The 54,475-nt window shown below is 72.1% G+C and carries 54 protein-coding genes, 1 tRNA gene and 3 pseudogenes (2 of these 58 cut by a window edge); 18 read left to right on the forward strand and 40 right to left on the reverse strand.

What is annotated here, in order from left to right:
- Both ACZ79I_RS15165 and ACZ79I_RS15170 read left to right on the forward strand, forming a co-directional pair.
- Positions 1–244, forward strand: partial view of an SRA domain-containing endonuclease gene (locus ACZ79I_RS15165; protein WP_471497838.1) — the 3' end only. Its footprint begins 1,169 nt before the window's first position; the window shows 244 of its 1,413 coding nt (coding positions 1,170–1,413); the start codon falls outside the window, past its left edge; the stop codon is at positions 242–244.
- A 24-nt stretch (positions 245–268) separates the two neighbouring features.
- A pseudogene (locus tag ACZ79I_RS15170) lies at positions 269–355 on the forward strand (MOSC domain-containing protein); the annotation flags it as partial.
- 157 nt (positions 356–512) lie between these two features.
- Here the strand turns inward: ACZ79I_RS15170 and ACZ79I_RS15175 are convergent.
- On the reverse strand, positions 513–986 hold the full coding sequence (locus ACZ79I_RS15175) for a carboxymuconolactone decarboxylase family protein (RefSeq protein WP_471497840.1): 474 nt from the start codon (positions 984–986) through the stop codon (positions 513–515).
- Positions 987–1,158: 172 nt separating this feature from the next.
- Positions 1,159–2,247, reverse strand: a complete 1,089-nt coding sequence (locus ACZ79I_RS15180) for an ATP-grasp domain-containing protein (RefSeq protein ID WP_471497842.1) — start codon at positions 2,245–2,247, stop codon at positions 1,159–1,161.
- 282 nt (positions 2,248–2,529) lie between these two features.
- Between ACZ79I_RS15180 and ACZ79I_RS15185 the strand changes: the two genes are divergently transcribed.
- On the forward strand, positions 2,530–4,266 hold the full coding sequence (locus ACZ79I_RS15185; protein WP_471497844.1) for an MFS transporter: 1,737 nt from the start codon (positions 2,530–2,532) through the stop codon (positions 4,264–4,266).
- Positions 4,267–4,312: 46 nt separating this feature from the next.
- Here ACZ79I_RS15185 and ACZ79I_RS15190 read toward each other — a convergent pair whose 3' ends face one another.
- Positions 4,313–4,696, reverse strand: a complete 384-nt coding sequence (locus ACZ79I_RS15190) for a DUF2267 domain-containing protein (protein ID WP_471504973.1) — start codon at positions 4,694–4,696, stop codon at positions 4,313–4,315.
- Between the two features lie 320 nt (positions 4,697–5,016).
- Complete coding sequence (locus tag ACZ79I_RS15195; protein WP_471497846.1) at positions 5,017–5,472, reverse strand: Hsp20/alpha crystallin family protein; 456 nt, start codon at positions 5,470–5,472, stop codon at positions 5,017–5,019.
- Between the two features lie 193 nt (positions 5,473–5,665).
- On the opposite strand from ACZ79I_RS15195, the gene ACZ79I_RS15200 reads away from it, so the two are divergent.
- The 3 genes from ACZ79I_RS15200 to ACZ79I_RS15210 all read left to right on the forward strand — a co-directional run bounded on the left by ACZ79I_RS15200 (position 5,666) and on the right by ACZ79I_RS15210 (position 7,359).
- Positions 5,666–5,968, forward strand: a complete 303-nt coding sequence (locus ACZ79I_RS15200) for a hypothetical protein (RefSeq protein ID WP_471497848.1) — start codon at positions 5,666–5,668, stop codon at positions 5,966–5,968.
- A gap of 196 nt (positions 5,969–6,164) precedes the next feature.
- The gene (locus tag ACZ79I_RS15205) at positions 6,165–6,734 is read left to right on the forward strand and encodes a DinB family protein (RefSeq protein ID WP_471497850.1); all 570 of its coding nucleotides are present in this window, start codon (positions 6,165–6,167) and stop codon (positions 6,732–6,734) included.
- Between the two features lie 106 nt (positions 6,735–6,840).
- Positions 6,841–7,359, forward strand: coding sequence for a levansucrase (locus ACZ79I_RS15210; protein ID WP_471497852.1), 519 nt, complete (start codon positions 6,841–6,843; stop codon positions 7,357–7,359).
- On the opposite strand, the pseudogene ACZ79I_RS15215 reads toward ACZ79I_RS15210, so the two are convergent.
- Together ACZ79I_RS15215 and ACZ79I_RS15220 are read right to left on the reverse strand one after the other, a co-directional pair.
- A pseudogene (locus ACZ79I_RS15215) lies at positions 7,357–7,616 on the reverse strand (MFS transporter); the annotation flags it as partial. The gene ACZ79I_RS15210 and the pseudogene ACZ79I_RS15215 overlap by 3 nt on opposite strands.
- 63 nt (positions 7,617–7,679) lie before the next feature.
- Positions 7,680–9,071: a DUF445 domain-containing protein gene (locus ACZ79I_RS15220; RefSeq protein WP_471497854.1), complete on the reverse strand. Its 1,392-nt coding sequence runs from the start codon at positions 9,069–9,071 to the stop codon at positions 7,680–7,682.
- A gap of 245 nt (positions 9,072–9,316) precedes the next feature.
- Here ACZ79I_RS15220 and ACZ79I_RS15225 point away from each other — a divergent pair, with 245 nt between their 5' ends.
- Entirely contained in the window at positions 9,317–10,645 is a 1,329-nt protein-coding gene (locus tag ACZ79I_RS15225; RefSeq protein ID WP_471497856.1) for an SGNH/GDSL hydrolase family protein, read from the forward strand.
- 252 nt (positions 10,646–10,897) lie between these two features.
- Here ACZ79I_RS15225 and ACZ79I_RS15230 read toward each other — a convergent pair whose 3' ends face one another.
- The 4 genes from ACZ79I_RS15230 to ACZ79I_RS15245 are packed head-to-tail and all read right to left on the reverse strand — an operon-like array spanning position 10,898 to position 14,513.
- A complete protein-coding gene (locus ACZ79I_RS15230; protein ID WP_471497858.1) occupies positions 10,898–11,830 on the reverse strand; it encodes a DUF1707 SHOCT-like domain-containing protein in 933 nt (310 codons plus the stop codon).
- A 33-nt stretch (positions 11,831–11,863) separates the two neighbouring features.
- A complete protein-coding gene (locus ACZ79I_RS15235; protein WP_471497860.1) occupies positions 11,864–12,868 on the reverse strand; it encodes an ABC transporter ATP-binding protein in 1,005 nt (334 codons plus the stop codon).
- A 6-nt stretch (positions 12,869–12,874) separates the two neighbouring features.
- Complete coding sequence (locus tag ACZ79I_RS15240; protein WP_471497862.1) at positions 12,875–13,720, reverse strand: ABC transporter permease; 846 nt, start codon at positions 13,718–13,720, stop codon at positions 12,875–12,877.
- A complete protein-coding gene (locus tag ACZ79I_RS15245; protein WP_471497864.1) occupies positions 13,713–14,513 on the reverse strand; it encodes an ABC transporter permease in 801 nt (266 codons plus the stop codon). Before ACZ79I_RS15245 ends, ACZ79I_RS15240 begins: the two co-directional genes overlap by 8 nt.
- Before the next feature lie 202 nt (positions 14,514–14,715).
- Here ACZ79I_RS15245 and ACZ79I_RS15250 point away from each other — a divergent pair, with 202 nt between their 5' ends.
- A complete protein-coding gene (locus ACZ79I_RS15250; protein ID WP_471497866.1) occupies positions 14,716–17,127 on the forward strand; it encodes a transglycosylase domain-containing protein in 2,412 nt (803 codons plus the stop codon).
- An 87-nt stretch (positions 17,128–17,214) separates the two neighbouring features.
- Here ACZ79I_RS15250 and bcp read toward each other — a convergent pair whose 3' ends face one another.
- Positions 17,215–17,682, reverse strand: coding sequence for a thioredoxin-dependent thiol peroxidase (gene bcp / locus ACZ79I_RS15255; RefSeq protein WP_471497868.1), 468 nt, complete (start codon positions 17,680–17,682; stop codon positions 17,215–17,217).
- A gap of 163 nt (positions 17,683–17,845) precedes the next feature.
- Between bcp and ACZ79I_RS15260 the strand changes: the two genes are divergently transcribed.
- The 4 genes and pseudogenes from ACZ79I_RS15260 (at position 17,846) to ACZ79I_RS15275 (ending at position 18,875) form a co-directional block, all read left to right on the forward strand.
- A complete protein-coding gene (locus ACZ79I_RS15260) occupies positions 17,846–18,184 on the forward strand; it encodes a DUF3618 domain-containing protein (protein ID WP_471497870.1) in 339 nt (112 codons plus the stop codon).
- A gap of 43 nt (positions 18,185–18,227) precedes the next feature.
- Positions 18,228–18,569 carry a GroES family chaperonin gene (locus ACZ79I_RS15265; RefSeq protein ID WP_360982313.1) on the forward strand — a complete coding sequence of 114 codons (342 nt, stop codon included), beginning with the start codon at positions 18,228–18,230 and terminating at the stop codon, positions 18,567–18,569.
- A gap of 112 nt (positions 18,570–18,681) precedes the next feature.
- Positions 18,682–18,765 (forward strand): annotated as a pseudogene (locus tag ACZ79I_RS15270) (HNH endonuclease); the annotation flags it as partial.
- A 26-nt stretch (positions 18,766–18,791) separates the two neighbouring features.
- A tRNA-Leu gene (locus ACZ79I_RS15275) sits at positions 18,792–18,875 on the forward strand.
- Between the two features lie 55 nt (positions 18,876–18,930).
- Here ACZ79I_RS15275 and rdgB read toward each other — a convergent pair.
- The 4 genes from rdgB to ACZ79I_RS15295 all read right to left on the reverse strand — a co-directional run bounded on the left by rdgB (position 18,931) and on the right by ACZ79I_RS15295 (position 21,220).
- On the reverse strand, positions 18,931–19,533 hold the full coding sequence (gene rdgB / locus ACZ79I_RS15280) for an RdgB/HAM1 family non-canonical purine NTP pyrophosphatase (protein WP_471497872.1): 603 nt from the start codon (positions 19,531–19,533) through the stop codon (positions 18,931–18,933).
- A gap of 46 nt (positions 19,534–19,579) precedes the next feature.
- Complete coding sequence (locus ACZ79I_RS15285; protein ID WP_471497874.1) at positions 19,580–19,978, reverse strand: hypothetical protein; 399 nt, start codon at positions 19,976–19,978, stop codon at positions 19,580–19,582.
- Between the two features lie 166 nt (positions 19,979–20,144).
- On the reverse strand, positions 20,145–20,876 hold the full coding sequence (gene rph / locus ACZ79I_RS15290; protein WP_471497876.1) for a ribonuclease PH: 732 nt from the start codon (positions 20,874–20,876) through the stop codon (positions 20,145–20,147).
- Between the two features lie 110 nt (positions 20,877–20,986).
- Positions 20,987–21,220 (reverse strand): PTS sugar transporter subunit IIB, encoded by a 234-nt coding sequence (locus tag ACZ79I_RS15295; RefSeq protein WP_471497877.1) that lies wholly within the window; start codon positions 21,218–21,220, stop codon positions 20,987–20,989.
- Positions 21,221–21,624: 404 nt separating this feature from the next.
- On the opposite strand from ACZ79I_RS15295, the gene ACZ79I_RS15300 reads away from it, so the two are divergent.
- Positions 21,625–22,836 carry a PTS transporter subunit EIIC gene (locus ACZ79I_RS15300; RefSeq protein WP_471504975.1) on the forward strand — a complete coding sequence of 404 codons (1,212 nt, stop codon included), beginning with the start codon at positions 21,625–21,627 and terminating at the stop codon, positions 22,834–22,836.
- Positions 22,837–22,912: 76 nt separating this feature from the next.
- On the opposite strand, the gene ACZ79I_RS15305 is transcribed toward ACZ79I_RS15300, so the two are convergent.
- Positions 22,913–23,665 (reverse strand): MBL fold metallo-hydrolase, encoded by a 753-nt coding sequence (locus ACZ79I_RS15305; RefSeq protein ID WP_471497879.1) that lies wholly within the window; start codon positions 23,663–23,665, stop codon positions 22,913–22,915.
- 271 nt (positions 23,666–23,936) lie between these two features.
- Between ACZ79I_RS15305 and ACZ79I_RS15310 the strand changes: the two genes are divergently transcribed.
- Positions 23,937–24,374 (forward strand): type II toxin-antitoxin system PemK/MazF family toxin, encoded by a 438-nt coding sequence (locus ACZ79I_RS15310; protein WP_471497881.1) that lies wholly within the window; start codon positions 23,937–23,939, stop codon positions 24,372–24,374.
- Between the two features lie 15 nt (positions 24,375–24,389).
- On the opposite strand, the gene ACZ79I_RS15315 is transcribed toward ACZ79I_RS15310, so the two are convergent.
- The 8 genes from ACZ79I_RS15315 to clpS form a co-directional block, all read right to left on the reverse strand.
- Positions 24,390–24,869, reverse strand: coding sequence for a hypothetical protein (locus ACZ79I_RS15315; RefSeq protein WP_471497883.1), 480 nt, complete (start codon positions 24,867–24,869; stop codon positions 24,390–24,392).
- Between the two features lie 214 nt (positions 24,870–25,083).
- Positions 25,084–26,034: a PLP-dependent cysteine synthase family protein gene (locus ACZ79I_RS15320; protein WP_381088755.1), complete on the reverse strand. Its 951-nt coding sequence runs from the start codon at positions 26,032–26,034 to the stop codon at positions 25,084–25,086.
- Positions 26,035–26,039: 5 nt separating this feature from the next.
- The gene (locus tag ACZ79I_RS15325) at positions 26,040–26,318 is read right to left on the reverse strand and encodes a MoaD/ThiS family protein (protein ID WP_471497884.1); all 279 of its coding nucleotides are present in this window, start codon (positions 26,316–26,318) and stop codon (positions 26,040–26,042) included.
- 116 nt (positions 26,319–26,434) lie between these two features.
- Positions 26,435–26,530: a putative leader peptide gene (locus ACZ79I_RS15330; RefSeq protein WP_381088761.1), complete on the reverse strand. Its 96-nt coding sequence runs from the start codon at positions 26,528–26,530 to the stop codon at positions 26,435–26,437.
- A 79-nt stretch (positions 26,531–26,609) separates the two neighbouring features.
- Positions 26,610–27,032, reverse strand: a complete 423-nt coding sequence (locus ACZ79I_RS15335; protein ID WP_471497886.1) for a M67 family metallopeptidase — start codon at positions 27,030–27,032, stop codon at positions 26,610–26,612.
- 131 nt (positions 27,033–27,163) lie between these two features.
- A complete protein-coding gene (locus ACZ79I_RS15340; RefSeq protein ID WP_471497888.1) occupies positions 27,164–28,624 on the reverse strand; it encodes an amino acid permease in 1,461 nt (486 codons plus the stop codon).
- A gap of 530 nt (positions 28,625–29,154) precedes the next feature.
- Entirely contained in the window at positions 29,155–29,760 is a 606-nt protein-coding gene (locus ACZ79I_RS15345; protein WP_471497890.1) for a DUF2017 domain-containing protein, read from the reverse strand.
- A 46-nt stretch (positions 29,761–29,806) separates the two neighbouring features.
- Positions 29,807–30,124 carry an ATP-dependent Clp protease adapter ClpS gene (gene clpS / locus ACZ79I_RS15350; RefSeq protein WP_471497892.1) on the reverse strand — a complete coding sequence of 106 codons (318 nt, stop codon included), beginning with the start codon at positions 30,122–30,124 and terminating at the stop codon, positions 29,807–29,809.
- 140 nt (positions 30,125–30,264) lie between these two features.
- Between clpS and ACZ79I_RS15355 the strand changes: the two genes are divergently transcribed.
- Positions 30,265–31,593 (forward strand): nicotinate phosphoribosyltransferase, encoded by a 1,329-nt coding sequence (locus ACZ79I_RS15355; protein ID WP_471497893.1) that lies wholly within the window; start codon positions 30,265–30,267, stop codon positions 31,591–31,593.
- A gap of 183 nt (positions 31,594–31,776) precedes the next feature.
- Positions 31,777–32,361, forward strand: a complete 585-nt coding sequence (locus ACZ79I_RS15360; protein WP_471497894.1) for a nicotinamidase — start codon at positions 31,777–31,779, stop codon at positions 32,359–32,361.
- Between the two features lie 7 nt (positions 32,362–32,368).
- Here ACZ79I_RS15360 and ACZ79I_RS15365 read toward each other — a convergent pair whose 3' ends face one another.
- Entirely contained in the window at positions 32,369–32,701 is a 333-nt protein-coding gene (locus ACZ79I_RS15365; RefSeq protein ID WP_381088782.1) for a hypothetical protein, read from the reverse strand.
- A 227-nt stretch (positions 32,702–32,928) separates the two neighbouring features.
- Positions 32,929–35,253 carry an immune inhibitor A domain-containing protein gene (locus tag ACZ79I_RS15370; protein WP_471497896.1) on the reverse strand — a complete coding sequence of 775 codons (2,325 nt, stop codon included), beginning with the start codon at positions 35,251–35,253 and terminating at the stop codon, positions 32,929–32,931.
- Positions 35,254–35,737: 484 nt separating this feature from the next.
- Between ACZ79I_RS15370 and ACZ79I_RS15375 the strand changes: the two genes are divergently transcribed.
- Positions 35,738–36,028 carry a hypothetical protein gene (locus ACZ79I_RS15375; protein WP_471497898.1) on the forward strand — a complete coding sequence of 97 codons (291 nt, stop codon included), beginning with the start codon at positions 35,738–35,740 and terminating at the stop codon, positions 36,026–36,028.
- 126 nt (positions 36,029–36,154) lie between these two features.
- Here the strand turns inward: ACZ79I_RS15375 and ACZ79I_RS15380 are convergent, their stop codons facing one another.
- The 4 genes from ACZ79I_RS15380 to hppD all read right to left on the reverse strand — a co-directional run bounded on the left by ACZ79I_RS15380 (position 36,155) and on the right by hppD (position 41,327).
- Positions 36,155–36,841, reverse strand: a complete 687-nt coding sequence (locus tag ACZ79I_RS15380; RefSeq protein ID WP_471497899.1) for an RDD family protein — start codon at positions 36,839–36,841, stop codon at positions 36,155–36,157.
- Between the two features lie 54 nt (positions 36,842–36,895).
- Positions 36,896–38,446: an RDD family protein gene (locus ACZ79I_RS15385; RefSeq protein WP_471497901.1), complete on the reverse strand. Its 1,551-nt coding sequence runs from the start codon at positions 38,444–38,446 to the stop codon at positions 36,896–36,898.
- A 206-nt stretch (positions 38,447–38,652) separates the two neighbouring features.
- Positions 38,653–40,059, reverse strand: a complete 1,407-nt coding sequence (locus tag ACZ79I_RS15390; RefSeq protein ID WP_471497902.1) for an FAD-binding oxidoreductase — start codon at positions 40,057–40,059, stop codon at positions 38,653–38,655.
- 122 nt (positions 40,060–40,181) lie between these two features.
- A complete protein-coding gene (hppD, locus tag ACZ79I_RS15395) occupies positions 40,182–41,327 on the reverse strand; it encodes a 4-hydroxyphenylpyruvate dioxygenase (RefSeq protein WP_471497904.1) in 1,146 nt (381 codons plus the stop codon).
- 122 nt (positions 41,328–41,449) lie between these two features.
- On the opposite strand from hppD, the gene ACZ79I_RS15400 reads away from it, so the two are divergent.
- Positions 41,450–41,929, forward strand: a complete 480-nt coding sequence (locus ACZ79I_RS15400) for an Lrp/AsnC family transcriptional regulator (RefSeq protein WP_471504977.1) — start codon at positions 41,450–41,452, stop codon at positions 41,927–41,929.
- Positions 41,930–42,340: 411 nt separating this feature from the next.
- Here ACZ79I_RS15400 and ACZ79I_RS15405 read toward each other — a convergent pair whose 3' ends face one another.
- The 10 genes from ACZ79I_RS15405 to ACZ79I_RS15450 all read right to left on the reverse strand — a co-directional run.
- On the reverse strand, positions 42,341–43,132 hold the full coding sequence (locus tag ACZ79I_RS15405) for a S16 family serine protease (protein ID WP_471497905.1): 792 nt from the start codon (positions 43,130–43,132) through the stop codon (positions 42,341–42,343).
- A 134-nt stretch (positions 43,133–43,266) separates the two neighbouring features.
- Positions 43,267–43,908: an IclR family transcriptional regulator gene (locus ACZ79I_RS15410; protein ID WP_471497906.1), complete on the reverse strand. Its 642-nt coding sequence runs from the start codon at positions 43,906–43,908 to the stop codon at positions 43,267–43,269.
- Positions 43,909–44,354: 446 nt separating this feature from the next.
- Positions 44,355–46,208 carry a DEAD/DEAH box helicase gene (locus tag ACZ79I_RS15415; RefSeq protein WP_471497908.1) on the reverse strand — a complete coding sequence of 618 codons (1,854 nt, stop codon included), beginning with the start codon at positions 46,206–46,208 and terminating at the stop codon, positions 44,355–44,357.
- 145 nt (positions 46,209–46,353) lie between these two features.
- Positions 46,354–47,799, reverse strand: coding sequence for an MFS transporter (locus ACZ79I_RS15420; RefSeq protein WP_471497909.1), 1,446 nt, complete (start codon positions 47,797–47,799; stop codon positions 46,354–46,356).
- 152 nt (positions 47,800–47,951) lie between these two features.
- Entirely contained in the window at positions 47,952–49,112 is a 1,161-nt protein-coding gene (locus ACZ79I_RS15425) for an SUKH-4 family immunity protein (protein WP_471497911.1), read from the reverse strand.
- 156 nt (positions 49,113–49,268) lie between these two features.
- Entirely contained in the window at positions 49,269–49,418 is a 150-nt protein-coding gene (locus tag ACZ79I_RS15430; RefSeq protein ID WP_471497913.1) for a hypothetical protein, read from the reverse strand.
- A gap of 14 nt (positions 49,419–49,432) precedes the next feature.
- Entirely contained in the window at positions 49,433–51,736 is a 2,304-nt protein-coding gene (locus tag ACZ79I_RS15435) for a xanthine dehydrogenase family protein molybdopterin-binding subunit (RefSeq protein WP_471497915.1), read from the reverse strand.
- Positions 51,733–53,214: a (2Fe-2S)-binding protein gene (locus tag ACZ79I_RS15440; protein ID WP_471497916.1), complete on the reverse strand. Its 1,482-nt coding sequence runs from the start codon at positions 53,212–53,214 to the stop codon at positions 51,733–51,735. The genes ACZ79I_RS15435 and ACZ79I_RS15440 overlap by 4 nt, the downstream gene beginning before the upstream one ends.
- A complete protein-coding gene (locus ACZ79I_RS15445; protein WP_471497918.1) occupies positions 53,211–54,104 on the reverse strand; it encodes an FAD binding domain-containing protein in 894 nt (297 codons plus the stop codon). Before ACZ79I_RS15445 ends, ACZ79I_RS15440 begins: the two co-directional genes overlap by 4 nt.
- Before the next feature lie 279 nt (positions 54,105–54,383).
- A protein-coding gene (locus tag ACZ79I_RS15450; RefSeq protein WP_471497920.1) for a beta-N-acetylhexosaminidase crosses the window boundary here: on the reverse strand, positions 54,384–54,475 show its final stretch. It continues 1,597 nt past the right edge of the window; the window shows 92 of its 1,689 coding nt (coding positions 1,598–1,689); the start codon falls outside the window, past its right edge; its stop codon occupies positions 54,384–54,386.

Consider the following 54,475-nt stretch of genomic DNA (forward strand, 5'->3'; position numbering starts at 1 on the left):
CCGCTGCGAAAACCCCTCTTGCTTGGGACATCCGCTGGAGCACACAGACGCGAACGAACCGATTCTCGAGGTCGACCACGTCAACGGCTTGGCCAGAACTGGGCAGGACACCCCCGAAGTCATGATTGCGCTCTGTCCGAACTGCCACGCTCTCAAGACGCGAGGCAGGAACAGGCGGAAGTTGCAAGAGCGTCTGCTGGATGAAGCTCGCAACCGCCACCGAGCCTTCATCGAAGGAAGCTAGGTTGGAGTGGTGGTCGCACGCCGGGTGACGGTCAAGCACCGTTCGCGCATTGAGCAGGACCCCACGCAGCCAAACCTGCGCCAGGTCCACCTCATGCATGAGGAGTTCTTCAACGTCCCGTGACGGCGGTTGGCGTTGGGGGGACGGCGGAGCCCGGAGGCCGGTGTACCCCTCGCGGGCGGTACGGCGGCCTCCGGGCTCCGTGGTGGTGCTCAGCCGGTCGTCGGCGGCTCGGTGGGAGCCGCCGGCCGGCGGTGGCCGGGTGTGGTCAGCCGAACTGGCCCGGCTGGTAGTCGCCCGCGGGCTGCCGGATGATGACGTTCATGCGGTTGTAGGTGTTGATGAGGGCGATGAGCGATACCAGGGCGGCGAGCTGGTCCTCGTCGTAGTGCTTGGCGGCGTTCGCCCACGCCTCGTCGGTGACACCGCCCGCGGCGTCGGCGATGCGGGTGCCCTGCTCGGTCAGTTCCAGGGCGGCCCGCTCGGCCTCGGTGAAGACCGTCGCCTCCCGCCAGGCCGCCACCAGGTTGAGGCGCAACGAGGTCTCCCCGGCATGCGCGGCGTCCTTGGTGTGCATGTCGGTGCAGAAGCCGCAGCCGTTGATCTGGCTGGCGCGGATCTTCACCAGTTCCTGTGTCGCGGCGGGAAGCGGCGAGTCCGAGACGACCTTGCCCGCCGAGTTGATGTACTTCGCGAACTTGGCCGCGACGGAGCTGCCGTAGTAGTTGAGACGGGCGTCCATGGTGATCTCCTTGCTGTGCGCCGACGGTTACACAGCTCTGACGGATCGGCTCGGGGAGATGTGACAGCCGGACGGGCGGATGGGTGTGATGTGCGTCTCTCGTGCCGTGGGATGCCGATGAGCGTGATCAGCGGGGTGCCGCAGGGTGCCCGCGCACGCCCGCGGTACGTGACTACGCACGCCGCCGAGCGCCGATCGGCCTTTCGGGGTCCTCCCCGTCGGTGAGGATGGGGCCCGTGCCCGGCGTGGCCGTCATCAGGTCCTGGCGGGTGTCCGGCGGCCCGCCGAGATGATGGCTGATCAAGTCGGCGACCAGAAGGAAGAGTTCGCGGCCGAGCGAGCGCCCGGCAGCCGCGAACAGGTCCGGGTAGAGGCCGGGGAAGGTGTTCTCGTCCACGATGATGGGCCTGCCGTCGGACAGGATCAGGTCGAAGCCGACCAGCGGCAGGCCCAGGGCCCGCTGGGCGAGCCGGGCGATGCGGGCGTGCTCCGGCGGGACCGCGCAGCCGTCGACGTCGCCGCCCGCCCTTTCGGGGTCGTACACCTTCCAGGCGTCTGCGGACAGTCGGGCGAAGCGGTGGCCGCGCTTGCGGTAGCCGTACATCAGCGTGCCGTTGATGAGGGTCGTGCCGACCCAGTCCGTGCGGCCGTTGGGGTAGAAGCGCTCCACGAGGAAGGTGCCCTCCGCGGTGGCCGCGAGTGTGCTGTCGAGGTAGCCCGCCAGGTCCCGCAGGGTGGCGAAGTCCTCGATCAGCAGCACCCCGTGCCCGAAGGAGCCGCGCCGGGGTTTCAGCAGGGCGCGGCCCCACTGTGCGATCACGGGTGCGGCGGCGGCCGTGTCGCGGCGGTCGAGCAGGACCGTGTCGGGGACGGGAAGGCCGGCCCGCGCCAGGCACAGGTGTGCCCGGTACTTGTCGAGGCCGGTCACGAAGCGCTCCGGGTCGGGAGCGACCGGGATGTCCTGGCTGAGTGTGCGCAGGGCTTCCAGGGCATAGCTGCCGGGATCCCGGGCCATCCCCGCGTACCAGATGTAGAGGTCGAGGTCGTTGAGGCAGACCTCGTCGCAGTACACCTTGCCGTTGCGGATCCACGATCGGCGGATGTCCAGGCCGTGCAGGAACTCGACGCCGGTGACCTCCCGCAGAAGGCCCATCAGCAGCGCGTGGTCGTCGGGCGGGATCCTGCCGGGCTCCGCACGGGCACGCGGCGTCCCCGTCCCGCCCGGGGGCGCGGGGGGCAGGAAGGTTCCTACTCTCGGCATGGCGCGTTGCCCTTCGGGGAAGCGGCCGGGCGCCCGCGACGGGTGTGGCCGAAGAATCCCGCTCGTGCGTCGTGACGCTCTTTTCAGAGCAGCACATCCCGACGGGGGACGCATCTCGGCGGCAGGGGACCCGCCGTACCGGTGCTGCTCCCGGACCATGGCGCGTCCCGTGACACCGCGGTGCGAGCGGCGTGCACCCTGGACCGGGACGAAGACGGCGGTGGGCGTCGGCTGCGGGCGGGGCCCGCCCCGGCAGGGCGATCGGAGGGCGGGACGGGCAAAGTGGCACGGCGACACGGAGGGTGGCGGTTCAGTGGGCCGGCCGGGCGGGACGCGCCGCCGGCCCTCAGGACGCTGTTCGCCCTTCTCGCCGTCCAGAACCTCTTGATCAACTACACCTCGACGGCCATGAACGTGGCGCTGTCCGCGCTCGTCGGGGACCTGCACACCTCGCTGACCGGCGTGCAGTCGGCCATTTCGCTGTACGCGCTGGTGGTCGCCGCGTTCCTGATCACCGGGAGCAAGCTCGGCGCGCGCCACGGGCACCGCCGGATCTTCGTGCTCGGCGGCGAGATCTTCGTCCTGGGCACGCTGATCGCCGCCTTCGGCCCCTCCTTGCCGTTCCTGCTGGCCGGCTGGTCGCTGCTGCAGGGGATCGGTGTGGCGCTGATGCTTCCGGCGGTGCTGTCGATGCTCACGGCGGCCTTCGCCGGGGCCACTCGGACGAGGGTGCTGTCGGCGTTGAGCACCACCTCCGGGATCGGGGCCGCGGTCGGTCCCGTGGTGGGTGGCCTGATCACCACCTACCTGAGCTGGCGGGTGTCGTTCCTCCTGGAGACCGCGGTCACGCTGACCGTGGTGCTGCTCATGCGGCGAACGGCACAGACCGCGGGGACCGGCCCGCCCCCTGCGCGTACCGGCCCGGGCACCCATGGCGAACGGTCGTTCGATGTTCTCGGGGCGGTGCTGTCCGCCGCCGGTTTCGGGCTGCTCGTCGTCGCCACGCTGCTGTCGGGGCGGTACGGCCTGCTCAGGGCCCGGCAGGACTTCGCGGTGTTCGGCCGTACGGTGCTGCACCGCGGCGAGCTGTCACCCGTGCTCCTGATCGGCGGCCTGGGGCTGCTGGTGCTGCTGGTGTTCGTGTGGTGGGAGCGCCGCCTCGTCCGGACCGGACGGGATCCTCTGGTGCGCATGTCCGTGCTGCGCGACCGTACGGTACGGGCGGGCACCGAGACCCAGGTGATGCAGATCCTGGTGCCCAGCGGCATGCTCTTCCTGGTGCCGGTCTTCCTGCAGACGACCCTCGGCTTCGACGCGCTGCGCAGCGGCATCACGCTGATCACGGTGACCGTGGGGCTCACGGTGGCGGCCCCGGTGGTCGCCCGGCTGATCGCACGCGGGCGGATGACCCACCGCGCCGCGGCGATGGGGATCTTCCTCGTCATGGGCGCGGGCTGCGTGGCGATCGCCGTCCTGTTCCATCCGCACGAGCAGCGGGTGCAGGCCGTGGGCCTGGCGCTCGCGCCGGGTCTGCTCCTGATCGGATGCGGCCGGGGCCTGGCCACGACGGTGACCGACCTCGTCCAGTCGGCACCTCCACCGGACGAGGTGAGCGATGTGACGGGGGTGTCCCGCACCGCGGGTTATCTCGGCAGCTCCTTCGGCGTCGCGCTCGCGGGTGCGGTCATGACCACGGCGCTGCTGCTGGCCTTCGAGGCCGGGACGGACGCCAGCAGCGTCCTGTCCGCCGACCAGAAGCAGCTGGTCCAGCGGACGCTCCAGCATCAGGTCCAGATCGCCGCGGCGAGCGACGACGCCCTCCGCGCACGGCTCGCGTCACAGGGTGTCACGGGCGCGGCGGCCGACGAGCTCGTGCGGATCAACGCCCGGGCCCGGGGCCAGGCGCTGGCCGTCGGGGCCACCGCCATGGCCGTGCTGGCCCTCGCCGGATTCCTGGTGGCGCGGCGCATTCCCCGCGCGGGCACCCGCCGAACCGGCGCGGGCCGCCCGGACGGCTGACACCACAGCCCCACCGGAGTCGGCCCGCCGGGCGGGCCCGTGGGTGTCAGGCCACCGGTGCCAGTTCCGCCTTTCCGAACAACAGCGCGTAGCCGGTGGGGAGTCGGCGCAGGATACGGCCGGTCAGTTCGTCGCCCACGAAGTCGGGCAGCGTGCCGAGGACCGCGCTGACGTCCCAGCGTGCCGTCGCCGGTGTGGAGCCCTCGATGCGGGTGGCGGCCGCGTCCACGAACTCGGGCGCGGTCAGCGGGCGCGTCACCGGGATCTGGGACGCGATCAGGCGTGCCGCCTCCTCGGGGAGCCGGCGGGCGAGTTCCACGCGCTCATCACCGATGACGTGGCCGCCGAGGGCGGAGAGCACGATGCGGGTGATGCGCTCCGCTTCCCCGGTGGTCGTGTACTGGCCGGATTCCCGCACCGCCTCGATCAGTCGGGACCAGTGCGGGCGGGCCGGCGCCGTGTCCGTCCCGGTGGCCGTGTCCGTCCCGGTGGCCGTGTCCGCCCCGGTGGCCGTGTCCGCCCCGGTGGCCGTGTCCGCCCCGGTGGCCGTGTCCGCCCTGGCAGTCGCCGGGCTCGTCGTGGCCGCGGCGGTTCCGCCGGGCGTGCTCGCCGCCGCGTTCGTCATGGTCGTGCTCATCCTGCGGGTACTCCTCCGTTGTGCTTCCCCACCCGGTCCCCTCCCGGGTACCCCGGTCACGAGGTCCGCCCCGCGTGTGCGCACGCGCGGGGCGGACCGGGCTTCTGCCGTGGTCAGCTGCTGAGCTGCTTCCTGCCGCCCGTGATCTGGATGCGGCGCGGCTTGGCCTCCTCGGCGACGGGGATGCGGAGGGTCAGGACGCCGGCGTCGTACGAGGCGTCGATGCGCTCCGTGTCCAGGGTGTCGCCCAGGAACAGCTGTCGGGTGAAGGTTCCGGTGGGACGCTCGGCCGCGATCATCTCGGCGTCCTCGGGGGCCTGCGAGCGGCGTTCGGCACGGACGTTCAGCACATGGCGTTCGACATCCAGTTCGATCGTCTCGGGGTCGATGCCGGGGAGGTCGAAGTGGACGACGAGTTCGTCCCCGGACCGGTAGGCGTCCATCTGCATCGCGGCGGGGCGCGTGGTGGAGCCGAAGACCTGCTGCGCGAGCCGGTCGAATTCACGATAGGGGTATCCCCTGCTCGAGCGCAGCCGAGAGCTTGGGGAAGGGTCGGTACGCATGAGCATCACGGGTCACTCCCTTCGTGAGGTGCTGGGTGCGATGCCCTGACGACTTCTTATATAGCGCGAAGGCAGAAAGTTGACAAGCCTGGACTCAAGGCTGTCGGTCTTGTGCGTGTCCCCCCAGGTGGCAGGTGGTGTCGGCTAGCCTCGTTTCGCCGGAATGATCAGAAGAACCCCGAGCGGGAGGCAGGCAGCGATGGCGAAGGTTCCTACGGCGGCGGTGGCCGCGAGCGGGCTGGTCGGCGGATACGCGGTCGCCCGCTGGACCAGGAAGCGGCAGCTCGGCGGGGCCGTGCTGGCCGTCGCGGGTGCCGCTGCCGCCCAGCGGTGGCGGCGGCAGGCCGGGGGCACGGCGGCCGGGGCGCTGAGCGCCGCGTACGTCGCCGCTTTCGCCGGCTCGCATCCGCTGGCCAAGAAGGTGGGTGCCTGGCCCGCGGTGTTCGGGGTGGCCGGAGCCGTGGCGCTGGCCTCGTGGGCGGTGGCCGACCGGCGCGGCTGACCGCCTCGCGGGAAGACCGGTGCACCGCCTGCGGGTTCGATGGGGGTGCCCCCAGCTCGAACGCAGCCGAGACCTTGGGGGAGGCTGGTCGCACAGTTCCCCGCGCCCCTCCGGGGGCGACGCGGACGCGGTACCCGCCCGGCCCGCCGGGGTCCCGAGAGAACTCGGTGGCGGATCCGGGCCGTCGCGGACGAGCATGGAACGCATGGATGACCAACCCGCACGATGGAGCCAGGCGACGGTCTACCCCGACATGTGGGCCGATCCGGACGTCGACCCCCGCAACAGCGAAGGTCCCAGTCCGGACGGCGAACTCGCGACGCTTCAGGACTTCCTGACGAACTACCGCATGACCCTGCGGATGAAGTGCGAGGGCCTGAGCCCCGAGCAGCTGGCACGCCGGTCGGTTCCACCGTCGACGATGTCGCTGCTCGGCCTGGTTCGGCACCTCGCCGAGGTGGAACGGGACTGGCGCAACTGGATCAGCGACCAGGAGCTGCTGCCCAAGCTGTACGGCAAGCGCGACGCGGACTTCGACGGAGCCGTCCCCGAGCAAGCCGTGGTCGACGCCGCGTACGTCGATCTGGAGCGCGAGCAGGCCGCCACCGACGCCGCACTGGCCGGGCACCCGGACCTGGGCGAGCGTGTGGGGAAGGACGGGATCGCCGTTCGTGAGCTGATGGTGCACAGGGTCGAGGAGTATGCCCGTCACTGCGGGCACGCCGACCTGTTGCGCGAGTGCATCGACGGGAGGGTGGGCCAGTGACGGAGGCCGGGACCTGCACCCGCTCCGGGCGGCGCGTCACCTGACGGGGGATCCCACCGGCACCCGGGGGGAGCGTGCACGCCACGGCGCCTTTAGGATCGCGCCCATGTACGGACAGGGGCATGGGGAGCAGCAGCCGGCATCAATGGCCTATCTCGCCGCGCTGGAGGGCCGGCTGACGGCCGACGGGTGCACGACGCGGTGGGAGGACTGGGCCGGGACCACCGTACTCGTGGGGCGGCGGTCCGACTTCCGGATGCGCTGGATGGCCACGAACCTGCACCTGTTCACGGTGGCCGCCGCGGTGCCCCAGATCACCGTGCAGGCCATCGAGAGCTTCACCGGGAGCGTGCTGAAGTATGCCCGGGACACCAAGGGCGGACTGCCCGTGGGCCTGCAGACCGGAGTGGGCGCCTTCCCCGTCCTGGTGAGCGAGTTCGTCGAGCCGGCCGCCGTGCACTGGGCCGAGGCCCAGCAACGCAACCGGTTCGCCTGCATGGCCCGGCCGGTCGTCGTCGACAGCAGGCAGCGGTATGTGGGCATGTACCGCGGCAAGCCCGCCATCGGCCGCGTCTACGCCTCCCACTTCGTCGAGAAGGGCACCCGGTACTTCTACGGCCCCTAGGGCGCCCGCGCAGGCCCCCGCCACGTAGAGGGCCGCGGCAAGACCGGTGACCTGCGCGGATGTGATGGGCAGCCCGCTGCCGGACTCGGACAGCCGCCCCGCGATAGTGCCGACGACCGTGACCTCCAGGCGTCGAGGATCCATACCGTGCCCAGTCCGACCACGATCGTCCAGTGCCGGCGTGACCAGGGCAGACGGTCGAGACGTGCGGGTATCGCGGTGGTGACCGCGGCGCTCCCGGTCGCTTGGACGGACATGGCTCCCTCCTCGGCGGCGCCCGGCGGCACCGCGCGCGACCCGAGTGCCCGCCCCGCCGCCGGCTACGCCCCGAGCACCCGCGACACGGTGTAGATCAGCAGGCCGGCGAGGGAACCGACCACCGTGCCGTTGATCCGGATGAACTGCAGGTCGCGGCCGATGTGCGCTTCGATCTTCCGCGTGGTGTGCTCGGCGTCCCAGCCTGCGACCGTGTCCGTGATGAGGGACGTGATCTCCTTGCGGTACGTCGTCACCACGTGCACCGCCACGCCTTCCACCCAGCCGTCCACCTTGGCCTGCGTCCTCGGCTCGGTCGCCATGCGGACGCCCAGGGACAGCAGCGAGGCGCGCACGCGCAGCCGCAGTTCGCTGCGCTCGTCCTCGGCCGCCGAGACGATCATGGAGCGGACCGCCGTCCAGGCGGAGGCGATCAGGTCCTGGACCTCGCCGCGGGCGAGCACCTCGGTCTTCAGCCGCTCCACACGGGCGCGGGTGTCGGTGTCGGACTGCAGGTCGGAGGCGAAGTCGGTGAGGAACCGGTCGAGGGCGCCGCGCGCCGGGTGGGACGGCGCGTCGCGCATCTCGGTGACGAAGCGGAGCAGCTCCTTGTAGACCCGCTCGCCGATCTTCCTGTCGACGAAGCGGGGGGTCCAGCCTGGGGCGCCGCCCTGGACGGCGTCCATGACCTGCTGGTCGTGCAGGACGAGCCAGTCGTGGGCGCGGACGCAGATCAGGTCGACGACCCGCTTGTGGCCGCCGTCCGCGACGACCTTCTCCAGCATCTTGCCGAGGCCGGGCGCGATCTCCTGGGCATCGGCGCGGCGGGTGACGGCCTCGCCGACGACCGCCTGGACGTCCGAGTCGCGCAGCACGGTCAGTGCGCCGCGCAGGGCCGTCGCCAGTTCCGCCGTCACCCGGTCCGCGTGCGCCGGCTCGGCGAGCCAGGCGCCCAGGCGGCTGCCCGTGCCGACGGCACGCAGGCGCTGCCGCACGACGTCCTCGGAGAGGAAGTTCTCGCCGACGAACTCGCCCAGGGAGACGCCGAGCTGGTCCTTCTTGGTGGGGATGATCGCCGTGTGCGGGATGGGCAGGCCGAGCGGGTGCCTGAAGAGCGCGGTGACCGCGAACCAGTCGGCGAGCGCACCGACCATGCCGGCCTCGGCGGCCGCCGCCACATAACCGGCCCAGGGGCCCGCGCCCGAGTCCTGCGCCCACTTGGCGAGGGCGTACACGAGCGCCACCAGGAGCAGCAGGCCGGTCGCCGTGCTCTTCATCCGGCGTACGCCGCGGCGCTTCTCCTCGTCGGCGGGGCTGAAGGACGTCATCGCCCGGCTCGCGACGGACGTCGTCGCCCGGCCCGTGGCGGCGCCGGGGCGGGCTCGCCGCCCCACGGCCACCGCGTCGTCCGTCTTCCTGCGTTCCATCCGCTCCACCCGTTCGCGTCCCCCGTACACATTGTCCCTTCCCGACCGACTCCTGGAACGGAACGGGAGTTCCCGGCGTCTGTCCGAAGGGGGAGGTATCAGGGACATTTCAGGGTCGCGTCGGGGGTACCGCCGGGGTTCCGGCCGGGCCCCCGGTCCCGGCAGCGTTGCCGGGTCTCCCGGGGCCCCTTCGGCCGCTCCTCCCTCATGGCGCATCATGAGCATGATCAATATCGGAGCCTCGGGCTCCCGTCGCCCGAGGAGACCCGCACCGCATGACCAGGCGTCACGGTTGTGCCCTGCTGTCCGCGATCACCGCCGTGATCGTGGCCCTGTCCGCCGCCATCTACTTCGGTGCCGCCGCCGATGACGGCAGCGGCCGCACCGCGTTCGCCGGCGGCCGCCCGGCCCCGCGGCACCCGGCCGCGCCCGCCTCCGCCGGCACCTGGGTCGGCGCCTGGTCGGCCGCGCCCTCCGGGGCCGAGCCCGGCACCGGGCGGGAGGGGACGGCCGGGCGGTCGGTGCGCAACGTCGTGCACGCCGGCGTCGGCGGTACGAGTGCCCGCGTGACGCTGTCCAATCTCTACGGCCGGCGACCGCTGACCGTCGCACACGCCTCGATCGCCCTCGCCGCCGGAAGCGACGCGGCCGCGGCCGCGGGCAGCATGCGCCGGCTCACCTTCGGCGGTGCCGCCTCGGTGGTCATACCCCCCGGCGGGCAGACGGTCAGCGACGCCGTGCGCATCGCCGTCCCGCACGGCTCCGACGTGCTCGTGACCACATACTCCCCCACCCCGTCGGGGCCGGTCACCTACCACCGGCACGCGCGCCAGGTCTCGTACGTCGCCCAGGGCGACCGTACCGAGGACGCGGGCGCCGCCGCCTACACCGGGCAGGTGCGGTACTGGCGCTACCTGACCGCGCTCGACGTGCTGAGCGACGAGGCGGTGGGCACCGTGGTGGTGCTGGGCGACTCGATCACCGACGGCATCACCTCCGCCGAGGGCGCCGACCGCCGCTGGACGGACGTCCTCGCGGAGCGGCTGCGCGCGTCGGCCGGCTCCGCCGGTGTGCCCCGCTACAGCGTGGTCAACGAGGGCATCAGCGGCAACCAGGTGCTGACCAGCGGCCCGGGGCGGCCCGCCGGCAACGCGAGCGGACTCAGCCGCTTCCGCCGTGACGTCCTCGGCCGTACGAACGTCAGGGCCGTCGTCATCGACCTCGGGGTCAACGACATCCTGCGCGACCCCGGCCACGCCGACGCGGAGAGGATCACACGGGGGCTGCGCTCCCTGGTCCGCCAGGCGCACGCGCACGGCCTCAAGGTCGTCGGGGCGACGCTGATGCCGTTCAAGGGTCACCGCGGCTACCGGGCCGACCGCGAGGGGGTGCGGCAGGCCGTCAACGAGCGGATCCGCGCGGGCACGGTCTTCGACGAGGTCATCGACTTCGACAAGGCGCTGCGCGACCCGTACGACCCGCGCCGGCTGCGCTCCGACTACGACTCGGGCGACCATCTCCACCCCGGCGACGAGGGCTACCGCAGGATGGCGGAGGTCTTCGACCTGACCTCGCTGAACGGGTCGGCACCGGCCCGGCTGTAGCGGCCGTCGACGGTTCCCGTGGGCCCGCCGCCGGCGGCGGCAGCGCTCCCCGTCCCGCCGGTCACAGCCGGAGCAGTCGCCGCGCTCCTCGGCCGCGACGGCAGGAGTCGCCGTGGCGCTCAGCGCGGCAGTCGTCCCGTCAGGCCCCGGTCGCGGTGGCAATCGTCCCCGCGCCGCCGACCGCCGCAGCCTCCGTAGCCCCTCGCCGCCGGGCCAAGGCGGCAGCCGTCCCGTGCCCCGCCGGTCACGGCGTCAGTAGCCCCGGTGCCGTCGCCGGTCGCGCTCCTCGCGTCGGGCCTCCCGGCGCTCCCGCTGCGCCTCGCGGCGCTCCTGGTGCCGCTCCCTGCGCTCCTCGACCCGTTCACGCATCAGCTCGCGGTGCGCCTCCAGGGCCTCCAGGTGGGCGTCGTGCATGTCGAGCAGGGCCTCCGCCGGGGAGCCGTGCAGTTCCTTGCGGGTGGCCTTGCGGTCCAGCTTCTCCCGGCGGCGCTCCTCCTTCAGCCGCTGCCGCTCGGCGCGGGTCAGCTTGCGCTCGACGGCCACCCCGCCCCAGAACGCGAACCCGGTGACGACCACGCGCGGCGCGCCCGGCTCGCCCGGCACACCGTCCTCGCGCTGGTCGAAGCCGCCCATGATCCCCATGCCGCGCACGACGACCTCGACCCCGGGCGGCACGATGATGTTCACCCCGCCCATGATCGCGACGCAGTTGATCTCGACCTCGCGGTCCGCGAAGTTCGCCTCCCTGAGGTCGAGCTCGCCGCCGCCCCAGAAGGCGAAGCAGGTGAACCGCTTGGGCACCGTCCAGCGGCCCTTGCGCTGGAAGCCGGACATGACGGCGACGGCCCCCGTGGACGAGCCCTCGCCGCCGAGGATGCGCTCCGCCCAGGGCCCGCCCGGCTCGGGCTCCTTGCGCAGGGACACGGACGGCGCCGTGACACCCTCCGACGGCAGGTCCCGGGTGATCGGGGCGAGTTCCCCGTACGTGCGCGCCTTGTAGGCGGCCTCCAGCCGCTCCTCGAACTCCTCCATGTCGAGACGGCCCTCCGCGAGGGCGTCCCGCAGGACCTCCGCGACTCGTTCACGATCGGCGTCGGAGGCACGCAACTCCGGAACGGGGGTGCCGGGATCCCACGGCGCCGGCCGCCGGCCGTCGCTTCCCCCGGAAGACACAGCGTCGGTCATGGGCGTCAGCCTACGAGTTCGCCGCGCCGACGGCTACGAGACCGCCCGCTCCGCCTGCCCCGGCGGGGACTGCGGGGCGTCCTCGCGGGTCCGGAGCATCTTCGCGATCACGGCCTCGATGTCCGGCTCCCGCACCGACAGGTCCACCAGCGGGTACTGCGCGGCGATGTGCGCCACCAGCGGGGCCGCCGACCGCGACGCCGGGAAGGCGAGCCACTGCCGCGGCCCCTCGACCCGTACCACGCGCGCGTGCGCCACCTCGATCGGCGGGAGCTCCCGCTCCAGGTCGACGACCAGGGTGCGCTCGCTCTCGCCCACCTCGTGCAGCCCGGCGAGCGGACCGTCGTACATCAGGCGCCCGTGGTCGATGACCATCACCCGCGAGCACAACTGCTCGATGTCCTGCAGATCGTGCGTGGTCAGCAGGACGGTGGTGCCGCGCTCGGCGTTCAGGTCCCGCAGGAAGCCGCGCACCCTGGCCTTGGAGAACACGTCGAGGCCGATGGTCGGCTCGTCCAGGTACAGCACCTCGGGGTCGTGCAGCAGCGCCGCCGCGATGTCGCCCCGCATCCGCTGCCCCAGCGAGAGCTGACGGACCGGCACGTCCAGCAGCCCGCCCAGTTCGAGGAGTTCGACGCAGCGGTCGAGGTTGTCGCGGTAACGCCCGTCCGGGATGCGGTACATACGGTGCACCAGCCGGTAGGAGTCGATCAGCGGAAGGTCCCACCACAGGGTCGTGCGCTGCCCGAACACCACGCCGATGCGCTGCGCGAGCCGCGTCCGCTCGCGCGCGGGGTCGATCCCCGCGACGCGCAGCCGGCCGCCGCTCGGGGTGAGGATCCCGGTCAGCATCTTGATCGTGGTGGACTTCCCGGCTCCGTTCGGGCCGATGTAGCCGACCATCTCACCGCGCGCCACGGTGAAGGAGATCGAGTCGACGGCCCGCACCCGCCGCCGCTCGCTCTTCAGGAATCCGGTCCTCTTGCGCACGTCGAAGACCTTCTCCACCCGGTCCACCTCGATGAAGCCACTCGTCATGGGCCCTCAGCTCCCCGTGCTCCGGTACGAACGCAGTCCCGCACGCCAGGCCAGCCCCGCCAGTGCGCAGCAGCCCGCCGCGACGAGCGGCGGGGCGAAGGCGAACCAGACCGGCAGGTCGAGCGGATAGGGCCGCCCCAGCACGTACAGCGCGGGCAGCCAGTTGACGAAAGCGAGCGGCAGCACGAAGGTCACCCCGCGCACCAGTTCCTTCGCGAAGACCGTCGGCGGGTACTGCAGCAGGGTGGTGCCGCCGTAGGTGAACGCGTTCTGCACCTCGGAGGCGTCCTGCGCGACGAACTGGAAGGCCCCGCCCGCCACGAACACGGCGCAGAAGATCACGCTGCCGCTGAGCAGCATCATCGGAACCATCACCGCCTTCAGGGGGGTCCAGGCGACGTCGAGCGCGGCGACGGCATAGCCGAGGACGCAGGCCCCCTGGGTGACCCGGCCGAGCCTGCGCAGCCCGAAACGGTCCGCGGCGACCTGCGCGAGGACGGGCGCGGGGCGCACCAGGAGGGTGTCCAGGGTGCCGTCGCGCACCCGCCGCCCCAGCCGGTCCATGGAGCCGATGGCGAGGTCCGCGAGCCCGAAGGCGGTCGCGGAGAGGCCGTACAGGAAGGCGATTTCGGGCAGCCGGTAGCCGCCGAGCACGTCGACCCGCGAGAACATCAGCAGGATGGCGACGAAGTCCAGCGCGGTCGCCGCGAAGTTGCCGAGGGTCGTCATCACGAAGGAGGCGCGGTAGGCCATCGTGGAGCGGATCCACATGGCGGTGATCAGCCGGTAGGCGCGCAGGCCCTCCCGCACGCGCCCGTACGCCCGCACACCCCGGTACGCCGTCTCAGCCACCCTGGACCACCACCCGCCGGGTCGCCGCCGACTGGAGCATCCGCCCGGCCGCCAGCAGCGCGGCGGCCCAGGCGAGTTGGCGGGCGTAGACGGCCACCGGGTCCGCCGTGCCCAGCAGGACGTCCGCGGGTGCCTGGATCAGCGACGCCCAGGGCAGGGCGCGCACGATCTCGCCGAGCGCGCCCGGGAAGACGTTGAGCGGCAGCAGTATTCCCGAGCAGAACGTCGCCGTGATCCAGGAGATCTGGGCCACACCCGAGCCGTCCAGCAGCCAGAACGCGCTGAGCGCGACCAGGAAGCGGATCGCGAAGCTCACCACGGTGCCGAGCACGACCGCGACCAGGAAGGCCGCCCAGGCCCATGGGCGGGTGGGCAGCGCGAGCGGGAAGAGGAGCGCGCCGGCCGCCATCGGGACCGCGCCCCGGGCCAGCAGCTGGAACAGGCCCCTGCCCAGGTCGGCGGCCAGCCACCACAGTTGGAGGTCGGCGGGCCGGTACAGGTCGACCGCGATGTCGCCGGTGCGGATGCGCTCCATCAGCTCGTCCTCGAAGCCGCCGCCCATCACGGAGACCACCACGAGCAGCGCCTGCCCGATCCACACGTACGTCAACGCCTGTGCCTCGTCGTACCCCCCGAGGTGGGGTCGCTCGTGCCACAGGGCTATGTAGGTGTATGCCAGGATCAACCCGAAGACTGTGTTGGTGAACACCCCCGCCGCGGTCGCGGTCCGGTAGGTCGCGTACCGCCGGAAACCACCGGCGGCGACGGCGGCGTACAACCGCCCTGTCCCCACGGGAAACCCTCCTTCGAGGCGTGCCGGGCCGAAGCGCAGGAGCCTAACGCGCGGAGGAAGTGGCGTACCACACGTTTTTCCCGCACGACACGCCGCCGTGCCGGGAACGGAACGCATGGTGCGACAGTCTTCATCGGGGGACGCAGATGGCGTACGAGGGCGTACGGGAACGTACGAGGCGAAACGGGAGTCCGGCACCACGATGAGCGACGAGCCGCAGCCGCAGCAGAGCAGCCCGGCAGGGGCGTCCGGAGATCCGCAGCCCGCGGTTCCCGGGCCGCTGCCCGGTGGGAAGCCGAAGCGGCCCGGGCGCACCGGGTGGCGCCGGCTGATCCCGACCTGGCGGATGGTGCTCGGCACCTTCGTCGTCGTGGTCCTGCTCCTGATCGGCCTCTTCGCGCTCGGCTACTACATGGTCAAGATCCCGCCGGCGAACGCGGCGGCGACCAAGCAGAGCAACGTGTATCTGTACGCGGACGGCAGCGAGTTGGCCCGGGACGGCTCGGTCAACCGGGAGAACGTGGCGCTCGCCCGGATCTCCAAGGACGCCCAGCACGCGGTGCTCGCAGCCGAGGACCGCGATTTCTACTCCGAGTCCGCGATCGACCCGAAGGCGATGATCCGGGCGGGCTGGAACACGGCAACCGGCAAGGGCAGGCAGTCCGGTTCGACGATCACCCAGCAGTATGTGAAGAACTACTACCTGGGGCAGGAGCAGACCGTCACGCGGAAGGTGAAGGAGTTCTTCATCGCGATCAAGCTGGACCGCGAGAAGAGCAAGGACGACATCCTGGAGGGCTACCTCAACACCAGCTACTTCGGCCGCAACGCCTACGGCATCCAGGCCGCGGCGCAGGCGTACTACGGCGTCGACGCGAAGGACCTCACGGTCGGTCAGGGCGCCTACCTCGCGGCGCTGGTGAACGCGCCGAGCGAGTACGACGTGATCGCGCACCCCGAGAACAGGACGGCCGCCCTGGCCCGCTGGAACTACGTCCTCGACGGCATGGTCACGAAGCACTGGCTGAGCCCGGCCCAGCGGGCGAAGGTGACGTTCCCCGCGCCCCGCCAGCAGGTGTTCGCGGCCGGCATGTCCGGCCAGCGCGGCTACCTGGTCCAGGCGATCAAGGACTACCTCGCCACCAACAAGATCATCGACGAGGACACCCTGGCCACCGGCGGCTACCGCATCACCACCACCCTGCAGAAGCCCCGGCAGGACGCCTTCGTCAAGGCCGTCGACGACCAGGTGATGTCCCGCCTCGACAAGAAGAACCGCAAGGTCGACCGCTATGTCCGCGCGGGCGGCGTCGCCGTCGACCCCACGACCGGCGAGGTCGTCGCGATGTACGGCGGCATCGACTACACCAAGCAGTACGTCAACAACGCGACCCGCCGCGACTACCAGGTCGGTTCCACGTTCAAGCCGTTCGTGTTCACCTCGGCCGTGCAGAACGCCTCCCGGACCCAGGACGGCGTCACGATCACCCCGAACACGGTGTACGACGGCACGGACAAGCGCCCGGTGCAGGGCTGGAGCGGCGGGGCGTACGCGCCCGAGAACGAGGACAACGTCTCCTACGGCCCGATCACCGTCCGCAGGGCCACGGACAAGTCGGTGAACGCGGTGTACGCGCAGATGGCGGTGGACGTCGGCCCGTCCCGGGTCAAGGAGACCGCGGTCGCCCTCGGGGTGCCCGGGAACACCCCCGACCTCAAGCCGTACCCGTCGATCGCGCTCGGCACGGCCACCGCGAGCGTCCTCGACATGGCGGAGGCGTACGCGACGCTCGCCAACCACGGCAGGCACGGCACGTACACGCTCGTCGAGAAGATCTCCAAGGACGGCACGGACGACGTGCCGCTGCCGCAGCGGCGGGCGGAGCAGGTGGTGAGCCGCGAGGCGGCCGACACCACCACGGCGGTCCTGCAGAGCGTGGTGGACAACGGCACCGCGACCGCGGCGCAGGCCGCCGGGCGGCCCGCCGCCGGCAAGACGGGCACAGCGGAGGAGGACCAGGCGGCCTGGTTCGCGGGCTACACCCCGCAGCTGGCGACGGTGGTCTCGGTGATGGGGCAGGACCCGGACACCGGCAAGCACAAGTCGCTGTACGGTGCGATGGGCGAGGCCCGCGTCAACGGCGGGGGCGCGCCCGCCCGGATCTGGGCCCAGTTCACGAAGGCGGCCCTGAAGGGCAAGCCGGTCAAGGACTTCGACCTGCGCCTCCAGGACGGTGCCGACCAGGTCGTGGAGCCGCCCACGAGCCCCGCGACCGAGTCGCCGGGCGGCCCCGGCGCCCAGGACAACGGCGGCACCACGAGCACCCCGCCCACGCCCGGCCAGGACCAGGGCCAGAGCCTGGGGCAGACCACCGGCGGCACGCCCGGAACGGGCGGCACCACCGACACCGGGGGCACCACCGGGTCCGGGGGGACGACCGACACCGGCGGCACCACGACCACGGGCGGGACGACGACCACGGGCGGCACGACCGGGTCCGGCGGCACGACCGACACGGGCGGCACGACCGGGTCCGGGGGGACCACGGGGTCCGGCACCTCGACGGGCGGCACGACGACGGGGCTCCTGGCCGCGCCGGGCCGGTGGTCATAGGCACCGACCCACAGGGGCGGCACGCGGCCCCGAACGGCCCGCGTCGGACCGGTCCGGCGTGGGCCGTTTCCCGTGGGAGGCAGCGGCTCAGATCCCCAGATCCTTGATGATCTTCGCCACGTGCCCCGTCGCCCTCACGTTGTACAGCGCGCGCTCGACCTTGCCCTCCTCGTCCACGATCACCGTGGAGCGGATGACGCCGACGGTCGTCTTCCCGTACAGCTTCTTCTCGCCGAAGGCGCCGTACGCGTCCAGGACCTTCTTGTCGGGGTCGGCGAGGAGCGTGACCCTCAGCCGCTCCTTCTCGCGGAACTTCGCCAGCTTCTCCGGCTTGTCGGGGGAGATCCCGATGACGTCGTAGCCCGCGCCCGCCAGCAGCTCCAGGTTGTCCGTGAAGTCGCACGCCTGCTTGGTGCAGCCCGGGGTGAGCGCGGCCGGGTAGAAGTACACGACGACCTTGCGTCCCCTGTGGTCGGCCAGGGAGACCTCGTTGCCGTCCGCGTCCGGCAGGGTGAAGTCGGGGGCGGGGTCGCCGGGCTGGAGTCGCTCGCTCATCGGTACCTCACAGGGCAAGGGGCGGGTTACCCGACGAGCCTAATCCCCTTCCGGACCCCCATAGGGGTGCCGCGGGGGTGCGCTCCGCGCCGAGCTGACAGACTGTCGACCACAGACGCGGGAATACGCGGAACACGTCGCACACGACCACGGAGGAAGCACGGTGGCGGACACGTCGAGCACACCGGACACCAGGACTCCGGCGCAGATCGAGGCGGACATCAAGCGCCGCCGCGAAACGCTGGCCGAGACGCTCGACGAGATCGGCGTCCGGGTGCACCCGAAGACGATCGCCGGGGACGCCAAAGCCAAGATCGTCTCCCAGGTCGACCACACGTTCGGGCGCGCTTACGTCCGGGCCAACCAGGTCGTCAGCCAGGTGAAGGGGCAGCTGGTCACGCAGGAGGGCACGCCGCGCCTGGAGCGCATCGTGCCCGTGGCACTGATCGCGGTCGGGGTCGTCGGGCTGCTCGCCCTGGGCTCCCGGCGGCGCAGGGGCTGACCCGGCCGCGCACGAAGCCGTCGAAGGCAGGTAGGTTCGGGGTGTGAGCGAGAAGACCCACCACGACAAGTTGCCGATCCGGATGCTGCACGACCGCGTGCTGGTGCGGCAGGACGCCGCCGAGGGCGAGCGCAGGTCGGGCGGCGGCATCCTGATCCCCGCGACCGCGGCCGTCGGCCGGCGCCTCGCCTGGGCCGAGGTCGTCGCGGTCGGGCAGAACGTACGGACCGTGGAGCCGGGTGACCGGGTCCTGTACGACCCGGAGGACCGGGCAGAGGTCGAGGTGCGCGGGATCGCGTACGTCCTGATGCGCGAACGCGATCTGCACGCCGTGGCGGCGGACCGCTTCGAGGGGTCGGAGGATTCCACGGGCCTGTACTTGTAGGCCAGACCGGGAATTGGGGCTGGTGACCTCGTCGCCAGCCCCTTTCGCATGCCTCTTCGTCACAGCCTCGCGCTCGGAGCGTGAGACGTCCACGCCCAGCCGTACCCGTCGCCGCCGCGAGAACCCACGGCTTCCGTGCCCCAACTGCCACGCGATCACAGGCTCGTGGTGCAGGGGAGGCAGAAGGCGGCAAACGACTCCCGGTACGATTGGGCGCAGCCGGCGGCGGTGGCGCAATGGCGACGCAGCAGACTTAGGATCTGTGGCCCTTGATCGGGCTTGAGGGTTCGAATCCCTTCCGCCGCACACAGACGGCCTGCGAGTCGAAGTATCGACGCGTGGGCCGTTCTCGTGCGCTGTCTCAGCCGAGCAGTTCCCGCATCACCGGCACCAACGCCCGGAACGCCTGCCCCCGGTGGCTGATCGCGTTCTTCTCCTCGGGCGTCAGCTCCGCGCAGGTCCGCAGCTCGCCCTCCGGCTGGAGGATCGGGTCGTAGCCGAAGCCGTTGGTCCCGGTCGGGGCGTGGCGCAGCGTGCCGCGCAGCCGCCCCTCGACCACCCGTTCCGTGCCGTCGGGCAGCGCCAGTGCGGCCGCGCAGGCGAAGTGGGCGCCCCGGTGGGCGTCGTCGATGTCCGCGAGCTGGGCCAGGAGCAGCTCCAGGTTCGCCTTGTCGTCGCCGTGCCTGCCCGCCCAGCGTGCCGAGAAGATGCCCGGCGCGCCGTTCAGGACGTCGACGCACAGGCCCGAGTCGTCGGCCACTGCGGGCAGGCCCGTCGCCTCGGCCAGGGCGCGGGCCTTCAGGAGGGCGTTCTCGGCGAAGGTGACGCCCGTCTCCTTGACGTCGGGGATGTCGGGGTAGGCGTCCGCGCCGACCAGGTCGTGCGGGAGGCCCGCGTCGGCGAGGATCGCCTTCAGTTCGGCGAGCTTTCCGGCGTTGCGCGTGGCGAGGATCAGGCGGGTCATGCCCACCAGTATCCGTGCCGCGCCACCGTCCGCCGCGCCCTCCCCCTTACGAGGTGCACACCTTCGTCAGCTCCCCCGCCGCGTCCGTCACCGGGCCGACGTCGGGGGTCTTGTCGCCGTTCTTGACGGCGTCGCGGACGTTCCCGACGGCCTTGCGGAGGTCGTCGACCGCCTTGTTGACGTCGACGTTGTCCGTCTTGTCGCCGATCTTGTCCAGGTTCCGTTCGATGGAGTCGAGGGACGCGTCGGTCTGTGTCGGATCGTTGGCCGCGTTCTCGACGGCCTGCTGGAGGTCGGTGACGCTGTCGGCTATCGCATCGGCGGTCTGTACGCAGTCGATCGCCTTGTTGACGGCGTCGCAGCCGGAACTCGCGCCCACGGCGGCGAGTACGGCGACGGCGGCGAACACGGCGGTGACGGTGCGTCGGCGGTGGCGCGCGGCCATGGAACGGTTCCTCCCGTTGACGGTGCTGCACGGTTCCGCGGACGCGCCGGCCGGTCCGGCTCGCCCGAGGTGTCGATGGTCGTACGAGGCCGCGGGCGGGCGCACGGTGGTGTCCGCGCGCCCGCCGCGTCAGCCACGCGACTATCCCTGAAAACGCCGGAAGGCGCTACGCGGTTGCCTCCAGCGCCGCGTTCTGGACCGCCGCCAGCCGGCCGCAGCCCGCGACCGCCAGGTCGAGCAGGGCGGTCAGCTCCTCACGGTCGAAGGGCGCCGCCTCCGCCGTGCCCTGCACCTCCACGAAACGGCCGTCGCCGGTGCAGACGACGTTCATGTCGGTCTCGGCGCGGACGTCCTCCTCGTAGCAGAGGTCCAGGAGCGGCACGCCGCCCACGATGCCGACGGAGACGGCCGAGACCGTGCCGGTCAGCGGCTGCCGGCCCGCCTTCACGAGCTTCTTGCGCTGCGCCCAGGCCACCGCGTCGGCGAGGGCGACGTACGCGCCCGTGATCGCGGCGGTGCGGGTGCCGCCGTCCGCCTGGAGCACGTCGCAGTCCAGGACGATCGTGTTCTCGCCGAGGGCCTTGTAGTCGACGACGGCGCGCAGGGAGCGGCCGATGAGCCGGCTGATCTCGTGCGTACGCCCGCCGATCTTGCCCTTGACCGCCTCGCGGTCGCCCCGGGTGTTGGTGGAGCGGGGCAGCATGGCGTACTCGGCGGTGACCCACCCCTCCCCGCCGCCCTTGCGCCAGCGCGGCACGCCCTCGGTGACGGAGGCGGTGCAGAAGACCTTGGTGTCGCCGAAGGAGACGAGGACGGAGCCCTCGGCGTGCTTGCTCCAGCCCCGCTCGATCGTGATGGGGCGGAGCTGTTCGGGGGTGCGGCCGTCGATTCGAGACATGGCCCGAGCCTAGCCGTATACACGGGAGGGGCCCCTTCCACGGGGGGAGGGACCCCCTCTCGCACCTGCGCGCACGGCCCGGCGCGGTGGGGGTGCGGGGCCGGTGCGGCTCACATCATGTCTTCGATCTCCGCCGCGATCGGGTCGGCGTCCGTGCCGATGACGACCTGGATCGCGCTGCCCATCTTGACGACGCCGTGGGCGCCGGCGGCCTTCAGCGCGGCCTCGTCGACCAGCGAGGGGTCGGCGACCTCGGTGCGGAGCCGGGTGATGCAGCCCTCGATCTCCTCGATGTTGTCGATGCCGCCGAGCCCGGCGGCGATCTTCTCTGCCTTGCTGGCCATGTCCTGTCTCCCTGGTCCGAACCGCTGTGTCGCCAACTGGTCTACACCACCGCGGGGAGGGTCGCCAAACCCCTGCGGCCATCCCGGTCGCACCCCGCCCCCGGAGGGGCCCGGAACCCGGCCCGGGGGTGTTCGCCATGGAGTGCGGCATTATTTCCCCTATGCCCGCGGCCACAGAAACGACGGGTTCCTTATCCCGCCTTCACCGTGCTACAACAGGTCTACACCACATGTGGTGTAGACCACGTGCGGCCGCCCCGGTCCCGGGTGCGCCGCCGTGTCGCACATAGGAGACGCCGCCGTCCCTCTTCCCCTGTCCCCGGGCGGCGCCTTGCCCACTGGAGGAAGTTGTGTCCACGCTCAGCGCCGCCCCCGCGGCCGAGAAGAAGAAGGGCGCCGGCGCGATGGCTGTTCTGCAGCGCATCGGCCGCAGCCTGATGCTGCCGGTGGCGGTCCTGCCCGCCGCCGCCCTCCTGGTCCGCCTCGGCAACACCGACATGCTGGGGCGCCCGTCCTTCCCCTCCTTCCTCACCAAGATCGCGGGCTTCATGGCGGCCGGCGGCAACGCGATCCTCGACAACATGGCGCTGCTGTTCGCCGTCGGCATCGCGATCGGCTTCGCCAAGAAGTCGGACGGTTCGACGGCGCTCGCGGCGGTCGTCGGCTACCTGGTCTTCAAGAACGTGCTGGCCACGTTCACCGACAAGAACCTGCCGAAGGTGGCGCAGGCCGTCGACGGCAAGGTCGTCATGGTGAACGCGCCCGTGGACGCCAAGGTCCTCGGCGGTGTGGTGATGGGCATCGTCGTCGCCCTGCTCTACCAGCGCTTCCACCGCACCAAGCTGCCGGACTGGGCCGGCTTCTTCGGCGGCCGCCGGCTCGTGCCGATCCTGTCGGCCTTCGCGGGGCTGGTCATCGGCATCGTCTTCGGCTACATCTGGCCCGTCCTCGGCACGGGGCTGCACAACTTCGGTGAGTGGCTGGTGGGTTCGGGCGCCCTCGGGGCCGGTATCTTCGGCGTCGCCAACCGTGCGCTCATCCCGATCGGCATGCACCACCTGCTGAACTCGTTCCCGTGGTTCCAGGCAGGCGACTACCACGGCAAGAGCGGCGACATCGGCCGCTTCCTCGCCGGCGACCCGAGCGCCGGCCAGTTCATGACGGGCTTCTTCCCGATCATGATGTTCGGTCTCCCGGCGGCCTGCCTGGCCATCGTGCACTGCGCCCGGCCCGAGCGCCGCAAGGTGGTCGGCGGCATGATGTTCTCCATCGCCCTGACGAGCTTCGTCACCGGCGTGACCGAGCCGATCGAGTTCACCTTCATGTTCATCGCGCCGGTCCTGTACGCGATCCACGCGGTCCTCACCGGCGTCTCCATGGCGCTGACCTGGGCACTCGGCATGAAGGACGGCTTCGGTTTCTCGGCCGGCGTGGTCGACTTCGGACTGAACCTCGGCATCGCGACCAACCCGTGGGGCCTGGTCCTGGTGGGTCTGTGCTTCGCGGGGATCTACTACGCGGTCTTCCGCTTCGCGATCATCAGGTTCAACCTGCCCACGCCGGGCCGGGAGTCCGACGAGGAACTCGCGGAGCTGCAGAAGGCGGAGGCCAAGTAGCACCGCCGGCGGCGGCACGCCCGAGCAACGGCGCCGCCCGGACCGCTCGGCGGTCCGGGCGGCGCCGTGTGCGCGCTCAGATCTCGTACGAGGCCCGCGGCACCGCCAGCTCCACCGGGCCGGCGTAGGCGACGCGGGCGTCCGCCAGATTGACCTGGGGGTCCGTCCACGGGGGGATATGGGTGAGGACCAGGCGGCGGGCCCCGGCGCGGGCGGCCGTCTCCCCGGCCTCGCGGCCGTTGAGGTGCAGGTCCGGAATGTTCTCCTTGCCGTAGGTGAACGCGGCCTCGCACAGGAACAGGTCCGTGTCACGGGCGAGTTCGACCAGGCCCTCGCACACACCCGTGTCGCCGGAGTACGTGAGTGCCCTGCCACCGTGCTCGACCCGGATGCCGTACGCCTCCACCGGGTGGGCCACACGTTCCGTGTGCACGATGAAGGGGCCGATCTCGAACGTGCCCGGCTTGACCGTGTGGAAGTCGAAGACCTCGCTCATCGAGGAGGCCGAGGGCGTGTCGGCGTAGGCGGTGGTCAGGCGCTGCTCGGTGCCCTCCGGGCCGTAGACCGGGATCGGGTCGGCCCGGCCGCCGTCGTGGCGGTAGTAGCGCGCGACGAAGTACCCGAGCATGTCGATGCAGTGGTCGGCGTGCAGATGGCTGAGGAAGATCGCGTCGAGGTCGTAGAGACCGCAGTGGCGCTGCAGCTCGCCCAGGGCGCCATTGCCCATGTCGAGAAGCAGCCGGAAGCCGTCGGCCTCGACGAGGTAGCTCGAACAGGCCGATTCCGCGGACGGGAACGACCCCGAGCAGCCGACGACGGTGAGCTTCATAAAGCTGGAACCTCCGCGCTGGCAGGAATAGCAGAAGGCATGGACGGAAACGCTGACGGGGGTCGTGCGGTCCGTCGAGCGTAAGGCGCAAAAGGGCCGGTCGCTCCTCCGCCAGGGGCCGTTGTGGGGGAACTCACCTGACCTGTCACCGGTTCGGCTGGACCGGAGGCGTGCGGGGCGCGCGCCGGGGCGCGTGCCCCGCGGCGCACCGGTCAGGGGTGACGGCCGGCAGGGCGGGCGTCGGGGCGTGGCCGCCGGTACCGTCGTCGGTATGGACACGTCCTGGTGGCTGGCGCTGGCCGCGGTGGTGCTGCTCGCGCTGGTCGCGACACTGGTGGACGGCTGGGGGCGCGGTCATCGCCGCCGGGTGTCCGGGCGGCCGCCGGGGCGCCCCCGGGTGCATCCGCGGCCGGCCGAGATCTGGTGGGCGAGCATGCCGTACGGGAACCGGCCGGGCGGCAGGGACCGGCCGTGCCTGGTGCTCACGGTGCGCGGGGACAGCGCGACGGTGGCGGAGATCACCACCAGGTACCACGACGAGCGGCCGGGCGTGATCGCGCTGCCTCCGGGAGCGGTGGGCGATGCCGAGGGCCGGCCCGGCTTCCTGGAGACGGACGAGCTGCGCGATGTACCGCTGTGGGACTTCCGGCGGCGGGTGGGCGTGGTGGACCCCGTGCTGTGGGATCAGGTGCGGTATCTGGCGGGCTGAGGGGGCCGGGGCGTCTCATGGCCGGATCACCTCGACCGTGACGGTCCACTGCTGGATGCCCTGGCACGACGTCTGCCCGGGCCGCTCGGCGCACAGGGGGCGGGTCGCGGTCAGCCGTGCCGTGCCGGGCGCCACCGCCTCGAACGCGGCGACGGCGTCGCCGGGCTGGATGACGAAGCCGGCGTTGATGGCCTTCAGCGCGCCGCCCCGGGCGGTGACGGGGGTCCAGGGCCGCTCCTTGGTGCCGTCCAGCGTGAGGCGGAGCTGCCCGCCCACCGTCAGGCACACGGTGCGGCCGGTGTCCGCCGCGGTGAGCGAGGCTCCGGCCGTGCAGTCCCCGGCCGTGCGGGTGGGGGACGGCGCCGCCGTGCCGCTCGCGGGGCCGGTGCCGCTCCCGGGGCCCGTGCCGCCGTTCTGCGCGCCGCAGCCCGCGAGGAGGAGCATCACCGCCGAGAGAGCGAGGCCGGTCGTACGGTGGAGCGTCGTACGGCGCATGGGTGGCCGCCTTTCTGCCGTGCCCGGACCCTGATGCCGATGTGACGTTTCCCCTGTACATCAGGATCCCCTCCGCTCCCCCGGACCGCGAGGGGGCCGGGGCGACGGAGGCCCATACCAAGGCATGGGCATGACACTCACGGGGGCGGAGGCGGGGCCCGGGGGCTGCCGCCCCCGGGCCCCGGCGCGTCAGCGCGCTACACCCAGAGCTGCCCTACGCCCAGAGCTGCCCCTGCACCGCCTCGATGGCCTCCTCCGTCGTGGCGGCCGTGTAGACGCCGGTCGACAGGTACTTCCAGCCCCCGTCGGCCACGATGAACACGATGTCGGCGCTCTCGCCCGCCTTGACGGCCTTCCTGCCGACGCCGATGGCCGCGTGCAGGGCGGCACCCGTGGAGACGCCCGCGAAGATGCCCTCCTGCTGGAGGAGTTCGCGGGTGCGGGTCACCGCGTCCACCGAGCCGACCGAGAAGCGGGTCGTCAGCACGGACGCGTCGTACAGCTCCGGTACGAAGCCCTCGTCCAGGTTCCTGAGGCCGTACACCAGGTCGTCGTAGCGCGGTTCCGCCGCGACGATCTTCACATCGGGCTTGTGCTCGCGCAGATAGCGGCCCACGCCCATCAGCGTGCCGGTGGTGCCGAGTCCGGCCACGAAGTGCGTGATGGAGGGGAGGTCGGCGAGGATCTCGGGCCCGGTGGTGGCGTAGTGGGCGCCCGCGTTGTCCGGGTTGCCGTACTGGTACAGCATCACCCAGTCCGGGTGCTCGGCCGCCAGCTCCTTGGCGACGCGCACCGCCGTGTTCGAGCCGCCCGCGGCCGGGCTGGAGATGATCTCGGCGCCCCACATGCCCAGCAGGTCCCGGCGCTCCTGCGAGGTGTTCTCCGGCATCACGCACACCATGCGGTAGCCCTTGAGCTTCGCCGCCATCGCCAGGGAGATGCCGGTGTTGCCCGAGGTGGGCTCCAGGATCGTGCAGCCGGGGGTCAGCCGGCCGTCCTTCTCCGCCTGCTCGATCATGAACAGCGCGGGGCGGTCCTTGACCGAGCCGGTCGGGTTGCGGTCCTCCAGCTTGGCCCAGATGCGCACGTCGTCGGACGGCGAGAGCCGCGGCAGGCGCACCAGGGGGGTGTTGCCGACCGCGGCGAGCGGGGAGTCGTACCTCATGGGGATCAGGCCATACCGCCGGCCACGGCCGGCAGGATCGTCACGTTGTCGCCGTCGGCGACCTTGGTGTTGATGCCGTCGAGGAAGCGGACGTCCTCGTCGTTCAGGTAGACGTTGACGAAGCGGCGCAGCTCGCCGCCGTCCACGATGCGGGCCTGGATGCCCGCATGGCGGCTTTCGAGATCGGCGAACAGCTCGGCGAGGGTGTCCCCACTGCCGTCGACGGCCTTCTGCCCGTCGGTGTACTGGCGCAGGATGGTGGGGATGCGGACCTCGATGGCCATGGTTGAGGGCTCCTGTCGGAAGAAGTCAGGTCGGTGGGCGCGCGGCGGCGCGGGAGCGTAGTCCTAGTCGTACGCGGGGGTGCCGCGGCTCACGGCCGAACGGCGGCAGGTCGGCGTCAACAGATGGCGCTGTTCAGCCTGCACAGGTCGACGTGCAGCCGCGCCACGAGCAGCATGCCCGGCGTCTTCTTGCTCACGTCGTGGAGAACCATGGGGTCATCGTATCGATTCCCACCCCGGTGCCCCGAGTGTGATCTCGCATGGTGGATGAACTCTGACCGAACTGCGGGATCAGTAGCTCTCCACCACCTTGACCTCCTCCTCCGTCACTTCGCCGTCCACGATCCTGAAGGAGCGGAACTGGAACGGACCCGCGTCGTCCGCGTCGGCGGTCGACACCAGCACGTAGTGGGCGCCGGGCTCGTTGGCGTACGAGATGTCCGTCCTGGACGGGTACGCCTCGGTGGCGGTGTGCGAGTGGTAGATGATCATCGGCTCCTCGTCGCGGTCGTCCATGTCGCGGTAGAGCTTGAGCAGGTCTCCCGAGTCGAACTCGTAGAACGTGGCGGAGCGGGCTGCGTTCAGCATCGGGATGAAGCGCTCGGGGCGGTCCGAGCCGGCCGGGCCCGCGACGACGCCGCATGCCTCGTCGGGGTGGTCCTGGCGCGCGTGGGCGACGATCCGGTCGACGAGGGCCTGGGTGATGGTCAGCATGCTGGCCAGGATAAGCAGACAATCGAGCGGGGCCGCCCCGTACCGAGGGGTGGTACGGGGCGGCCCACATGGCGGACATCCTGGGCGAGGGGCCACGCGGGCCCGGCCTCCGCGGCGCGGTGCGCGGTGGCTCAGCCGACCCGCTCGAACGCCCGCTCACCCTGCTCGGTGACCTGCGGGTTGCGCACCCTCAGCGCCACCCAGCCGCCGCCCAGCGCCGCCGCCCACACCGCCATGACGTACAGGCAGACCCGGGAGTCCGCGTCGTAGGCGATCAGGCAGGTGACGACGAACAGGAACACGATCGCGATCCAGCTGGACACCGCACCGCCCGGCGCCGGGAAGGAGGAGGCGGGCAGCCGGCCCGCGCCGACCGCGCGGCGGTAGCGGACATGGCTGAACAGGATCATCAGCCAGGTCCAGATGCCGGCCGCGGTGGCCACCGAGGTGACGTAGCCGAACGCCTTCTCCGGGACGACGTAGTTGAGGATCACGCCGATGCCCATGAAGGCGACGGAGACCGTGATGCCGAGGGCCGGGGTCTTCGACGACGACAGCCGGCCGAACCCCTTCGGGGCCTCGCCGTTGTCCGCGAGGGTGCGCAGCATGCGGCCCGTGGAGTACATGCCCGAGTTGCACGAGGACAGGGCCGCGGTCAGCACCACGAAGTTGACGATGGCCGCGCCGGCCGGGATGCCGATCTTCGCGAACGCCTCGACGAACGGGCTCACTCCGGGCGCGAACTCCGTCCACTTCACCACGCACAGGATGACGGTGAGGGCGCCGACGTAGAAGAGCGCGATGCGCCAGGGCAGGGTGTTGATCGCCTTCGGGAGGGTCTTCTCCGGGTTCTCGGACTCGCCCGCCGTGACACCGACCAGTTCCACCGCGAGGTAGGCGAACATGACGCCCTGCAGCGTCATCAGCGAGGAGCCGACGCCCTTCGGGAAGAAGCCGTCGAACTGCCAGAGGTTGGCCACCGACGCGGTGTCGCCGGCGGCGCTGAAGCCGAAGGTGAGCACGCCCAGGCCGATCACGATCATGCCGACCAGCGCGGTGACCTTGACCATCGAGAACCAGAACTCGATCTCGCCGAACAGCTTCACCGAGATCAGGTTGGCCACGAACAGGACCACCAGGAAGACCAGTGCCGTCACCCACTGCGGGATCGACGGGAACCAGTAGTGCACGTAGATCGCGGCGGCCGTCAGCTCGGCCATGCCGGTCACCACCCACATCAGCCAGTACGTCCAGCCGGTGAAGTAGCCGAAGAACGGGCCGAGGAACTCGCGGGAGTACTCCGCGAAGGAGCCCGAGACCGGGCGGTACAGGAGCAGCTCGCCGAGCGCCCGCATGATGAAGAACACGATCGCGCCCGCGAGGGCGTACATGACGATCAGGCTGGGCCCGGCCTTGGCGATGTTCGCCCCGGCGCCCAGGAAGAGGCCGACGCCGATGGCGCCGCCGATCGCGATCATCTGGACCTGGCGGCTGCCGAGCCCGCGCTCGTACCCCTCCTCGGGGGCGTCGCCGCCCACGACTCCCTTGCGGTCGTGCTGCCCGTCGTGCTTGCCGACCTGCGACGAGGTCATGTTGGTGCGCCTTTCTCCACGCCGGTCCGAGCCAGTCCCGTGGCGTCGGACCGCTTTCCGGTCCCCCCCGGATGTGATGGAGCTGTGCCTGGCCGGCGGTCCGCCGGCTCGGTGGCGCACCCGGCGGAACATGGGTGGCGTCCCGCCGGGCGGTCGTGAAGATGTATCACGGCCGCGTCGTGGACCGGCCGTGCGACATGTGACGCACGGCACGGGAAGAAGCAGGCAGAGGAGGACCTGAGCGGACAAATACGGCCACAACGGTGACGCGATCGTTATCCGGATTTGAGCGTCCTCTGAGCGAACACCGGATGATCGCCGCGTGACCGCCGGACGGACACCGCACGGCCGCCGGCGGGCGCGGGACGGGGTCGGACGGGCGCCGCACGACCGCCGGGTGGAGACCGCACGAAGCCCGGGCGGCCGCCGGGCTGGCGCGGGACGGCCGTCGGGCGGGCGCCCGACGGACACCGCACGCCGCCGGGCGGGCGCGGGACGGGGGCCGGGCGGGCGCCCGAGGTCCGCAGATGTCAGGGCATCAGGGTGGTGATGAGCGTCTCCTGGAGGCCGCCGAGCCACAGATACGCCATCACCATCGGTTTGCGCGGATCCTCGTCCGGCAGACCGTAGAGGTGGTCGGTGTCGTCCTCGTCGACGACCTCCAGACGCGAGCCGATCGCCAGCCGCAGGTCGTTCAGGGCGCCGAGCCACTGCTCGGACTCCCCGCGCGAGAGCTCGAGCACGCCCCCCTCCTCGTTCACCGAGGTCAGGGCGTCCAGGGAGCGGATCACCGCGAGGGCGTTCTCACGCTTGCGCGCACGGAGGTCGTTCTCGGTGAAGCGGCGGAACTCGGCGGAGTGCGCGCGCTGTTCCTCGGCCTCCCCGGGCGAGGCGGACTCACCGCCGGGACCGCCGTACGCGTCCGGGAACAGACGGCGCAGCACGGGGTCGGAGGGCGGCTCACTGGGACCCTCGGCGAACAGTTCGGCGAGCGGGTCGCCGGAGCCGTTCTCGGCCGGGCCGGGCCCGATGAGTTCCAGCAGCTGCACGGCCAGCGACCGGATGATCGAGATCTCGACGTCGTCGAGCGCGACGGCCGCGCCGCCGCCGGTGAGCGGTTCGAAGTGTCCTGGCATGAGGTCTTTCGCTGCTTGACGGGCCTGCCGGCCCGGGGGTCCTGGGCTACTTGCGGTCCTGCTGGAGAGTGGCCCACAGACCGTAGCCGTGCATGGCCTGGACGTCGCGCTCCATCTCCTCGCGCGTACCGGCCGACACCACCGCCCTGCCCTTGTGGTGGACGTCGAGCATGAGCTTGGTGGCCTTGTCCTTGGAGTAGCCGAAGTACGTCTGGAAGACATACGTCACATAGCTCATCAGGTTGACCGGGTCGTTGTGGACGACCGTGACCCACGGGACATCGGGTTCGGGTACGGCGAACTGTTCCTCCGCCGACTCGGTCTGTTCGATCTCTAGGGGTGCGGGAGCCGTCACACGGCCCATGCTGCCACCACAGGGGGGTGCACGCACAAACGAGCCCCGTGCCGCCCGCCCACCGCGCACCCACCCACAAATCGTCAAACTGACGAGATGAGGGTACGATCGGCGGCCGTACTCCAGTCCCCTCTGCGAGGAGAGGTTTCGTGGGCGTAGCGGACCTTGGGCTGCCGGTGGACGTTCCCTCCACGGCCCTCTTCACCGACCACTACGAGCTGACGATGCTCCAGGCCACCCTCAAGGCGGGCACCGCCGAACGGCGCTCCGTCTTCGAGGTCTTCACCCGGCGGCTGCCCGAAGGCCGCCGCTACGGGGTCGTGGCGGGCACCGGGCGTGTCCTGGACGCGGTCGAGAACTTCCGCTTCGACGCCGGTGTGCTGGGCTTCCTGCGGGAGCGCGGGGTCGTCGACGAGGAGACCCTGCAGTGGCTGGCCGCGTACCGCTTCGGCGGCGAGGTCTGGGGCTACCCGGAGGGCGAGGTGTACTTCCCGGGCTCACCGGTCATGCGGGTGGAGGGCTCCTTCGCGGAGTGCGTGCTCCTGGAGACCGTGATCCTGTCCATCCTCAACCACGACTCCGCGGTCGCGGCCGCCGCCTCCCGCATGGCCTCCGCCGCGGGTGACCGGCCGCTGATCGAGATGGGCGCCCGGCGCACCCACGAGCTGGCCGCCGTGGCCGCCGCGCGCGCCGCGTACATCGGCGGCTTCGCGACCACCTCCGATCTGGCCTCCGGCTTCCGGTACGGGATCCCGACGGTCGGGACGTCCGCCCATGCCTTCACGCTGCTGCACGACAGCGAGCGGGACGCCTTCCGCGCCCAGGTCGACTCGCTCGGCCGGGGCACCACGCTGCTGGTGGACACGTACGACGTCACCGAGGCCGTGCGCCTGGCCGTCGAGGTCGCCGGGCCCGAGCTGGGCGCCGTGCGCATCGACTCCGGGGATCTGCTGCTGATCGCGCACCGGGTGCGGCAGCAGCTCGACCAGCTGGGCGCCAACGATACGAAGATCATCGTGACGTCGGACCTGGACGAGTACGCGATCGCCTCACTGCGGGCGGCGCCCGTGGACGCCTACGGTGTCGGCACCCAGCTGGTGACGGGCTCCGGCCATCCGACCGCCTCGATGGTCTACAAGCTGGTCGCCCGCGCCGGGTCGGCGGACCCGAAGGCCCCGCTGGTGCCGGTGGCGAAGAGGTCGTCCGGCGGCAAGACGTCGATGGGCGGGCGCAAGTGGGCGGCACGGCGGCTCGACGAGCACGGGGTGGCGGAGGCCGAGGTGATCGGCAGCGGACCGGTTCCGCAGGAGCTGGTGGACCGGCAGCTGCCGGTCCAGCTGATCAAGGGCGGCCAGGTCGTCGCCCGCGAACCGCTGGACGTGGTCCGTGACCGGCACGCGGCCGCGCGCGCCGGTCTGCCGCTGTCGGCGACGCAGTTGTCGCGCGGGGAGCCGGTGATCCCGACCGAGTACGTGTGACACGTGCCGGGCGCATGAACGGGCGGCCGGCGGGAATGCAACGGCAGCGCACCCGCGCACCCGGCCGACCGCCGCTCACCCCCTCCCGTCCCGCCCGCGAAGTCTCTAGGCTCGGTAGTTCGTACAGACGGCCGGGCCCGGGTCCCTCCACTCCGACCGCCGCCGAACCGAAGGACATCGACCATGCGCCGCGCCCTGATCGTCGTAGACGTGCAGAACGACTTCTGTGAAGGCGGCAGCCTCGCGGTGGCGGGGGGCTCCGACGTGGCCGCCGCGATCACCGAGCTGATCGGACAGGCCCCCGCCGGATACCGCCATGTCGTCGCCACCCGTGACCACCACATCGCGCCCGGCGGGCACTTCGCCGACAACCCCGACTACGTCCACTCGTGGCCGGCGCACTGCGTGGCGGGCACGGAGGGGGTGGGCTTCCACCCGAACTTCGCCCCCGCGGTCGCCTCGGGCGCCATCGACGCCGTGTTCGACAAGGGGGCGTACGCGGCGGCCTACAGCGGCTTCGAGGGGGTCGACGAGAACGGGGTGCCGCTCGGGGACTGGCTGCGGGCGCGGGAGATCGACGAGGTGGACGTGGTGGGGATCGCCACGGACCACTGCGTGCGCGCCACCGCGCTGGACGCCGTACGGCAGGGCTTCCGCACCCATGTGCTGCTGGACCTCACCGCCGGCGTGGCCGAGGAGACCACCGAGCGGGCGCTGGAGGAGATGCGCGGGGCGGGCGTCGAGCTGTCCGGCAAGCCCGTGGTGTAGAGCGGGCTCAGACCTGCGCCGTCCGTTCCCTCAGCAGTGACCTGATCGGGTGCCACAGCTCCTGGGACAGCTCCTGGGCCGCCGCCTCGGGGGCCGTGCGCCAGACCAGGCCGTCGGGGTGGTGCAGGACCGCCGTGATCTCGTCGGGGGTCGGCGGAGCCGCGTTCCCGCGCAGGTAGACCGCGCGCAGTCCCAGGTTGCGCAGACGGGTCAGCGCCCTGGCGCGGTTCTGGGCCAGGACCAGCACGCGGACCGAACCGCTGCCCGAGCCCGGGCTGGGCAGGTTCAGAGCCACCACCACGCTGCCGTTCGGCAGCTTGCAGAAACCTCCTGCGGCCATGTGTGTCACACCCCCGTGAGACCCGGTGTCAATAAGAGAGCCACAGCACGCACCTAAACACGATCGGCCGCGACCCGCCAGAGGGGTGCGGCCGATCATGTCCTGACCTGCGCGGATGCTATTCACTTTGTGAGCGGTTCCACTCCCGCCATGATCGCCGGGCCCTTGGGCGGAACTCTGCCGATCTCGTTGTGCGCCCTGGTGTCAGTGGCGGCCGCCCTCGTGCCTCACGGCGACGGCAGCACCGCCACCGTCAGCACGCTGCCGTCCGCCGACTGCCGCAGGAGCTTGATCCTGGTGTGGGTGTCCGGCACCTTCACGCCCGAGTACGGGGTCGCGGTCGAGTAGTAGGTGCTCTTGTGGTCGTCGAAGACCGGGACGCCCTTCTGGCTCTTGATCTTCACGGCGACACCGTCGGAGTGCAGTGTGATCGCGTCCGTCGGCTCCAGGGTGAAGGCCGAGTCGAACGCCTGGATGCGGCTGCGCATGTACGTCCCGTCCGCCCACTTCAGCGGCGCCGGGTGTGCGTCGACCGGCAGGATCAGGCCCTGGCCCGGGTGCTCGCTGACGTTGTTGTCGGCCTGCGAGGTGTCCCACAGCCAGATCAGCAGGCCGTTCTGGTACGGGTAGTGCTCGACCCAGTTCGGCTTGCTGCTCAGGAAGCCGAAGTTGTACGGGCCGGTCTTCAGGGTCGCGTCGTACGACACGTACTGGCGGTTCTCGGCGATGTAGTACTGCGGGTATTCGCCGGTGAAGGACGCGCCCTTGACGGAGAACCCGTTCACCGTCCAGTCGCCCGTGCCGTTCTCGGCGCCGTCGCTGAACACGGTGGAGCCGTCGGCCGTGACGGCGATGTCGTCCGCGGCGAAGCCCTTCTGCGCCACACCCCCGTCGGTGGTGTAGCGGAAGCGCAGCTTGATCGCCTTGCCGGCGTAGGCGTCAAGGGGGTAGACGAGGTCGGCGTACCCGTCGACGGTGCCGGTCAGGGCGGGCTGGTCGCTGGCGTCACGCGGGACGGCGGCGCCGTTCACCGTGCCGTCGAGCGGGGTCCAGCTGGTGCCGCCGTCGGTCGAGACCTCGGTGTACAGGTAGTCGTAGTTCGTCTCGATGTCGTAGTAGCCCTTGAGGGACAGCGCGGCCGACGACTTGCCGGTCAGGTCGAGATCACGGGTCAGTGTGTTGTTGAGCCCGTTGCCGCTGCCGCTCCACCACTGGTAGGAGCCGCTCGCCGGGGTGACCAGGTCCGTGGTGACGGTCTTCTTCGGCAGCGTGACGATCAGCGCCTGCGGGTCCTTGGTGTTGTACTCCGAGTACCCGAGCCGCGCCAGCGGCCTGGTGCGCGGCGAGACCGTCTTGTAGTTGAGCCAGCCCAGCTGCAGCTTGTCCCAGGCGGTGAAGTCGCCGGGGGTGTCGCCGATGCTGTCCTTGCCGGTGCCCAGCCAGGAGCCGGAGGACATCAGGTCCCAGAAGCCGGTGGAGTTCTCGGCGCTGTTGGTGGTGTCGTAGTTGTCGGGCAGGCCCAGGTCGTGGCCGTACTCGTGGGCGAAGACGCCGAGTCCGCCGTTCTCCGGCTGGATGGTGTAGTCGCCGACCCAGACGCCGGTGTCACCGATCTGGGTGCCGCCGAGCTGGTTGCCGTCGGGGCCGGTCTTGCCGGCGTCGGTGCCGTAGGCGTACCAGCGGTGGGCCCAGATCGCGTCCTCGCCCTGCGCACCGCCGCCCGCGGACTCGTCCTCGCCGGCGTGCACGATCTGGAAGTGGTCGATGTAGCCGTCGGGCTCGTTGAAGTCGCCGTCGCCGTCGTGGTCGTAGCGGTCCCACTGGTCGTACTGGGCGGCCTTGGCCCTGATCTGCGCGTCGGTGTCCCCGGCGGCCTTGCGCTGGGCGACCCACTTGGCCAGGGCGTCGCTGACCAGGTTCCACACGCACGTGTCGCACTTGTTGGTGCCGTACCGGGCCTCGTTGTAGTCGACCGCGACCCAGTCCTGGACCTCGCCGTCGACCGAGTAGCGGCCCGAGGACGCCTTCTCGTAGAACTGCTTGAGGGACGTCTTCTTCTTGTCCGCGGAGAAGTAGAGGTCCTGGTAGTGCTGCCGGTTGTAGTCCGCCTGCCACGCGGTGCTGTTGTCCGTGGCGCGGACCGGCTCGGCTATCCGGTTATGTGCGGGGCCGGCGGTGCCGCCGTACTCCGACGTCTTGGTGCCGAACTCCGCGAGGATGGTGAAGATCTTGTCGGTGCGCTCGCGGGCGAGTTCGACGTACTTGCCGCTGCTGAGCCGCACCACCTTGGAGGCGCCGCGGTCGGTGACCGCGGCCTTGCCGGAGATGACGCGGCCCAGCGCTTCTTCCCGCTGGGCCTCCTGGGTCTTGCTCAGGGGGCCGTCGAAGTCGTGCTCCCTGCTCTTGACCGGCTGTGGGTCGTGCCGGTTGGCGCCGGCCGCCGCCGTGTCCGTCCGCTGCTGTGCCACGGCGGACACCGAAAGGGTGGCGGTGGCCGCTGCGAACGCGACGAAGGTCGCGGCCGCTCTGAACGTCCAGGGTCTACTGGTCACTTGATGTCCTCCCCGACGCGTCCGGTCCCGCGCGGAAGGGGGAGTCCTGGTCATGGAAGGTCCGCGCGCCGGTGTACGCGTGTGTCAAGTGACGACATTTGACCGGAGGTTTAAGGGAAAAGACAGATCTTGACTTGAACAGGCCAAGTGCATTAATGGAACTGGGCGTTCGTTATACGAACGGCATAATCGCCTGTCAACCGGCGCGCGCACGTGTCCAGTTGGTGGACCGCATGACTCCGTGCGCCCCCTGTGCACCTGTACCGTGGGTTAGGTCACGCTTACCGGGCGTTCCGCTCGGGCATGCAGGCGAATAGAGTCGGTAGGTGAAGCGTCGGGATGGCGACGGATTACCCTGTCGACACCGTTGTCACCCCACGATTCGCAGCTCGGCCGCATATGCCCCAACAGAACACCGTAGTTGTCCGCATCCTCCCCCATCGCGAGAGGCACCGGGGGGAGACCCCCACCCCGAGGAATCGCCATGCCTCGTCCGACTGCCGCACAGCTCGCCTACGGTTCCTGCACCGTGATCTTCTCCACCCTCGCCATGCTGCTGCTGTCACAGACGAGTTCGGGGCTGGGGATCGCCGTGATCGCCCTTGCGGCGCTCGCGCTCGGACTGCTCGTCGCCGTGACGGTCCCCCTGCCGAGGTCCGCGTCGGCCGCCGCCGGGCGGCTCACCGCACAGCAGCGGACCCCGGCCGCACGGCCGACGGCCTCGTTGCGGTCCGCCGCACCCGCCGAGTCCGTACACGAGCCGGCGAACCCCTGAACCGGGCGTGCACACGCAGCACTTCGTGGTACCCGCACAACTTCAGACCGAGCACAGAACCGGCGGGCCCGTGATCCACGGGCCCGCCGGTTCGTCCGTGCGCACCGCTGCGCTCCCCCGCCCCTCTCAGACCGTGCTGACCTCCACCGTCTTGGCCGCCTTGTCGTGCAGACCCTGCTTGTAGGGCTTGTCGAAGAAACTCCAGCCGCCGCAGATCGCCGTCCAGACGCAGGCGCAGCAGAACGCGAACGGGAGCCACAGCACCGCCGCGCGGATCAGCGCGGTCTGCACGGACGGGTTGGAGCCGTCGACGAGGTTGGCCACCCGCATGTTCAGCAGTCTCTTGCCGAACGTCTGACCAGACCTGGCGATCATGACGGTGTCGTAGGCGATGTAGAGCACGGCGGCGATCACGGACTGGCCCACGGACTTGCTGTACTCGATCCGGTTGGTGTCGACGTTGTACTGGGTGGTGCGGAACGCCCAGGACAGCAGCCAGACGACCACCCCGACGATGACCATGTCGATGATCCGCGCGAGCACCCGCTTGCCGCTGTCGGCGAGCGGGGGCATACCCGCGAGGGGGTCCGTGCCGTTGTACGGGCCTCCGCCGCCGTAGGGGCCTCCACCGCCGTACGGACCTCCTCCGGACGGACCGGTGCTCCCGTACGGCGGGGGCGTGCCGTAGGGGCCGCCCTGGGGCGGCGGGGGCGTGCCCTGAGGGCCGCCCCCGGAGGGCGGGGGCTGCTGCTTCCTGAAGCGATCGTCGTCCGGGGAGTCGGCGGAGCCTGGCGGCGGCGGTTCGGTGCTCATGGCCCGAGTCGACCGCGAACCCCACGGCTCCGCATCCGTACAGGTCCGTCCGGGTCAGCCCGCCACGAAGGTGTGCGCCGCCTTGTCGTGCCAGCACTGGCGCCAGGGGCGGTCGAACAGGCACCACAGAACGCCGACGACGCCCACGACCAGCAGGCCCGGGACACTGTAGGCCAGCCAGCGGCGCACGGCCGCGCCGAAGGCCGGCGGCTCGTGGCCCTCGATGTCCCGCACCTCCAGGCCGCACACCTTCTTGCCGAGGGTGCGTCCCCACCGGGCTGTGGGCAGCGCCTCGTACAGGACGCCGAAGCCGAGGAGCACCGCGACCACGACGGCGAGGTAGACCGAGGTCGTGCCGTCGAGGAGCCACACCGTGACGGTCTGCCCGGACAGCTCGGCCGCGTCGATCTTGGCGTTGACATGGTCGATCGCCTTGGTGGCCAGTGGTACCGCGGCCGCGCCCGTGACCACCGCCAGGACCAGGGTGTCCAGCAGCCTGGCCGCCAGCCGCCTGCCGAGACCGGCGGGGCGGGCCGCCGCCTGCGCCCGCGCGGCCGCCTGGAAGACGTCCTCGACCGGGGGCTTCCACGGTGCGACGGGCCGCTCACCGTCGGTGCCCGAACTCGCCAGCCGGTGCACCTGCTGGGCCCAGGAGGGCTGGCCGCCGCCCGGACCCGCCGTCATGGGCGTGCCGGCGCCCGCAGCGGGCTGCCGGGTGCCCGCGGCCGGGGGCTGCTGCGCGTAGGAACCGGCCGGCTGCTGCGGCGGCGGGCCCGCCACGGGGGGCTGCGCCGCCGGTGCCGAGGGCTGCGGCTGCGGCTGCGGTGGGGCGGCCGGCCGCGGGGCGGGGGCGGGGCCCTCGGGATCCAGGCCCAGCGCCTGGCGGGCCGCGGCCTGGGGGCTCGTGGGGCGCGGCGCGGCGGGCCGGCCCGAACCGGAATCGGCCGCCTCCGTGCTTCCGCCCTGCTCCCCCGTGCGCGGGGAGAGCGCACGGAACGTCGCGGTGCCCTCGGAGGGCGTGGGACCCCCGGTACCGGAGGTGCCCGGGCCCGCGGCGGCGTCGCCGTCGCCGCGCCTGGGCCGGCGGAACACCACCGTGCCGTCGGGGGCCGGGGAGGAGCCGGAGTCGTTCCCGGAGGCGGAGCCGGATCCGGCCGGCGGGACCGTCGCGGTGCCGTCCGCCCGGCCGGCGACGCCGTCGGGCCGGGCCGCGAGCGAAAGCCGCGGGTCGGCGCCCGTGGGGCCGCCCCACGACACCCGGCGGTCCTGGTCGCTGCCGAAGCCCGACTGCTGGGAGCGGTCCGCGCCCCAGGCCGAGGCGGGCTCCGGGCGGCTGCCGTGCTGGGCGTCGGCGGGGCCCGTCACCCGGGGGCCGTCGACCGGGTCCTCGTCGAAGAAGTGGGGTCCGGTCTCCTCCACCGAGGGCCGCGCCGGGCCCGCGCCCGGCGGCGGGGACAACGACTCGCCGTCGGTGGGCGCCGGCCGGCTGGTGCCCGGCACCCAGGCTGCGCCGTTCCAGTACCGGACATATCCAGGAATGGACGGATCCGGGTAATACCCTTCGCGGGGCCTGTCGTCACCGGGTGCCGGGGTTGGGGCGCTCATGTCCGTCGTCCCGTATCTTCTCGCGGGGTCATTGGGGCCTCCACATCTATCAGACGGGGGCATGCGCCACGTCCGCTCCGCCCGGACCCGCCCCTTTCCGGGCGACACCGCGCACGCCCTTCACACACCTGGACCCCGCCGCGAAAGAAATCCTCCGAAAGGACGTCCGCGGGCCGCGCCACCGCCGCGGTGGCGCGGGGCCGGGGTCAGAAGAGCTTGCCCGGGTTGAGGATGCCCAGCGGGTCGAAGACCTGCTTGACCGCCCGCTGCATCTCCATGCCGACCGGGCCGATCTCGCGCGCCAGCCACTCCTTCTTCAGGACGCCCACGCCGTGCTCACCGGTGATCGTGCCGCCGAGTTCCAGGCCGAGGCCCATGATCTCGTCGAAGGACTCGCGGGCGCGGCGGGACTCGTCGGGGTCCTGGGCGTCGAAGCAGACGGTCGGGTGCGTGTTGCCGTCGCCCGCGTGTGCGCAGACCCCGATGGTGAGCTGGTACTTCTCGGCGATCCGCTCGATCCCTTCGAGCAGGTCGCCGAGCCGGGAGCGGGGCACGCACACGTCGTCGATCATCGTCGTGCCCTTGACGGCCTCCAGCGCGGTGAGCGCCAGCCGCCGTGCCTGCAGGAGCAGTTCGGACTCCGCCGCGTCGTCCGCCGGGACCACCTGGGTGGCGCCGGCGGCCTCGCACAGCGCGCCGACGGCCGCGAGGTCGGCGGCCGGGTCGGGGGTGTCGAAGGCGGCGAGCAGCAGGGCCTCCGTGCTCTCCGGGAGGCCCATGTGCGCCAGGTCGTTGACGGCCTTGACGGTCGTACGGTCCATCAGTTCGAGCAGGGACGGGACGTGTCCTCCCGCCATGATCCGGCACACGGCGTCGCAGGCGGCGGCCGCGGAGGAGAACTCGGCGGCCAGCACCAGCTGCTGGGGCGGCTGCGGCTTCAGGGCGAGGGTGGCGCCCACGACGATGCCGAGCGAGCCCTCGGAGCCGACGAAGAGCCGGGTGAGGTCGTACCCGGCGACGCCCTTGGCCGTGCGGCGGCCGGTGGACATCAGACGCCCGTCGGCGAGCACCACGTCGAGACCGAGGACGTACTCGGCCGTCACCCCGTACTTCACACAGCACAGGCCGCCGGAGGCCGTGCCGATGTTGCCGCCGATGGTGCACATCTCCCAGCTGGAGGGGTCCGGCGGGTAGTAGAGGCCGTGTTCGCCCACCGCGCGGGAGAGCGTGGCGTTGACGACGCCCGGCTCGACGACCGCGATGCGGTCGACCGGGCTGATCTCCAGGATGCGGTTCATCTTCGTCAGCGACAGCACGATGCAGCCGTCGGAGGCGTTGGCCGCGCCCGACAGTCCGGTGCGGGCGCCTTGCGGGACGACCGGGACGCGTAGCTCGGTGGCGGTCCGCATGACGTGCTGGACCTGCTCGACGGTGCGCGGCAGCACCACCACGGCCGGGGTGCCGGCCGCGCAGAAGCTGGCCATGTCGTTGGCGTAGGAGGCCATGACGTCGGGGTCGGCCAGGACCGCCTCGGCGGGCAGGCCGGTCCGCAGGCGGTCGACGAGGTTGCCGGTGGCCTCGTCGCGCGGGGCTTCGATACGGCTCATGATCACAGAGTCGCACCCGGGGGCGGCGGTGTGAACCCGTCTGCGCGAGGTGCTCGCACGAGACGGCCCCACGGGGCATGGTCCGTGGGGCCGCCCGGGGAGAGGGCGCCGGCGCGCGGCGGTGGGCGCTACAGGTTGCCCCGCCTGGCCTGCTCCCGCTCGATCGCCTCGAAGAGGGCCTTGAAGTTGCCCTTGCCGAAGCCCATGGAACCGTGGCGCTCGATGATCTCGAAGAAGACCGTGGGACGGTCCTGGACCGGCTTGGTGAAGATCTGCAGCAGATAGCCGTCCTCGTCGCGGTCGGCGAGGATCTTCAGCTCGCGCAGGGTCTCGACGGGGACGCGGGTGTCGCCGACCCAGTCGCCGAGGGTGTCGTAGTACGAGTCCGGGGTGTCGAGGAACTCGACTCCGGCCGCGCGCATCGTGCGTACCGTCCGCACGATGTCGTTCGTGTTGAGCGCGACGTGCTGGACGCCCGGGCCGCCGTAGAACTCCAGGTACTCGTCGATCTGGGACTTCTTCTTGGCGATGGCGGGCTCGTTGATCGGGAACTTGACCTTGAGCGTCCCGTCGGCGACGACCTTGGACATCAGGGCGCTGTACTCGGTCGCGATGTCGTCGCCCACGAACTCCTTCATGTTCGTGAAGCCCATGACCCGGTTGTAGAAACCGACCCACTCGTTCATCCGGCCGAGTTCGACGTTGCCGACGCAGTGGTCGATCGCCTGGAAGGTGCGGTGCTCGGGCGGCTCGACGATCGGGTCGGCGGCGGCGAAGCCGGGCAGGTACGGGCCGTCGTAGCCGGTGCGCTCGACGAGGGTGTGGCGGGTCTCGCCGTAGGTGGCGATGGCGGCCAGGACGACGGTGCCGTGCTCGTCCTTCAGCTCGTACGGCTCGGCGACCGAGCGGGCGCCGTGCTCGATGGCGTAGGCGTACGCGGCGCGCGCGTCCGGGACCTCCAGGGCGAGGTCGACGATGCCGTCGCCGTGCTCGGCCACGTGCTGGGCGAGGAAGTGGCCCCAGGTGGTGGCGGGCTTGATGACGGAGGTGAGGACGAAACGCGCCGAACCGTTCTCCAGGACGTACGAGGCGGTCTCGCGGCTGCCGTTCTCCGGTCCCGAGTAGGCGACGAGCCGCATGCCGAAGGCGGTGGAGTAGTAGTGCGCGGCCTGTTTGGCGTTGCCCACCGCGAAGACGACCGCGTCCATTCCCTTGACCGGGAAGGGGTCTGCCTCACGCGCCGTGTCAGGGGTGTGGTGTGTGGTCTGCGTCATAGCGGCAGCCTCACCCGTCTCCGCAAGGTGCGCAATAGTTTGCGTATGTGCTGGACAATCTGCACAGGGAAGAGCCCGTGTCGGCGGGCGTTCTGTACATGATGACCATCGAGGAGCACGGCATGGCGATCGATCATCTGGACGCCCGGCTCATCGTGCTGCTGGCACGGGAGCCCCGGATCGGAGTCCTGGAGATGTCCCGGCGGCTCGGGGTCGCGCGCGGCACCGCCCAGGCGCGTCTGGACCGGCTCCGGTCGAACGGGGTGATCCGCGGGTTCGGGCCGCAGGTGGACCCCGCGGCGCTCGGCTATCCCGTCACGGCGTTCGCGACGCTGGAGATCCGGCAGGGGCAGGGGCCCGACGTCCGGGCCCATCTGGCGGGCGTGCCCGAGGTGCTCGAACTGCACACCACCACCGGCAGCGGGGACATGCTGTGCCGTCTGGTGGCCCGGTCGAACGCGGACCTCCAGCGCGTGATCGACCGGGTCGTCGGCTTCGACGGCATCGTCCGGGCGTCCACGGCGATCGTCATGGAGAACCCCGTTCCGCTGCGGATCATCCCGCTGGTGGAGCAGGCGGCGGAGGACCCGGAGAGGGCCTAGGCGCTCCGCGGGAAGTCCGGTTCATCACCTGCGGGTCGGTCGTGGTTCGTCGCGCGGTTCCCCGCGCCCCTTCGGGGCGCTGCCGAACCGCACCGGGCTTGCTCAGGGCGCGCGGCGCCGGTTGCCGCTGTACCCCGAGACCCGTCTCGCCCCGCAGCGCGCCCGCGCCCCGAACTGCGGGCGCGGGCCGCGGCCCACCGCCGCCTAGGTCCTGTCGTCACATTCCCGTCGTCCGCCCGAAGGGCGGGCCGTGCGGCGTCAGGTGCGTGCTCTCGGCGTGCCGGGCCCTGACCCACGTACTGGATGTACTTGGGTCTGGGCCCGGTGCGGCGAGTGGGGGTGCCCCCTGCTCGAAGAGCTTGGGGGAGCGTGCATGGCGTCGCACGGCAGACGGGAATGTGACGACAGGGCCTAGCAGCCGGGCACCGGGCCCTTCCCCTTCTCCAGTGCCACCAGCGCGTCGACCGCGCCCTTCAGCGTGGTCACCGGAACCAGCCGCAGCCCCTTCGGCAGTTCCGCCTTCGCGTCGGAGCACTCCGCCTTCGGCACCAGGAAGACCGTCGCACCGTCGCGGCGCGCGGCCCGCGTCTTGAGGGCGACCCCGCCGACCGCGCCGACCCGGCCGGCCGCGTCGATGGTGCCCGTACCGGCGATGGTGCGGCCGCCCGTGAGGTCGCCGCCGCTGCCGTCGCCGTCCAGCTTGTCGATGATCCCGAGGGTGAACAGCAAACCCGCGCTGGGGCCGCCGACGTCCGCGAGCTTCAGCGTGACCTTCACACGCTTGTCGCTGAGGTCCAGGTACTTCAGTGCCACCCGGGTCGCCGCGTCCTGGGACTGCCTCATCTGCTCGGCGTTGTGCTGCTCGATCTCCTTGACGCTGTTGCCGCTCGGGTAGACCGAGTCGCGCGGCAGCACCGCCCGGTCCGTGCGGAACCAGCCGTCGACCACCTGGCCCAGGGAGACGTCCGCGCCGGGGCCCGTCGCCTCGATCGTCGTCATCCGCAGCTGGCCGGTGGTCGTGCGGATCGGCGTGCCGCTGATCGTGATCACCGGGGAGCCGTCGTTCTCGCCGAGGACGTCGGCCGTCATGCCGGGCTGCGCCACCGAGAACGGCAGCGGCGCGAACACGGCCGTGGCGAGCAGCGCCACGACGGGCAGGACGCAGACGGCGACGGCCTGGGAGCGGGAGAGACGAGAGAGCACGGGGCCAATCTAACGTGACGGTGGTGTCCCGCAGGGGCCCGGTGGACGACGGGGTACCGGTGGGCCCGGGAGTGTCGTGGAGGACGGTGCGTGCCGTCGCCGCCCCGGGCGCCCGTCCTGTCCGCCGCCACCGCCTAGCGCAGCGCCTCCGCCACCTCCCGGGCAGCGTCCACCACCCGGGGTCCCACCCTCTCCGGCACCGAATCCGACAGCATGACGACCCCCACGCTGCCCTCCACCCCGGTCACCCCGAGCAGGGGTGCGGCCGCACCGCTCGCGCCCGTCTCCAGCTCGCCGTGGGTGAGGGTGTACCCGGGCTCGGCGACCGGCTGCTCGCGGGCGGCCAGGATCGCGCGGCCGGCCGCTCCCCTGTCGAGCGGATGCCGGAACCCGGCGCGGTACGCCACGTGGTAGTCGGTCCACGTCGGCTCCACGACCGCGACGGCCAGCGCCTCCGTCCCGTCGACGAGCGTGAGGTGCGCCGTCGCCCCTATGTCCTCGGCGAGCGCCCGCAGTGCGGGCAGCGCGGCCTCGCGCACCAACGGGTGGACCTGGCGCCCCAGACGCAGCACCCCGAGCCCGACCCGGGCGCGGCCGCCCAGGTCGCGGCGTACCAGCGAGTGCTGCTCCAGCGTGGCCAGCAACCGGTACACCACGGTCCGGTTCACGCCCAGTTTGGTGGACAGTTCGGTGACGGTCAGCCCGTGGTCCGTGTCGGCGAGCAGCTTGAGGACCCTGAGGCCCCGGTCGAGCGTCTGAGATGTCTCCGCGGTCACGACGCCCACTCCTTAGTGGTGAGGTCGGCGGCCCCTTCGCTGCGGATGCGTGACCGAGTCCCGTCGGCGACGCGTCTCAGAGGCCGCCGATCGGCTGGCGGCCCGGGCGGCCCCCGGACTTTGGTCGCTTCACGGCTGCGCTCCGCGGCGGCGCTGCCACGGGGCGTGTGCGTAGCGGGACAGTAGCGAGCCAGTTCGCTCAGCGGAAGGCTCCGTCCAGAATCCGGTCAGTGACCGGACCCGCACCCATCCTCTTTGCGGTGATATGTATGCGAGAAGGCGTGACGGGGCCCGAATACGCGGCCGGACCGTGACCTCCCGCGCCTCCGCGGCGGGCCCGTTGACCGGCCACGGGACCGGCCGGCCCCGGCGCCGGGATCAGACGTCCCGCGCCGGACGTCCGCCCCGGGCGTCCGCGGTCGGACGGCCGGGGCGGACATCCGCTGTCACCGCATGCGTGTCGCCCACTCCTGCACCTTGGCGATCCGCTGGCGCAGTTGGCCCGCGGTGCACTCGGCGCTCGGCGGGCCGCCGCAGACGCGGCGCAGTTCGGTGTGGATCACGCCGTGCGGCTTACCGCTCTGGTGGACGTACGCGCCGACCATCGTGTTGAGCTGCTTGCGCAGTTCCAGCAGCTCCTTGTGGGTGACCACGGGCCGCCGGTCGGCGGGCAGTTCCAGCAGGTCGGCATCGGTGTCCGGCTTCCTGCGGCTGTGCGCGATCTGCCGGGCCTGCCGCTTCTGCAGCAGCAGCTGCACCTGCTCGGGTTCGAGGAGGCCCGGGATGCCGAGGTAGTCCTGCTCCTCCTCGCTGCCGGGGTGGGCCTGCATACCGAACTCGGCGCCGTTGTACATGACCCGGTCGAAGACGGCGTCGGACTCCAGCGCCTCGAACGGCAGCATGTCCTGCTCGCCGGTGTCCTCGTCCTGCTGCTTCTCGGCCTCCTGGAGGAGCTTGTCCTCCTCGGCGTACGGGTCCTCCTCGCCGTCCTTCTTCGGCTTGTCGAGGACGTGGTCGCGCTCGACCTCCATCTCGTTGGCGAAGGTCAGCAGGTCGGGGATGGTGGGCAGGAAGACGGAGGCGGTCTCGCCGCGGCGCCGGGAGCGTACGAAGCGGCCGACGGCCTGGGCGAAGAAGAGCGGGGTGGAGATGGTGGTCGCGTACACCCCGACGGCCAGCCGGGGCACGTCGACGCCCTCGGACACCATGCGCACCGCCACCATCCAGCGGTCCTCGTTGCCGCTGAACTCGTCGATACGGTCCGAGGCGCCGGCGTCGTCCGACAGCACGAGGGTCGCCCGGTGGCCGGTGATGTCACGGATGAGTTTCGCGTAGGCGCGGGCCGACTCCTGGTCCGAGGCGATGACGAGGGCGCCGGCGTCGGGGATGGCCTTGCGGACCTCGGTGAGCCGCTGGTCGGCCGCGCGCAGCACGCTGGGCATCCAGTCGCCGCGCGGATCGAGGGCGGTGCGCCACGCCTGGCTGACGGCGTCCTTGGTCATGGGCTCGCCGAGCCGGGCGGCGATCTCGTCGCCCGCCTTGGTGCGCCAGCGCATGTTGCCGCTGTAGGAGAGGAAGATGACCGGCCGCACGACGCCGTCGGCGAGGGCGGACCCGTATCCGTACGTGTAGTCGGCGGCGGACCGCCGGATCCCGTCGGTGCCCTCCTCGTACGCCACGAAGGGGATGGGATTGGTGTCGGACCTGAACGGCGTGCCGGTGAGGGCGAGTCGGCGGGTGGCGGGCTCGAACGCCTCCAGGCACGCCTCGCCCCAGGACTTGGAGTCGCCGGCGTGGTGGATCTCGTCGAGGATGACGAGGGTCTTGCGCTGCTCGACGCGGTTGCGGTGCAGCATGGGCCGGACGCCGACGCCCGCGTAGGTGACGGCCACACCGTGGTACTCCCTGCCGAGCGGCCCCGCGCTGTACCCGGGGTCGAGCCGGATCCCGATCCGCGCGGCGGCCTCCGCCCACTGCTTCTTCAGATGCTCGGTCGGCGCGACGACGGTCACCTGCTGCACCACGTGGTGGTGCAGCAGCCACGAAGCGAGCGTCAGCGCGAAGGTGGTCTTGCCGGCGCCGGGCGTGGCGACGGCGAGGAAGTCACGGGGCTGCTCCTGGATGTACTTCTCCATGGCCCCGTGCTGCCAGGCGCGCAGCTTGCCGGCGGTGCCCCAAGGGGCGCGGCCGGGGAAGGCGGGAGAGAGGTGGTGCGAGTGCGAGGAGCCGCTGGGAGCGTGGGCGGGCCGGGAGGGCCCCCCGTTGAGGGCGGCGGCGGATGACGGGCGGGTGGTAGTCACGGTCTCCGTGGGGTGGTGGTCGGGCCGCTCGGCTGGGTATGACAACCGGGCCACCCTACCGGGGTCCTCACCCGCCGCTCGGGCCGACGGCGCCGCATCCGGCCACGGTGCGACAGGCGTCACAGACACCGGAGCGGGCCGCGCGTCACCGCTCCCGCAGCCGGGTCGTCACCCACGCGCCCACCAGCGCCACCGCCGCCATCGGCAGGAACACGGCGGCGAAGGCGGCCGGATGGGAGCCGCCGGCGGCCGCCTCGGTGGCCGTACGGGCGACCGTGCCGCCGCCGAGCGCGGCGAACGCGGCGCCGCCCGCCGCGAGCAGCAGGACGTTGGAGAGGGCGTCGGAGATCTGCAGGGCGGCCGAGTTGGCGCCCGCCTCCTCGGGGGCCGACAGGCGCAGCAGCAGGACGCCGGTCGAGGAGATCACCAGGCCCATGCCGAAGCAGCCGAAGGCCCAGGCGACGGCGACGGTCCACACGGGCACCGCGTGGATCAGCACACTGGGCGCCGTGGCGACGGCGGCCGCGACGGTGAGCATGCCCAGCGTCATCATCCGTTCCCGGTACGGCGCCAGGCGCGGCCTCGACTGCACGTACGATCCCAGCGCCCAGGTCCCGCCGCCCGCCGCGAGCGAGAACCCGGCGAGCGTCGGCGACAGTCCCCGCTCGGTGACGAGCATGAGCGGCACGAAGCTCTCCGCGGTGAGGAAGGCGCCGGCCGCCACTCCGCGCAACAGCACCACGGACGGCAGTCCGCGCGCCGCCCGGTAGGTGCCGCGGGGCAGCAGCCCGAGCACCGCCGGGACCAGGAGCACGGCGCCCGCCGCGCCGGGCGCCAGGGAGAGCCAGCGCAGGTCCTGGGCCGCGTACTGGAGCAGGCCCGCGCCCACGGCGATGCCGAGCGCCAGCCGGATGCGGCGGACGTCGAAGGAGCCCGGGACGGCCTCCGGGGCGGGGCCTCCCGCCCGGCGCCGGATCTGCGGCACCGCGAGGGCCAGCGGGAAGACCACGAGCACGGGGACGCCGATGAACACCCAGCGCCAGCCCAGATGTTCGGTCACCGCGCCCGATGCCAGCGGGCCGACCACGGACGGGATCACCCAGCCCGCGGCGAACGCCGCCATGATGGCGGGCCGCAGCCGCTCCGGGTAGGCCCGGCCCACGACCACGTACAAGGCCACGATCACCAGCCCGCCGCCCAGGCCCTGCACGGCCCGCCCCAGGATGAACGGCCACATCGCCCCGGCCGTCCCGGACAGCAGCAGCCCGGCCGCGAAGGCGGCGATGCCGCAGGTGAGCGAGGTGAGCGGGCCGCTGCGGTCCGACCACTGCCCCGCGAGCACCATGCCGAGCAGGCTGGTGGTGAAGTACCCGGAGAACGCGAAGGCGTACAGGGACACCCCGTCCAGCTCCCGCGCCGCGACCGGCATGGCCGTGCCGACCGCGGTCGCCTCGAAGGCGATGACCAGGACGACGGAGACGACACCGACGCTCAGCGCCCGGTACGGCCGGCTCAGTACGCCGGTGACGTCACCGGAGACGGCGGGAGAGGCGTGGGGGACGCCGGTGTCGCGGGGTTCCAGGGCTGCCATGCACGTCAGCGTAAGGGGATAGGACGGCGTTGACTCCTGGCCGGGGACGGTGACCGGCTGGGACCTTTGTCGTACGACCCGCCTTCTCGAACGCCGCCGGCCGCCGGCGGGCGGCCGTGGTCGTCATGTGCCGTCGCCGTGCCCCCTCACGCCTACAGTCCGCCGTTCGCCTCGTCCTCGAAGACCTCCCGCCAGTAGCGCCAGCCGTCGTCCCACGGGGCCGTCGGGGTCCGGTCGCAGGCGATCGGATCGACGGCGGCGAGGGTCTGGACCATCGTGGCGGCCAGTTCCTCGTACGCCTGCGTGAGGCCGTGGTCCTCGGCCAGCGCCTGCTCCCGGTGCACCAGCCAGACCGTGAACGCCAGCGTGGAGATGTCCGCGTTGAGCGGACGCAGGACCTCTTCGGGCTCGCTCCAGTACAGGACCGCGCCGGTGGCGCCGTCGACGACCAGGCTGCTGTCCTCCAGCAGATATCCGAGCCGTATCAGCCGGTCCGCGCTCTCGGGGAGGTCGGCCTTCACGTCCGGCTCGTCCGCGTGGTACTCGGCCAGGGTCGCCAGGGGGACGTCCGTGTCCAGCGTGTACCAGAAGCCGTCCTCCGGCAGGCCCACCTCGCGCAGGAAGCGGCGGGTCGGCTCGTGCGTGAGTGCGCAGGGGAAGTCGACGTCCTCGAAGTGCATGACCGCACCGCTGCCGAAGTCGTCGTCCAGCAGCCCCGGCGGCAGGTCGAGCCTGAGGCCGGCGCCGGGGCGCGCTATCCGGGCCAGGGGGCGGATCAGCGCGGCCATCCGCCAGTACGCCGCCAGGCCGTCCTCCCCGGCGATCGCGGCGAACGCCGACGAGAGCCGCTCGGAGGTCGCCGCCACCGCCTCGGCGCCGTACTCGGTGGACGCGAACCGGCCGCGGGACGCGGTCAGTTCCTCCGTCACGGCCGCGAACCGCAGCAGCGCGCCCAGGGAGGGGGCGAGCGGTGAGCGGCCCATCAGACCGGGATCGCGCGGGAAGACGCAGGTCGTGGAGATCCTGCCCGTGGCACCGTCCAGCAGGAGGGACGCCAGATCCTGGTCGAGGCTGCGCAGGGCCCCTATCACCAGCTGGTCGCGCAGCTCCTCCGCGAGCTGCTCCGCGTCGTCGACGAGCTCGGCCACCCGGCGCAGCAGGGGCCTCCCGCCCAGCACCCCGAAGTCCACCAGGGTGCCGACGGACGGGAGTCCGGGCCCCGTCAGCAGGTGTCGCGTCTCCTCGTGCGTCACATGGGGATCCAGATCCGCCTCGGTGAGTGTGATCACGTCGGCGGCGTCGATCGTGCCCATTGCTCCCCCGTGTTTCGTCCTCCGTGCGTCTCCCGGCAGGAGACACCCCGCCGTCGGTCGAACGGCTCTTCCCGACACCGAGAACGATACGCGGCCCCACTGACAACGCCGGACACGCACACGGTCCGTGCGGCCACGCCCCGGGGGTCCCCCGGGTCAGCCGAAGTACACGCCGCCCAGGACGACGATCAACGCGGCCAGCACGAAGACCAGCAGACCCAGCATCAGTTTGCCCAGGCTGGGGGCCGGTTCGTAGCGGGGCTCGTCCTCCGCCGCACCGGACTGGGGGCTCCGGTCCTCCGTCATGCCGTCTCCGCCCTTCACTGGGTCACCACCGCCGCCTGCGGCCGGATCGGCAGCCGGTTGACCGGGCGGCCCGTCGCCGCGCGGACCGCGGACGCGATCGCCGCCGGGGACGTCACCACGGGCACCGCGCTGACCGCCTTCGCCCCGAAGGGCGCGACCACGTCCCGTTCCTCGACCAGCTTGACGATGTGGATGCCGGGAGCGTCCAGGGCGGTCGGGAGGGAGTAGCCCGTCAGGTCGGGGTGGCGGATCAGGCCGCGCGCGGTGCGCAGGTTCTCGGTGAGCGCGATGCCCACGCCCTGGGTGACACCGGCCTCCAGGCGAGCGGCGAGCTGCGCCGGGTTCAGCACCCGGCCCACGTCCTGGGCCAGCGCCAGCTCCACGACCCGTACCGCGCCGACCTCGACGTCCACGTCCACCACGGCGCGGACCGCGCAGAACGCGAGGCCCACGAAGGCGTCGCCCTGGCCCGTCTCGTCCAGCGGCTCCGTGGGGTGCGGGCGGCACTGCGCCGTGGCCCACAGCTCCTTGCCGTCCATGGCCTCGGTCACCGTGGTCGACAGCACGCCGTCGTACGAGGTGATCTTGCCGTCGGTGATCTGGAGCAGCTCCGTGGACATGCCGAACTTGTGCGCCAGGGGCTGCAGCAACTGCGTGCGGACCATCTTCGCCGCCCGTTCCACCGCGCCGCCCGACACCCAGGTGTGGCGGCCCCGGCAGCCCGCGCCCGCGGGCGGCTGGTCCGTGTCGACCGGTGCCACGCGCACCTCGTCGATGCCCAGCGTCTCCTGGACGATCTGCCGGGCCAGCGTGGTGAAGCCCTGACCGGTCTCGACGGCCGCGCACAGCACGGTCGCCACGCCGTCCTGCACCTTCACCGTCGCCGTGGAGACCTCGTCCGCGCCCTCCGCGCCGAGCATGTGCACCATGCCGAGGCCGTAGCCGACGCCGCGCCGCACCGCGCCGGGTTCGCCCGCGCCCTCGGGGCCGCCGGGCAGCAGCCACTCCTCCTCGGGGGTGTCCTTGGGCAGCGGGGGCAGCGGGTGGTCCCGTACCGCCTGGAGCAGTTCGGCCACCGGGGCCGGGCAGGTCACCGTCTGGCCCGTCGGCAGCACGTCGCCCGTCGCCATGACGTTGCGCATGCGCAGCTCGGCCGGGTCCAGGCCCAGCTTCTTGGCGAGCTTGTCCATCTGGGCCTCGTACGCCGCGCACACCTGCATCGCGCCCTCGCCGCGCAGATGGCCCGACGGCGGGTTGTTGGTGCGTACGGCCCAGCCCTCGATGAAGGCGTTGGGGACGACGTAGGGGCCGCAGGCGAAGGAGACGGCGGCGGCGAGGGCGTCGGAGGACGTATCCGCGTAGGGGCCCGCGTCCAGCAGGATCTGCGCCTCGACCTTCACCAGCCTGCCGTCGGCGTCCGCGTGGTGGCGGTACCGCAGCAGGGTGGGGTGGCGGTGCACGTGCCCCAGGAAGGAGTCCTCGCGCGTCGCGGTCAGTTTCACCGGGCAGCCGGTCTTCAGCGCGAGCAGCCCGAGCGGCAGCTGGAAGCCCTGGTCCTCGCGGTCGGCGGTGGCGCCGGGCACCCCGGTGACCACGACCTTCACCTGCTCGGGTGCCAGGCCGTAGACGGCGGCGGCGCGGTCGCGGTCGGTGTGCGGATCGGTGGAGGCGACGTACAGCTCGACCCCGCCGTCGGGCCGGGGCACGGCCAGCCCGGCCTCCGCGCCGATGGGGGCCGGGTCCTGGCGGCCGATGCGGTAGAGGCCCTCGACGACGACCTCTCCGGCGGCGGCCGGATCGCCGTGGCGCAGCGGGATGTGCCGGATGAGGTTCCCGTCGGGGTGCAGGGGTTCCGCCTCGAACGCCTGCTCGGGGTCGGTCACCGGGTCGAGCACCTCGTACTCGACGATGACGGCGGCGGCGGCCAGACGCGCGGTGTCGGGGTGGTCGGCGGCGACGGCCGCGATGGGCTCCCCGTGATGGCGCACGACCTCGGAGGCGAACACGGGGCGGTCGGCCGTGCCACGGCCGTGCAGCACGCCGGCGGGCAGGTCCTCGTGGGTCACCACGGCGCGGACGCCGGGCATCTCGCGCGCGTGGCCGGTGTCGATGGAGAGGATGCGCGCGTGCGGGTGCGGGGAGCGCAGCACGGCCGCCCACAGCAGACCTTCGGCCCACAGGTCGGCCGCGTACGGGAACGTGCCCTCGGCCTTGGCCCGGGCGTCGGAGGACGGCAGGGAGGCGCCGAGGCCGTGCGGCAGCGGCTCGGGGGCGGGTGCGGCCGCCGGGGTGGTCGCGGTGGCGGCTTCGTTGCTCACGCCTGGCCTCCGTCCTGGCCGTACGGGTGCTCGTTCGGGGCTGTGTTGTCGAACGCGGAGGGGTGGACACCGCCCGCCCCGGGGCCCGCCTGGTGCGGGATGCGGGCCTCTTCGCCCTCCGGCGCCTCGGCCTCGGCGTGCGCCTCCCGCTCGGCGACGACCTCCTGGACGGCATCCAGGACCCCGCGGTAGCCGGAGCAGCGGCACAGGTTGCCGCACAGCGCCTGTCGGGCCTCCAGTTCCGTGGGGGCCGGGTTGCCCTCCAGGAGGTCGTGCACGGTCATCGCCATGCCGGGCACGCAGAAGCCGCACTGGACGGCACCGCACCGGGCGAGCGCCCGCTGCACGTCCGAGGGCTGTCCGTCGACGGCGAGGCCCTCGACGGTGCGCACCTCGCTGCCCGCGGCGGTGGCGGCGGGCACCAGGCAGGAGGCGACGAGCCGTCCGTCGACCTGGACGTTGCAGGCGCCGCACTCTCCCTGCGAGCAGCCGTCCTTGGCGCCGGCGAGACCGAGCCGCTCGCGCAGCACGTACAGCAGCGACTCGCCGATCCACGCGTCCGTGACGGGCCGGTCGGCGCCGTTCACCCGCAGGACGTACGACGTCAGGGGGTGTTCGTCGTGTGCGGGCGCGGGCTCCTGCCCGGAGTCCTGTTCGGGAGCAGGCTCCTGCGGGTCGGCGGCCTGGGGCGACGGCTCGGGCCCGGCGGAGGGCGCGGGGTCCGCGGCCGTGCCGGGGTCCGCGGCCTGCGCGGGGTCCGGCGCCCGCTCGGTGCCGGGCCCGCCGGGGGGCCCGGCGGGCTCCTGCGCGGCCTCCGGCGCCCCGGGAGCATCCGCTGCCCGGGTGTGCCCGTACGCCCCTGCGGACTGCTCTCCAGGGGCCTCGGCGGTCGCTTCCCCGGCCGGCTCGGCGGGGGCCTCCCCGGCCCGCTCCGGCCACGGCTGCCCGGCCGTTCCCGTCGCCCAGGGCGCGGGCGCGCCGCCGGGCAGGGTCGGGGGCGGGGTGCCGCCCCACTGCTCGACGAGCGACGACGTGCTGAACTCGCCGGATTCGTCCGGCAGGTCACCGCCCGCCACCGGAATGGACCACTCCCCGGTGACGTCCTGCCCGGCAGCGGTGGCCTGCTGCGCGCCCGCCGGCTCCGGGAAGGCCCACTGCCCGGTCGACCCCGGGTTGTACGTGAACCGGTCGCCGCTGTCCTCCCCCTGGGCGGCGTTCGGCTCGGGCCACCGGGCACCCCCGGCGGGCGTGCCCCAGGTGCCGCCTGCGGCCGGGCCGGCGCCCGCGTCGCCCGGCGTGAACGTCGGGGGCACATAGCCGTGACCCGGTGCCGCCAGCGGGCTGTCGGAGGCGAGGAGGGCGTCGATCCCCCCTTCGGGGAGCTGGACGAAGGCCGTGGCGCCGTCGTCGTAGTCCCCTTGTGGCAGCCGCTCCCAGGAGCCGCGGCCGTCCTGCTCCTCGTGCCGGTCGTCGGTCACGACAGCGCCCTCCCCAGTGCTCGTCGGGCCAGCGCGGCGACGGTGCGCCGCAGGTGCAGTACGGCGGGCGGAAGCTGTTGCGCGGTGCCGTCCTCCGCCGGGCCCGGGTCCGGGATGCAGGCCGCGGCGACGTACTCCCCGAAGGCGGTGAGGGCGTCGGGGACGATCGCACGGTTGTTGTCCCAGTCGATGAGCTGGGCGACCCACTGCTCGGCGTCCAGGGGGCGCAGCGGCATCGGTGCTATGGCGCCCACGGCGCAGCGCACGCCGCGCCGGGCCGGGTCGAGGACGAGGGCCACGGACGCCATGGCCCGGCCGGGCCCGGTGCGTCCGGTCGCCTTCAGGAAGACCTGGGGGGCGTGCAGCAGCGGCACGCGCACGTAGCCGATGAGTTCGCCGGCGCGCAGCATCTCCACGCCGGCGAGCAGGTGCGAGACCGGGATCTCGCGGCGGGCTCCGTCGGGGCCCGCGATGATCAGCGTGGCCTCCAGTGCGGCCAGCACCGGCAGCGCGTCCCCGGTGGGGGCCGCCGAGGCGATGTTGCCGCCCAGGGTGCCCGCGTTGCGGATGTGCGGCGGTCCGGCCGCGCGCGAGGCCGCCGCGAGGGCGGGGATGAGGGCCGCGAAGTCGGGGCGCCCCATGCGCGCGTGGGTGAGCCCGGCGCCGAGCAGCGCGTGTCCGTCCTGGTACTGCCAGCCGCGGATCTCGCTGATGCGGCCGAGCCCGACCAGCGCGGCGGGCCGCAGCTGCCCGGAGTTGACCGCGGCCATCAGGTCGGTGCCGCCCGCCACGGGGACGGCGGCCGGCATGGCGGCGAGGACCGCCACTGCCTCGTCCAGCGAGGCGGGCAGCGTCACGGCCTGCGCCGCCTGCGGTGCGTGCGTGGTCAAACCGGCTGCCCCTTCCCGCTGCCCCACCTGGTCCCACCTGTGTTGCCGTACGGTACGTGCTGACAGGGCGGACGTGGCAACTCTGGCACATCTTCCCCCGCCGCCGACGCGGGGGTCCGCTAGGAGGCATTCGCCCCGCACCGGCGGGATGGTCCGTTTTGCCGCGACATCGCCGCCGGAGGCACATTGCCGCTCTTCGGTGAGCCTTGTGCGACTTTCTTCCGTGCGGGGTCACGTTGGCAGGGAGCCGGGTCCCTCGCCCTGCCCTCGGGAAGCGCCTCACACGTTCGGGGGCGCACCCTCGATCGGGCGTCCGAGCACGCCGGGTCGCCGCTGCCACGGCCGCGGTCCCGCGGGCGGCCGGTAGGCGA

Source organism: Streptomyces sp. PSU-S4-23, from assembly GCF_055632315.1.

What these genes read in the sequence shown, in the direction of transcription:
- ACZ79I_RS15205 (WP_471497850.1), top strand. Translation starts at nt 6,165, where the DNA reads ATGGAACGCATGGATGACCAACCCGCACGATGGAGCCAGGCGACGGTC.
- ACZ79I_RS15305 (WP_471497879.1), bottom strand. Translation starts at nt 23,665, where the DNA reads ATGAAGCTCACCGTCGTCGGCTGCTCGGGGTCGTTCCCGTCCGCGGAA.
- ACZ79I_RS15380 (WP_471497899.1), bottom strand. Translation starts at nt 36,841, where the DNA reads ATGAGCACCGAACCGCCGCCGCCAGGCTCCGCCGACTCCCCGGACGAC.
- rdgB (WP_471497872.1), bottom strand. Translation starts at nt 19,533, where the DNA reads ATGACCCGCCTGATCCTCGCCACGCGCAACGCCGGAAAGCTCGCCGAA.
- ACZ79I_RS15295 (WP_471497877.1), bottom strand. Translation starts at nt 21,220, where the DNA reads ATGGCCAGCAAGGCAGAGAAGATCGCCGCCGGGCTCGGCGGCATCGAC.
- ACZ79I_RS15330 (WP_381088761.1), bottom strand. Translation starts at nt 26,530, where the DNA reads ATGGTTCTCCACGACGTGAGCAAGAAGACGCCGGGCATGCTGCTCGTG.
- ACZ79I_RS15250 (WP_471497866.1), top strand. Translation starts at nt 14,716, where the DNA reads ATGAGCGACGAGCCGCAGCCGCAGCAGAGCAGCCCGGCAGGGGCGTCC.
- ACZ79I_RS15180 (WP_471497842.1), bottom strand. Translation starts at nt 2,247, where the DNA reads ATGCCGAGAGTAGGAACCTTCCTGCCCCCCGCGCCCCCGGGCGGGACG.
- ACZ79I_RS15195 (WP_471497846.1), bottom strand. Translation starts at nt 5,472, where the DNA reads ATGCTCATGCGTACCGACCCTTCCCCAAGCTCTCGGCTGCGCTCGAGC.
- ACZ79I_RS15210 (WP_471497852.1), top strand. Translation starts at nt 6,841, where the DNA reads ATGTACGGACAGGGGCATGGGGAGCAGCAGCCGGCATCAATGGCCTAT.
- ACZ79I_RS15310 (WP_471497881.1), top strand. Translation starts at nt 23,937, where the DNA reads ATGGACACGTCCTGGTGGCTGGCGCTGGCCGCGGTGGTGCTGCTCGCG.
- ACZ79I_RS15320 (WP_381088755.1), bottom strand. Translation starts at nt 26,034, where the DNA reads ATGAGGTACGACTCCCCGCTCGCCGCGGTCGGCAACACCCCCCTGGTG.
- rph (WP_471497876.1), bottom strand. Translation starts at nt 20,876, where the DNA reads ATGTCTCGAATCGACGGCCGCACCCCCGAACAGCTCCGCCCCATCACG.
- ACZ79I_RS15430 (WP_471497913.1), bottom strand. Translation starts at nt 49,418, where the DNA reads ATGACGGAGGACCGGAGCCCCCAGTCCGGTGCGGCGGAGGACGAGCCC.
- ACZ79I_RS15420 (WP_471497909.1), bottom strand. Translation starts at nt 47,799, where the DNA reads ATGGCAGCCCTGGAACCCCGCGACACCGGCGTCCCCCACGCCTCTCCC.
- ACZ79I_RS15230 (WP_471497858.1), bottom strand. Translation starts at nt 11,830, where the DNA reads ATGACCGACGCTGTGTCTTCCGGGGGAAGCGACGGCCGGCGGCCGGCG.
- ACZ79I_RS15360 (WP_471497894.1), top strand. Translation starts at nt 31,777, where the DNA reads ATGCGCCGCGCCCTGATCGTCGTAGACGTGCAGAACGACTTCTGTGAA.
- ACZ79I_RS15345 (WP_471497890.1), bottom strand. Translation starts at nt 29,760, where the DNA reads ATGCCAGGACACTTCGAACCGCTCACCGGCGGCGGCGCGGCCGTCGCG.
- ACZ79I_RS15385 (WP_471497901.1), bottom strand. Translation starts at nt 38,446, where the DNA reads ATGAGCGCCCCAACCCCGGCACCCGGTGACGACAGGCCCCGCGAAGGG.
- ACZ79I_RS15225 (WP_471497856.1), top strand. Translation starts at nt 9,317, where the DNA reads ATGACCAGGCGTCACGGTTGTGCCCTGCTGTCCGCGATCACCGCCGTG.
- ACZ79I_RS15175 (WP_471497840.1), bottom strand. Translation starts at nt 986, where the DNA reads ATGGACGCCCGTCTCAACTACTACGGCAGCTCCGTCGCGGCCAAGTTC.
- ACZ79I_RS15425 (WP_471497911.1), bottom strand. Translation starts at nt 49,112, where the DNA reads ATGGGCACGATCGACGCCGCCGACGTGATCACACTCACCGAGGCGGAT.
- bcp (WP_471497868.1), bottom strand. Translation starts at nt 17,682, where the DNA reads ATGAGCGAGCGACTCCAGCCCGGCGACCCCGCCCCCGACTTCACCCTG.
- ACZ79I_RS15200 (WP_471497848.1), top strand. Translation starts at nt 5,666, where the DNA reads ATGGCGAAGGTTCCTACGGCGGCGGTGGCCGCGAGCGGGCTGGTCGGC.
- ACZ79I_RS15335 (WP_471497886.1), bottom strand. Translation starts at nt 27,032, where the DNA reads ATGCTGACCATCACCCAGGCCCTCGTCGACCGGATCGTCGCCCACGCG.
- ACZ79I_RS15375 (WP_471497898.1), top strand. Translation starts at nt 35,738, where the DNA reads ATGCCTCGTCCGACTGCCGCACAGCTCGCCTACGGTTCCTGCACCGTG.
- ACZ79I_RS15400 (WP_471504977.1), top strand. Translation starts at nt 41,450, where the DNA reads ATGGCGATCGATCATCTGGACGCCCGGCTCATCGTGCTGCTGGCACGG.
- ACZ79I_RS15315 (WP_471497883.1), bottom strand. Translation starts at nt 24,869, where the DNA reads ATGCGCCGTACGACGCTCCACCGTACGACCGGCCTCGCTCTCTCGGCG.
- ACZ79I_RS15325 (WP_471497884.1), bottom strand. Translation starts at nt 26,318, where the DNA reads ATGGCCATCGAGGTCCGCATCCCCACCATCCTGCGCCAGTACACCGAC.
- ACZ79I_RS15300 (WP_471504975.1), top strand. Translation starts at nt 21,625, where the DNA reads ATGGCTGTTCTGCAGCGCATCGGCCGCAGCCTGATGCTGCCGGTGGCG.
- ACZ79I_RS15365 (WP_381088782.1), bottom strand. Translation starts at nt 32,701, where the DNA reads ATGGCCGCAGGAGGTTTCTGCAAGCTGCCGAACGGCAGCGTGGTGGTG.
- hppD (WP_471497904.1), bottom strand. Translation starts at nt 41,327, where the DNA reads ATGACGCAGACCACACACCACACCCCTGACACGGCGCGTGAGGCAGAC.
- clpS (WP_471497892.1), bottom strand. Translation starts at nt 30,124, where the DNA reads ATGGGCCGTGTGACGGCTCCCGCACCCCTAGAGATCGAACAGACCGAG.
- ACZ79I_RS15285 (WP_471497874.1), bottom strand. Translation starts at nt 19,978, where the DNA reads ATGGCCGCGCGCCACCGCCGACGCACCGTCACCGCCGTGTTCGCCGCC.
- ACZ79I_RS15235 (WP_471497860.1), bottom strand. Translation starts at nt 12,868, where the DNA reads ATGACGAGTGGCTTCATCGAGGTGGACCGGGTGGAGAAGGTCTTCGAC.
- ACZ79I_RS15340 (WP_471497888.1), bottom strand. Translation starts at nt 28,624, where the DNA reads ATGACCTCGTCGCAGGTCGGCAAGCACGACGGGCAGCACGACCGCAAG.